This is a genomic window from Lysinibacillus sp. NPDC093216, assembly GCF_050280325.1.
Taxonomy (GTDB): domain Bacteria; phylum Bacillota; class Bacilli; order Bacillales_A; family Planococcaceae; genus Lysinibacillus.
The window spans coordinates 47,843-88,567 of sequence record NZ_JBNNVB010000011.1 but is presented as its reverse complement, the minus strand read 5'-3'; the positions used below and the strand labels follow the sequence as shown (position 1 = coordinate 88,567).

The 40,725-nt window shown below is 39.3% G+C and carries 36 protein-coding genes and 1 riboswitch; of the genes, 34 read left to right on the top strand and 2 right to left on the bottom strand.

The features are described from left to right. The first annotated feature begins 274 nt into the window (after positions 1-274). The 18 genes from ACQKOG_RS13985 to ACQKOG_RS13900 all read left to right on the top strand — a co-directional run bounded on the left by ACQKOG_RS13985 (position 275) and on the right by ACQKOG_RS13900 (position 23,447). On the top strand, positions 275-664 hold the full coding sequence (locus ACQKOG_RS13985; RefSeq protein ID WP_370083066.1) for a MerR family transcriptional regulator: 390 nt from the start codon (positions 275-277) through the stop codon (positions 662-664). Further along, positions 657-2,159 carry a class I adenylate-forming enzyme family protein gene (locus ACQKOG_RS13980; RefSeq protein WP_370083064.1) on the top strand — a complete coding sequence of 501 codons (1,503 nt, stop codon included), beginning with the start codon at positions 657-659 and terminating at the stop codon, positions 2,157-2,159. The genes ACQKOG_RS13985 and ACQKOG_RS13980 overlap by 8 nt, the downstream gene beginning before the upstream one ends. Before the next feature lies 1 nt (position 2,160). Next, on the top strand, positions 2,161-3,828 hold the full coding sequence (locus ACQKOG_RS13975) for an acyl-CoA dehydrogenase family protein (protein ID WP_427447060.1): 1,668 nt from the start codon (positions 2,161-2,163) through the stop codon (positions 3,826-3,828). Positions 3,829-3,904: 76 nt separating this feature from the next. Further along, positions 3,905-4,087, top strand: a riboswitch (cobalamin riboswitch). A 28-nt stretch (positions 4,088-4,115) separates the two neighbouring features. Further along, entirely contained in the window at positions 4,116-4,316 is a 201-nt protein-coding gene (locus ACQKOG_RS13970) for a hypothetical protein (RefSeq protein WP_370083060.1), read from the top strand. Positions 4,317-4,415: 99 nt separating this feature from the next. Then, positions 4,416-5,381, top strand: a complete 966-nt coding sequence (locus ACQKOG_RS13965) for an ABC transporter substrate-binding protein (RefSeq protein WP_370083058.1) — start codon at positions 4,416-4,418, stop codon at positions 5,379-5,381. After that, positions 5,378-6,379: a FecCD family ABC transporter permease gene (locus ACQKOG_RS13960; protein ID WP_370083056.1), complete on the top strand. Its 1,002-nt coding sequence runs from the start codon at positions 5,378-5,380 to the stop codon at positions 6,377-6,379. Before ACQKOG_RS13965 ends, ACQKOG_RS13960 begins: the two co-directional genes overlap by 4 nt. Beyond that, a complete protein-coding gene (locus ACQKOG_RS13955) occupies positions 6,376-7,851 on the top strand; it encodes an adenosylcobinamide amidohydrolase (RefSeq protein WP_370083054.1) in 1,476 nt (491 codons plus the stop codon). Before ACQKOG_RS13960 ends, ACQKOG_RS13955 begins: the two co-directional genes overlap by 4 nt. Before the next feature lie 168 nt (positions 7,852-8,019). Next, a complete protein-coding gene (locus tag ACQKOG_RS13950; RefSeq protein ID WP_248717808.1) occupies positions 8,020-8,583 on the top strand; it encodes a cob(I)yrinic acid a,c-diamide adenosyltransferase in 564 nt (187 codons plus the stop codon). 464 nt (positions 8,584-9,047) lie between these two features. After that, positions 9,048-11,270, top strand: a complete 2,223-nt coding sequence (locus ACQKOG_RS13945) for a heterodisulfide reductase-related iron-sulfur binding cluster (protein WP_370083052.1) — start codon at positions 9,048-9,050, stop codon at positions 11,268-11,270. A gap of 198 nt (positions 11,271-11,468) precedes the next feature. Further along, complete coding sequence (locus ACQKOG_RS13940; RefSeq protein ID WP_427447055.1) at positions 11,469-12,674, top strand: acetyl-CoA C-acetyltransferase; 1,206 nt, start codon at positions 11,469-11,471, stop codon at positions 12,672-12,674. Beyond that, on the top strand, positions 12,674-13,525 hold the full coding sequence (locus ACQKOG_RS13935) for a 3-hydroxybutyryl-CoA dehydrogenase (protein ID WP_427447099.1): 852 nt from the start codon (positions 12,674-12,676) through the stop codon (positions 13,523-13,525). Before ACQKOG_RS13940 ends, ACQKOG_RS13935 begins: the two co-directional genes overlap by 1 nt. 69 nt (positions 13,526-13,594) lie before the next feature. Next, complete coding sequence (locus ACQKOG_RS13930) at positions 13,595-14,731, top strand: acyl-CoA dehydrogenase (RefSeq protein WP_370083048.1); 1,137 nt, start codon at positions 13,595-13,597, stop codon at positions 14,729-14,731. Positions 14,732-14,984: 253 nt separating this feature from the next. After that, a complete protein-coding gene (locus tag ACQKOG_RS13925) occupies positions 14,985-16,121 on the top strand; it encodes an acyl-CoA dehydrogenase (protein WP_427447052.1) in 1,137 nt (378 codons plus the stop codon). A 3-nt stretch (positions 16,122-16,124) separates the two neighbouring features. Beyond that, positions 16,125-16,757 carry a TetR/AcrR family transcriptional regulator gene (locus ACQKOG_RS13920; RefSeq protein WP_323654254.1) on the top strand — a complete coding sequence of 211 codons (633 nt, stop codon included), beginning with the start codon at positions 16,125-16,127 and terminating at the stop codon, positions 16,755-16,757. Positions 16,758-17,067: 310 nt separating this feature from the next. Continuing rightward, positions 17,068-20,316, top strand: coding sequence for a fused isobutyryl-CoA mutase/GTPase IcmF (icmF, locus tag ACQKOG_RS13915; RefSeq protein ID WP_427447049.1), 3,249 nt, complete (start codon positions 17,068-17,070; stop codon positions 20,314-20,316). A 121-nt stretch (positions 20,317-20,437) separates the two neighbouring features. Next, positions 20,438-20,599, top strand: coding sequence for a hypothetical protein (locus ACQKOG_RS13910; RefSeq protein WP_370083040.1), 162 nt, complete (start codon positions 20,438-20,440; stop codon positions 20,597-20,599). Between the two features lie 151 nt (positions 20,600-20,750). After that, positions 20,751-21,287 (top strand): DNA-directed RNA polymerase subunit delta, encoded by a 537-nt coding sequence (gene rpoE, locus ACQKOG_RS13905; protein ID WP_370083038.1) that lies wholly within the window; start codon positions 20,751-20,753, stop codon positions 21,285-21,287. 567 nt (positions 21,288-21,854) lie between these two features. Then, positions 21,855-23,447, top strand: coding sequence for a CTP synthase (locus tag ACQKOG_RS13900; RefSeq protein ID WP_370083036.1), 1,593 nt, complete (start codon positions 21,855-21,857; stop codon positions 23,445-23,447). Between the two features lie 105 nt (positions 23,448-23,552). Here the strand turns inward: ACQKOG_RS13900 and ACQKOG_RS13895 are convergent, their stop codons facing one another. After that, positions 23,553-24,083 (bottom strand): DUF2529 family protein, encoded by a 531-nt coding sequence (locus tag ACQKOG_RS13895; protein WP_370083034.1) that lies wholly within the window; start codon positions 24,081-24,083, stop codon positions 23,553-23,555. A gap of 155 nt (positions 24,084-24,238) precedes the next feature. On the opposite strand from ACQKOG_RS13895, the gene ACQKOG_RS13890 reads away from it, so the two are divergent. The 16 genes from ACQKOG_RS13890 (at position 24,239) to ACQKOG_RS13815 (ending at position 40,085) form a co-directional block, all read left to right on the top strand. Further along, a complete protein-coding gene (locus ACQKOG_RS13890; protein ID WP_132360320.1) occupies positions 24,239-24,595 on the top strand; it encodes a response regulator in 357 nt (118 codons plus the stop codon). A 726-nt stretch (positions 24,596-25,321) separates the two neighbouring features. Next, positions 25,322-26,176: a class II fructose-bisphosphate aldolase gene (locus tag ACQKOG_RS13885; RefSeq protein WP_370083032.1), complete on the top strand. Its 855-nt coding sequence runs from the start codon at positions 25,322-25,324 to the stop codon at positions 26,174-26,176. Positions 26,177-26,457: 281 nt separating this feature from the next. After that, the gene (gene fsa / locus ACQKOG_RS13880) at positions 26,458-27,108 is read left to right on the top strand and encodes a fructose-6-phosphate aldolase (protein ID WP_370083030.1); all 651 of its coding nucleotides are present in this window, start codon (positions 26,458-26,460) and stop codon (positions 27,106-27,108) included. A gap of 62 nt (positions 27,109-27,170) precedes the next feature. Continuing rightward, the gene (locus ACQKOG_RS13875) at positions 27,171-28,457 is read left to right on the top strand and encodes a UDP-N-acetylglucosamine 1-carboxyvinyltransferase (protein ID WP_370083028.1); all 1,287 of its coding nucleotides are present in this window, start codon (positions 27,171-27,173) and stop codon (positions 28,455-28,457) included. A gap of 95 nt (positions 28,458-28,552) precedes the next feature. Beyond that, the gene (gene glpX / locus ACQKOG_RS13870; RefSeq protein WP_370083026.1) at positions 28,553-29,509 is read left to right on the top strand and encodes a class II fructose-bisphosphatase; all 957 of its coding nucleotides are present in this window, start codon (positions 28,553-28,555) and stop codon (positions 29,507-29,509) included. A gap of 247 nt (positions 29,510-29,756) precedes the next feature. Then, complete coding sequence (gene rho / locus ACQKOG_RS13865; protein WP_370083024.1) at positions 29,757-31,040, top strand: transcription termination factor Rho; 1,284 nt, start codon at positions 29,757-29,759, stop codon at positions 31,038-31,040. Between the two features lie 463 nt (positions 31,041-31,503). Continuing rightward, positions 31,504-32,292: a hypothetical protein gene (locus ACQKOG_RS13860; RefSeq protein WP_370083022.1), complete on the top strand. Its 789-nt coding sequence runs from the start codon at positions 31,504-31,506 to the stop codon at positions 32,290-32,292. Positions 32,293-32,448: 156 nt separating this feature from the next. Continuing rightward, positions 32,449-32,652, top strand: a complete 204-nt coding sequence (gene rpmE, locus ACQKOG_RS13855) for a 50S ribosomal protein L31 (RefSeq protein WP_100543414.1) — start codon at positions 32,449-32,451, stop codon at positions 32,650-32,652. Positions 32,653-32,960: 308 nt separating this feature from the next. Next, entirely contained in the window at positions 32,961-33,533 is a 573-nt protein-coding gene (locus tag ACQKOG_RS13850; protein ID WP_249075164.1) for a thymidine kinase, read from the top strand. 185 nt (positions 33,534-33,718) lie between these two features. Next, a complete protein-coding gene (prfA, locus tag ACQKOG_RS13845; protein ID WP_370083019.1) occupies positions 33,719-34,795 on the top strand; it encodes a peptide chain release factor 1 in 1,077 nt (358 codons plus the stop codon). After that, on the top strand, positions 34,782-35,642 hold the full coding sequence (gene prmC / locus ACQKOG_RS13840) for a peptide chain release factor N(5)-glutamine methyltransferase (RefSeq protein ID WP_427447042.1): 861 nt from the start codon (positions 34,782-34,784) through the stop codon (positions 35,640-35,642). Before prfA ends, prmC begins: the two co-directional genes overlap by 14 nt. Before the next feature lie 44 nt (positions 35,643-35,686). Further along, complete coding sequence (locus ACQKOG_RS13835) at positions 35,687-36,298, top strand: stage II sporulation protein R (RefSeq protein WP_427447040.1); 612 nt, start codon at positions 35,687-35,689, stop codon at positions 36,296-36,298. A 101-nt stretch (positions 36,299-36,399) separates the two neighbouring features. Then, positions 36,400-37,434, top strand: coding sequence for an L-threonylcarbamoyladenylate synthase (locus tag ACQKOG_RS13830; protein WP_370083013.1), 1,035 nt, complete (start codon positions 36,400-36,402; stop codon positions 37,432-37,434). Between the two features lie 396 nt (positions 37,435-37,830). Then, the gene (locus tag ACQKOG_RS13825; RefSeq protein WP_370083011.1) at positions 37,831-38,328 is read left to right on the top strand and encodes a manganese efflux pump MntP family protein; all 498 of its coding nucleotides are present in this window, start codon (positions 37,831-37,833) and stop codon (positions 38,326-38,328) included. Between the two features lie 24 nt (positions 38,329-38,352). Next, positions 38,353-38,793 (top strand): low molecular weight protein arginine phosphatase, encoded by a 441-nt coding sequence (locus ACQKOG_RS13820; protein WP_427447037.1) that lies wholly within the window; start codon positions 38,353-38,355, stop codon positions 38,791-38,793. A gap of 8 nt (positions 38,794-38,801) precedes the next feature. Beyond that, complete coding sequence (locus ACQKOG_RS13815; protein WP_370083007.1) at positions 38,802-40,085, top strand: methyl-accepting chemotaxis protein; 1,284 nt, start codon at positions 38,802-38,804, stop codon at positions 40,083-40,085. A 49-nt stretch (positions 40,086-40,134) separates the two neighbouring features. On the opposite strand, the gene ACQKOG_RS13810 is transcribed toward ACQKOG_RS13815, so the two are convergent. Further along, positions 40,135-40,725 (bottom strand): hypothetical protein (locus ACQKOG_RS13810; protein WP_427447035.1); only part of this gene is annotated, 591 nt, incomplete at its 5' end.

The window sequence follows — 40,725 nt, the reverse complement described above, 5'->3', positions numbered from 1 at the left end:
GACGGAAGCAACAGACGAATCGACGGATAGAAGCAGAAGTGACGGATAGAACAGTCAAAGTGACGGAATGAATCGCCAAAGCGACGGAAAGCCCCGCTAAACGACGGAAAGAACAGCCGCCCCGACGGATACAACAGCCAAACTGACAAACAGCACCCGAAATAAATCGATTCATCTACTTAAAGTAAGTATTTTCTCCAAAATTCAGAAATCTTGTTGTAGTTTACGTTAGCGTCAATGGTATACTGATGGAAAACGGAAGGGGGAGATGATGTTGAAGACGATTCAAGAAGTGGCTAAGCAGTTTAATGTTTCAACACGGACCATTCGTTATTATGAGGAACTTGGGCTGCTTAATCCTAATCGATCATCTACTAATCAGCGAACCTTTTCAAAAAAAGAATTAGCGAAGCTTAAGCTTATTTTCCGAGGAAAGCGATACGGTTTTTCACCTGAGGAGATCAAGGAAATGGTATTGCTGTTTGATTATGATCGCACGGGCATTCAGCAGTTGGAGCGTACGGTCGAATATGGGGAGCAAAAAATGCAAGAAATTGATGGCAAAATTGCAGAGCTTGTACAGATGAAAAAGGAGTTACAGCAATTACAAGGCATATTTACAGAAAAATTAGCGACTTTAAAGGGAGAGATGCATGATGAATAGTTCGAATTTGTTAGCACGTAATGCGCGAAAGTACCCTATGAGTGAAGCTGTTGTTTGTCAGGGCAGACGTGTGACTTATCGTGATTTAGATGAGCAAGTGACACGTCTTAGTCATGCTTTGTTAGAGCAGGGGGTCTGGCAAGGCGATAAAGTGATCATTTTTATGCCAAATGTTGTAGAGTTTGTTGTTAGCTATTTTGCTATTCAGCGTATTGGAGCTATTGTTGTTCCAGTAAATGCGAAATTTACGCTGCAAGAGGTTGAGTATGTAGCGCAGCATGCTGATGCTAAAGCTATTCTAGTGCATGAGGCGATTTTTGCAGCAGTTGAAAACATCACGGTTGTTCCTTTAAAAATCAAAACAGGTCAAGAGCAGGCTGATTGGCTAATCTATGAATCACTTATTCAACATGCAAGCAGTCAAACAATTGATTGCCAGTTGAATGAAGATGATGTTTCTACGATTTTATATACCTCGGGTACAACGGGAAAACCAAAGGGAGTATTGTTTAGCTATCGCAATATTTTAACTGTAGCGCAAATGATTGCAGTAGAAATGGAAGTAAAGCCAGAAAGTCGGATTCTTCTTATGATGCCGTTGACGCATTCAGCCCCATTACATTTATTTTTAATGGCAGGAGTATTTGTAGGCTCGACAAATGTGCTAACGCCAACATTTACGCCTGATTTATTGATAGATTCAATCGAGCGGGAACGGACAACGCATTTCTTCGGCGCACCTGTCGCGTATTTGTTAACCGCTCAAATGCCAAGATTGCAAACAGCTGATTTATCATCGATGAAATGGTGGTCTTATGGCGGAGCGCCGTTATCACAAAACGAAGTCCGCCATTTACAAGAAGCTTTCAGAACAGAAAACTTAACTTGTGTTTATGGCCTAACAGAGGCTGGTCCAAACGGTTCAATATTGTTTGGCGAAGAGCATGCAACGAAGGCAGGGAGCGTTGGTAGGCGTGCACCGCTTGGGGCGGAGCTGCGTATTATTAACGACAATGGAGAAGATGTCAGTGTTGGTGAAGTAGGAGAAATTGTGATATTCGGTGAGGGTAATATGCTGGGCTATTACAAGGATGATATGGCAACAAAGGCTGCATTTATAGATGGCTGGCTGAAAACAGGTGACTTAGCTCGCTTAGATGAGGACGGCTATATTTGGATTGTCGATCGTAAAAAGGATGTCATTTTGTCAGGCGGTGTGAATATTTATCCGAAAGAAATTGAAGATAGTATGTTGAGCTATGAGGGGATTTTTGAAGTGGCAGTAATAGGTGTACCGCATCCGGAGTGGGGAGAAACGGTGAAGGCCGTTTATGCCGCTAAAACGGAAATTGACGAGGATGAACTGAAAGCTTATTTGGAGGAGCATCTTGCTAAATATAAAATTCCACGCATCTTTGAACGTGTGGAAGCGTTACCACGAAATGCATCGGGCAAAATACTAAAACAATCCTTGAAGGGACAAGAGGTGAGATAGCATGAAGGTTTTACAGCGGGAAGAAATGAAAACAACAAATTTTTTTAACGATAATGATACACTTCATAAAGTTTTAGAAATGATGCTAGATAAAGAGTTTGTGGACTATGCAAAACGTGAGTTAACAGATTTTGGTGAGCTTTGTGCTGGAGATATTGATGTGAGAGCCAAACATACGGATCGAGAGGGTGAACCTCGATTACAAAGGTATAATGCCTATGGTGAAGAAGTGTCAGAGGTTTGGGTTAATGATGGCTATAAAAAAACAATAGAAGAAACGTACAATACCGGCATAGTTGGCTATGTGCATAAGGATATTCCGCAATTAGGTAGGAAGGGAAATTATGTGTATAGCTTTGCTCAAGGCTATATACTATCACATGCTGAGCCAGGCTTTTACTGTCCTGTTACTTTAACAATGGCAACGGCTTATCTCCTTGATCATTATGCGAGTGATGAGGTAAAGGAGCGCTTTTTACCACATGTTTGTGCAACAGGAGATACAGAGCTATATGAGGGGGCTACATTTTTAACGGAGCGTCAAGGTGGCTCTGATGTTGGGGCGAATGTTGTGGAGGCAAGACAGGACGGCAATCAGTATCGCTTATTTGGGGAAAAATATTTTGCATCAAACGCAGGAATGTGTGGAGTAACTATGGTATTGGCGCGCATGAAAGGGGCTCAGGTAGGCTCAAAGGGCTTAACATTATTTGCAGTTCCGTGGCGAAATGAGGATGGCACAGTTAATAATCTCCGCATTCGGCGTTTAAAGGATAAACTTGGCGTTAGAGCAGTGCCTTCTGGTGAGGTGGAATTTGATGGTGCGCTAGCATATGTTGTTGGTGATCCGAATAAAGGAATTTATTATATGCTGGAGGCACTTAATTTATCAAGAATTTGCAATGCGGTTGCTTCTATCGGCATTATGCGCCGCGGATATTTAGAGGCGAAGTATTATGTGACAAATCGTCATGCCTTTGGTAAACCTTTAACGCAATATCCTATGATTCAGGATACACTAGGGAAATTCGCTGCCAAGCTTCATGTAGAAGTTGCCACGGTTTTTGATCTTATTCAGCTTTACGATAAAGTAACTAGTGGGCAGGGGAATAAAGAAGACATTATTTTAAACCGCTTGTATATTGCTATCATGAAAAAAGAAACGGCAGAGCAAGCTGTACATTATGCTAGTGAAGCCATTGAATTACATGGCGGAAACGGCTATATTGAAGATTTTGTTACACCTCGGTTATTAAGAGATGCACAGGTACTTACTGTGTGGGAAGGGACTGCGAATATTTTAGCTTTAGAGCTCATTCGTTTAGTTGATAAGTTTCATGCGCACGAAATGTTTGTTCGTGTCATGGAAGAACGTCTAGAAAAACTAGTTGCCAGTCCATTAGTTGAAATTGTCGTGGATCAATTAGCAAAACTAGAATCAACTTTGCAAACATTTAGCCGTTTAGATGATGCAACAAAAACGTTTGAAGCAAAAAAGGTCGCAGAGAAAATGGCGCATTTATATGAAAGTGTGGTAGCAGTCGAATGGGCACAAAGATTCGGTGGCAAATATGAGAAGCTAGCAGATATTTATTTAGAGCACACATGGGCATTGCGAGAAATGGGTGCACCAATGAAAACGGTACAGTATTTTTCAGATATCGTTTAACTTCTTTTAGTATATTGATTTGTTTAGAAGTCGTCTCGAATGGAGGCGACTTCTTTCATTTTCATGTATAATACAATCAACTGAATATTATAAAGGTTCTTTACTTAAGTAAAGTGAAAAGGGAAATCGGTGTAATTCCGATGCGGTCCCGCCACTGTATGTGTGAGTTTTTTCAATCTGCGCCACTGAAAATTTCGGGAAGGCTTGAAAAAGCGTATGGAGCACGAGCCAGGAGACCTGCCTTTATAGAAAACACGTTGTAGCCTACGAGGATAGGATGGTGGATTTTGTATATGTATTTTTGTGCAAATTTGACCCCCTCATTATTTTATGATGAGGGGTATTTGTTTTGGAAGATGAATGTCGATAAATTTGAAAACATGGGCGATAAATTCACAATGTTAGGCGATAAACTCAAAAAGTTGGGTGATAAATTCACAATGTTAGGTGATAAACTCAAAATGTTGGCTGGAAGTTCGCAATGTTGACGATAACCCCACAATGTTAGGCGATCAAAAACTAAAATGTATCGATCAATCAGAAAAACAATAAAAACTATACGCACAAATAGACTAAGGAGGATTCACATGAAGAAAATTTGGAAAATAGGGTTATCAGCATTTTTAGCTATGGGCTTACTTGCTGCATGTAATACAAAAGAGGCGACAAATGAAAAGCCGTCATCTTCTGAGCAACAAGAGACTGCAAAAGTAGATCAAGCAACATTCCCAATGACGATAAAGGATGCTACTGGCAAGGATATTACGCTAGAGGCACCTCCTGAAAAAATTGTCTCACTCATTCCGAGTAACACAGAAATATTATTTGGCCTTGGCTTAAATAATGAAATAGTTGGCGTGACCGATAATGACGATTATCCACCAGAGGTTACTAAAAAAGAAAAGGTTGGCGGTATGGATTATAATATTGAAAAAATTATTGCTTTATCGCCAGATATCGTTTTTACGCATGCGTCAGGTATGAGTTATTCAAAAGGAGCCATTGAACAGCTTGAGGCGGTAGGTGTGAAAGTATTTGTTGTAGCGGATGCAAAAAACTTTAATGAAACTTACACAACGATTGAACAGCTTGGTCGTGCAACAGGAAAACTAGAAGAAGCTAAAAAAATTGTTGCAAATATGAAGGCAAAAGTTAAAGAAGTTGAAACAAAACTTGACGGTGTTGAGCCGAAGAAAGTCTTTGTAGAATCGTCTGATGAGCCACAGATTTATACAGCTGGTAAAGGTACATTTATGAATGAAATGCTAGAAATGATTCATGCTGAAAATGTGGCAGCAGATGTAAATGACTGGTATCAAATCGATGCTGAAAAAATTATCGCGAAAAATCCAGATGTCATTGTTGTGGCATATAATTATGTACCTGAAATTTTAACGAAAATTCCACAACGTGCAGGCTTTGAGACAATCTCTGCCGTAAAAAATAAAGCCATAGTACAAGTAGATGAAAATATGATAAGTCGTCAAGGTCCTCGATTAGCAGATGGTCTTGAGGAACTAGCAAAAGCTGTCTACCCTGAGGCGTTTAAATGAGTAAAACAATTGTAGCCTATGTAACAGCAATTACGCTTCTAACCATTAGCATCTGGTGTGGTGTGGCGATAGGCTCAGTTCATATTCCACTAGAAGTGTTGTGGAATAAGGCGGCTGATGAAACAGCCGCCAATATTTTATGGAAAATTCGATTACCCCGAGTCCTGCTGGCAGGGCTTGTAGGGGCGTCACTTGCAATTGCAGGGGCAGCTTTTCAGGGCTTATTAAAAAATCCTTTGGCTGATCCTTATACATTAGGTGTTTCCTCTGGTGCATCAGTTGGCGCAGTTATGACAATTTTTTTTAGTATATCAATACCTGTAGTAGGCCATTTTACATTGCCGACCTTTAGTATGATAGGTGCCATATTAACGATGGTAGCTGTTATGGGCTTTGCTAGAATAGTAGACCGCTCGCTAAAAATGGAAACTCTTATTTTAACAGGGGTTATATTTAGTTCATTTTTAGGTTCTTTGATTTCATTAATGATTGCATTGTCTGGTGAAGAGCTACGCCAAGTAATCGGATGGTTGCTAGGCTCAGTATCGATGCGTGGTTGGCCATATGTTCAGATGATTATTCCGTTTGTCATAATTGGCTCAATTATGCTTTGGACACAAAGACGCGAGTTAAATGTTCTGTTATATGGTGAAGAACGCGCGCAGCATTTAGGTGTCAATGTTAAGCGCAGTAAATATATTATTTTAGTGGGTGGATCCATGTTGACGGGAGCTGCGGTAGCTGTTTCTGGAACGATTGGCTTTGTTGGTTTAGTTGTTCCTCATATGACGAGAATGGTTTGGGGTTCTGATCACCGTCATTTATTGCCATTATCATTTTTAAATGGGGCAACTTTGCTGATTATTTGTGATTTAATAGCACGAACAATTATTATGCCAAGAGAGCTACCGATTGGTGTCATTACTGCATTTATTGGGGCGCCCGTTTTTTCCTATATTTTTTATAAGCAACGTAGAAGCAAGGGGGTACGGGCATGATTGTTGTTGAACATCTTTCCGGCGGCTATGAAGACGTACCGATCGTCCAGGATATAAGTTTTTCCGTTGAAAAAGGCAAAATACTAGGGATTTTAGGGCCGAATGGTAGCGGGAAATCCACACTGTTAAAAGTAATAAGTGGCATACTACCAGCAACTGCAGGCACTATATTAGTAGATGGCAAAAATAGTAGCTCTTACAATGCTCGTGCATTAGCAAAAAAAATGGCGGTGCTTCCACAATTACACGCTAATGCCTTTTCAAACAGTGTACGGGAGGCAGTATCACTTGGGCGTTATCCACATCAAACAGGCTTCTTTTCAAGCTGGTCTGATCGCGATGAACAAGCAGTACAACATGCCATGATGCAAACTGGTGTGAAACGCTATGAACAGACACCGTTGGAATTTTTGTCGGGCGGTGAACAGCAAAGGGTATTTGTAGCTCAAGCTCTTGCACAAACCGCGGAAATATTGCTGCTAGATGAACCAACGAACCATCTAGATATTGCTCATCAACGCCAAATTTTAGATATGGTGCGAAAAGAAGCAATTGAAAGTGGTTTGACCGTTATTATGGTACTACATGATATGAATTTAGCCTCCCTCTATTGTGATGAATTATTACTAATGGAGGAAGGTCGGATGCGAGCATTGGGGGCGCCACATGAAGTATTAATCGCTTCGCAAATCGAAGATGTTTATCATGCCAGAGTTGCAACTTATGCACATCCAGAAATTCCAAAGCCTCAAATTACAATGATGCCAGCCTCAGTTGAACATCAGCAGCGTGCTGTCATTACAAAAGAAAATTTCACTATTACAGATCGTTATATTAAGCTTCAATCAGAGTTTCCGTTAAAAACAGTGTCCTCAGCTGTCCATAATCCGGGTATCGGTTGGTATGATTGTCTGTTAAATCGCTCTGTACCAATAGATTATGTCATTAGTGATGTAAAGAAAGAGGTTGCTGGATTTTTACTAAAAGAGCATTTTTCATCTACAAGTACCGTCGTCATGTTAACAGCTGTCCCAACAAATCTTGTAGCTATTAATGAATTTAAAGCTTCCTTTGGCAGCGTACTTGTTGCAGTTACGGCCGGAGTTGGCAATGCTGTTGATGTGTCTCGTACACATGAAAGACAAGATGAACCACATATTGGTACAATAAATACGTGGGTTATTGTTAATGGTTGTTTATCAGAAGAAGCGTTTTTCCAAGCAATGATGACGGCTACCGAGGCGAAAACAAAGGCATTGCAATCGGAAAATATTCGTGATGAGCTTAGTGGTACAATTGCGACAGGTACTGCTACAGATAGTTTATTGATAGCAGCTACACAAAAAGGGGAAGAAATGCTGTACGGAGGCCCCATTACTGATGTAGGTAAGATTATCGGTAAAGGTGTTTTTGAAACAACTGTGCAGGCAATAGAAAATTATCTTCATTCAGCAGAAACCTCTGCTGAATGAAGATAATGCCTCCGGCGGATGTCACGGATTTTCAAGGGAATGAATTGTGAGGGCACAATTCAAAATCCGAACGCATTGTTTATCTGTGCGAAAGCGTAGTGCTAACGTAGCGACAGCAACAATTACGCCAAGGCGAAATTGATAAAATAATTCTAGGAGATGAGAGAAATGAAGCTTTACACGAAAACAGGCGATACAGGGAAAACAAGTCTTATCGGTGGACGCGTTGATAAAGATAGCTTACGCGTTGAAACATATGGGGCCATCGATGAATTAAATTCTTTTATTGGTAAGGCAGTTAGTGAATTAGATCGTGAGTTATTCAAGGATATTTTAATTGATTTAGAAACGATTCAACATGAGCTTTTTGATGCGGGTGGCGACCTTGCTAACGTCATGAAGGAACGTCATTATAAGCTGACAGAGCAGCCAATTGAAGTGTTGGAAACGCGTATTGATGCATTGTCAGATGAAGCACCGCCGTTACAGCGCTTTATTCTCCCAGGTGGTGCACCAGCAGCTGCAACATTACACATTGCTCGCACAGTAGCACGTCGAGCAGAGCGTCAAATGGTAACGCTTATGAAGGAAATCGAAGACGTACCGACAATTGTACAAAAATATTTAAACCGTCTATCTGACTATTTATTTGCAGCAGCACGTGTTGTTAATTTTAGATTGAATGTCGCAGATGTTGAGTATATTCGAAGCGGCAATGTCTTTAAAAAATAGTCTGCTATTTATAGACAAATTACGCTCGTTAGCAATACATGGGGTTGATTTCCGTTCCGACTATAATTCATTTTTATATAAATACTTTGGAGATTTATCGGAACAAAATCTCACTTTATCGGAACAATTTTAGCTTTTATCGGAATGTTTTCTCGTTTTATCGGAACAATTTCAGTTTTTATCGGAATAATTTCAATTAGAACGGAAATCATCCCACGTTATGGTGAGAAGTTATATTTGTAAATAATAAGAAAAATAGTCACTCTGAAAAATTCAAGGTGGCTTTTTTTCTTGTAAAATGTAAGAATATAAAATTATCAGAAATATTTCCGTTTTATGTTGACTGAATGCTCACTCATTTATTAGAATGGGAATATAATGATGGAATGACGTACATTTACGTATGAGCTAGCAAATTTACCACAAAGAGAGAAACTTACGACAAACTAAAGGGGGGACCAACCATGAGTCCATTAGTAATTGCAAACATTGTTCTAACAGTCGTGGTTGTGCTTTATGCAGTAGGATTGTTTTTCTATCTGTTAAAAACACGCTATAAGTTTGTGCAATTGGGGAAAAAGGTTGAGTTTGATGAAAGTGTTAAAGAACGAGTTCGTTATCTTATGGTCAATGTACTTGGCCAAAACAAGCTATTAAAAGATCCAAAGAGTGGTTTAATTCACGTCATGTTCTTCTATGGATTTTTGATGGTGCAGCTTGGTGCCATTGATTTAATTTGGAAGGGGTTAGCACCTGGATCACATTTACCGCTTGGCGTTTTCTACAGTGTGTTTACATTCTTCCAAGAGCTTGTAGTATTAATGATTTTAGTGGCGGTTGTGTGGGCATTTTACCGACGCTATGTAGAAAAGCTAGTACGTCTAAAACGAGGCTGGAAAAATGGTCTTGTCCTAATTTTCATTGGTGGGTTAATGGTATCCACATTACTTGCAAATGGTATGGGAATAATTTGGCATGGTGAAGAACTAACTTATACAGAGCCAGTTGCTTCTAGCATTGCCGCTATTTTTAGTTTCTTACCAGCATCAGCAGCGGCTGTTGTTTTCTTTGTAATGTGGTGGGTGCACTTACTAACTCTTTTGACATTCTTAGTGTATGTACCACAATCGAAGCACTTCCACTTGATTGTAAGCCCGATTAATGTGTATATGAACCGTTTGGATCGTACAGGTACTTTAACACCAATCGACTTTGAAGCATTAGAAAATGCTGAAGATGAAGAGGATATTCCAGCAATTGGTGTTGGACGTATTCAAGACTTTACACAAAAACAAATGCTCGATTTATATTCTTGTGTAGAGTGCGGACGCTGTACAAATATGTGTCCAGCGTCAGGTACAGGAAAAATGCTATCACCGATGGATTTAATCGTGAAGCTACGTGATCATTTAACATTTACAGGTGCTGTTGAGACAAAGCAAAAGCCATGGGTTCCTTATCAATTCTTTGCTAACACAAAGGGGAATCAGCTAGCGATCGCAGCTGGTGCTGAGGGGGCAGTCATTGAAGATATCTACAGCCCTTCTTTAATTGGCGATGTTATTACAGAATCAGAGATTTGGGCATGTACAACTTGCCGTAACTGTGAGGATCAATGTCCTGTTATGAACGAACATGTCGATAAAATTATTGATTTACGTCGTTACTTAACAATGACTGAAGGGAAAGTAAACCCTGATGCACAACGCGCGATGACAAATATCGAGCGTCAAGGTAATCCTTGGGGCTTAAACCGTAAAGAAAAAGAAAATTGGCGTGACCTAGATCCAACAATTCATATTCCAACAGTGAAAGAGCTGAAAAAATCAGGCGAGGAAATGGAATATTTATTCTGGGTAGGTTCAATGGGTGCATTTGATAACCGCTCGCAAAAAATTGCATTAGCTTTCTGTCGTTTATTAAACGAGGCGGGCGTGAAGTTTGCGATTTTAGGAAATAAAGAGAAAAACTCAGGGGACACTCCTCGTCGTTTAGGAAATGAGTTCTTATTCCAAGAGCTGGCAACAGCAAATATCGATGAATTTGAGAAAAACGATGTGAAGAAAATCGTTACGATTGACCCGCACGCATACAATATCTTTAAAAATGAATACCAAGACTTTGGCTGGCAGGGCGAGGTCTACCACCATACTGAATTATTGAATCAATTGATTGAAGAAAATCGTCTAGCGTTAAATTATGAAGTTCATGAAACGATTGTTTTCCACGATTCTTGTTATTTAGGTCGTTATAACGATGTTTATGATGCACCACGCGAGATATTACGTGGTATCCCAGGTGTTAAGCTTGTGGAAATGGAGCGTAATCGTGAAACGGCAATGTGCTGTGGTGCAGGTGGCGGTTTAATGTGGATGGAAGAGCATGTCGGCAACCGTATTAACGTAGCACGAACAGAACAAGCTTTAGCAACTGATGCATCTGTTATCTCTTCTGGATGTCCTTACTGCTTAACAATGCTTGAGGATGGAACAAAGGCAAAAGAGGTTGAGGATTCAATCGGTACATTCGATGTTGCAGAACTATTAGAGCGTTCTGTATTTGGTGAAAAAGTGAAAGCTGTCGAAGAATCTGTTGAAGAAGCAGCGGATGTAATGGTTGAAGAAGTGGTAGCTTCAGTGGACAGTGTCGAACAAGACAAGAATACAGAGGCTAACGCAGAAAAATGATAGTTATTGTAGAAATATTTCTGTTATCTGAAAAATATAAATTGCACAATAAATAATTGTTTTGTAGAATAAGATTAAATGGAGATGGGAGTTGATCAATAAACTCCCATTTTTCATCGCAAGAGGTCGAGCGAGCGTTCAGTCAACGTAGACGCTCTAATACTTCTTCTAGAACGTAAAACAAAAGGGGTGTTTTACTTGAATAGAGCTGTAATTTTAGCAGGAGCAAGAACTGCATTTGGTAAGTTTGGAGGTTCACTATCAGCATTAAGTGCAAGTGATTTAGGTGCAATCGCCATAAAAGGGGCACTTGAGAAAGCGAATCTTTCGCCTGATGAAGTGGATGAAGTAATTTTAGGCTCCGTTTTACAAGGGGGACAGGGCCAAATTCCTTCAAGGCAGGCTGCAATCAAAGCAAATTTACCAATAGCGGTAAAAACAGAAACGATTAACAAAGTTTGTGCGTCAGGGATGCGTGCTGTAACACTAGCAGATCAGCTAATTCGATTAGGGGACGAAGAAGTAATGATCGCTGGTGGCATGGAGTCCATGTCCAATGCACCGTATTATTTACAAAATGGTCGAACTGGCTTACGCATGGGCGACTCAACGATGGTGGATGGCATGCTATATGATGGCTTAACATGTGCCTTTAATAAGGCAAGGCCGCATATGGGAAGCTACGGTAATACAACGGCGAAAGAATATTCGTTAAGCCGTGAGGAGCAGGATGCTTGGTCAGTTCGCAGTCATGAACGTGCACTTGCAGCAATTGAAAAAGGTTACTTTGCTGAAGAAATTGTGCCTGTGGAAATTCCACAACGTAAGGGAGAACTGCTTCAAGTCGATACAGACGAGGCACCAAGAGCTGGTACATCAATGGAGGTACTTGCAAAACTCAAACCAGCCTTTGACAAGGATGGAACAATTACAGCAGGTAATGCACCTGGTGTTAACGATGGTGCATGTGCCTTAGTAGTAATGAGTGAAGAACGTGCAACTCGTGAAGGCAGAGAGCCACTTGCAGTTATTATCGGCCATGAAGAGATTGCTATTGAGCCAGAGAGCTTCCCGCAAACACCAGGGCTTGTCATTAACAAATTACTGAAAAAGACGGGGAAATCATTAGCTGACATTGATTTGATCGAAATCAATGAAGCATTTGCAGCAGTAGCACTTGTCAGCAAACAATTGGCGGATTTAGATGCTGAAAAGGTCAATGTTAACGGTGGTGCAGTTGCATTAGGTCATCCAATCGGAGCATCTGGAGCACGCATTATTTTAACACTTGCTCATGAATTAAAGCGCCGTGGCGGTGGTATCGGAATTGCTGCTATCTGCTCAGGTGGAGGGCAAGGCGATGCGGTTATGATTGAAGTACCGAAAACAGGGGGACATGAATGATGGAAATTCAAAAAGTAATGGTTATTGGTGCTGGGCAAATGGGCTCCGGCATTGCACAAGTTTGTGCACAAGCTGGTTATGACGTCAAACTGAACGACATGAAGCAAGAATTTTTCGAACGTGGTTTAGGAGTCATTACGAAAAACCTGACACGTGATGTCGAAAAGGGTCGTAAAACTGAGGATGAGAAGGCGGCCATTCTAGGTCGTATTAATATGTCACTAGATTTAGAGGATGCTAGTGACGTAGATATTATCATCGAGGCAGCAGTGGAAAATATGGAAGTAAAGCAATCCATCTTTAAGCAAATTGATCAGATTGCACCGGCACATGCCATTTTAGCTACGAATACATCATCTTTACCAATTACGGAAATTGCAGCTGTCACAAATCGTCCAGAGCAAGTGATTGGTATGCACTTTATGAATCCGGTACCTGTTATGAAGCTTGTAGAAATTATTAGAGGGTTAGCTACGAGTGATGAAGTCTACAAAGCGGTTGAAGAAATGACAGTAAAATTATCGAAAACGCCAGTGGAAGTAAATGACTTCCCAGGCTTTATTTCAAATCGTATTTTATTACCAATGATTAATGAAGCGATCTACGCATTGTATGAGGGTGTAGCATCGAAGGAAGCTATTGATGATGTGATGAAGCTCGGAATGAATCATCCGATGGGGCCATTAACATTAGCAGATTTCATTGGTCTTGATACATGTCTATCCATCATGGAGATTTTACATGAGGGCTTAGGTGATAGTAAATATAGACCTTGTCCATTGCTTCGTAAATATGTGGCAGCAGGATGGCTAGGTAAAAAATCTGGAAGAGGATTTTACGTTTACGAATAATCCTATGGGGATGGGACGATTCAAACGAAGTGTAATGCTACGGGACAACGTACAGGGGTGACATTATAGATGCATTTACAATTTACAGATGAACAAATAATGATGCGTGATATGGTTCGGAATTTCGCTCAGAATAAAATCGAACCGTGGGTAGAACGTATGGAGGCAGGAGAGTTTCCACGCGAACTCCTTGCACAAATGGGAGAATTAGGTTTAATGGGGATCACGACGCCTGAGGAATTAGGCGGCTCAGCGATGGATTTTACATCGTACATAATTGCTATCAATGAACTGTCGAAGGTTAGCGCGGTAATGGGGGTTATTTTATCTGTGCATACTTCGGTTGGAACAAATCCCATTATTTATTTCGGCAACGATGAACAAAAGAAACGTTATGTTCCAAAGCTTGCTGCAGGTGAATATTTAGGGGCATTTTGTTTAACGGAGCCTAGCGCTGGTTCTGACGCTGGCTCTTTACAATCTAAAGCGGTGCGAGATGGAGATGAATATGTCATCAACGGCTCCAAGGTGTTTATTACAAACGGCGGAGAAGCAGATGTTTATATTGTCTTTGCCTCAACGAATCCTGCTGAAAAAACACGCGGTATTTCAGCATTTATAGTTGAAAAAGGAACACCTGGCTTAATCATAGGGAAAGATGAACATAAAATGGGTCTACACGGCTCACGTACAGTTCAACTAACATTCGACAACTGTCGCATTCCAGCTACGAACCTTCTTGGGGAGGAAGGGGAAGGCTTTAAAATTGCAATGGCCAACTTAGATGTTGGACGTATTGGAATCGCAGCACAAGCTCTAGGCATTGCTGAAGCAACGCTAGAGGCAGCTACTGCCTATGCCAAAGAACGTGTTCAATTTGGAAAGCCTATTGCAGCGCAACAAGGGGTTGGCTTCAAGCTTGCTGATATGGCGACTGCTGTAGAAGCAGCGAAATTATTAGTTTATCGGGCAGCGGATTTACGCACAAAAGGGTTACCGTGTGGAGCCGAGGCCTCGACGGCAAAACTTTTTGCCTCTCGTACGGCAGTGCAAACAGCAATAGACGCTATCCAAATTTTTGGTGGCTATGGCTATACAAAAGACTATCCCGTAGAGCGTTATTTCCGAGATGCAAAGGTGACAGAAATATACGAGGGTACAAGTGAAATTCAAAAGCTAGTCATTAGTAAACATTTACTTAAATAAGGTCTTTACAATGTTGATTTTTCAAGGATGATGTCGATTGCTAAAATAAATCGCTCGGGTAACCCGGAAATCTGATCAGGTAAAGCAATAAATCGCTCGAGTAACCCGAAGAACTGCTCAGGTAAAGCAATGAATCGCTCAGGTAACAAAAAGATTTGCTCGGTTTCTCGAAGCAATAATCCAGAAACATTATCAAAAATTGAAATCAACAATATAGCACTAACAGAGTCTAACGAAAAAGGGGAAATGGACAATGAACTTTCAATTATCAGAAGAGCATGAGCAATTACGCGAAATGATTCGTGATTTTGCTATTAATGAAGTAGCACCAACAGCAGCTGAACGTGACGAGAACGAAGAGTTTGACCGTGCAATTTTTGATAAAATGGCGGAGCTAGGCTTAACAGGTATTCCATGGCCAGAAGAATACGGCGGTGCAGGCTTTGATTATCTTGCGTATGTCATTGCTGTAGAAGAATTATCACGTGTATGTGCGTCAACAGGGGTAACTTTATCAGCACATACTTCGCTTGCGGGTTGGCCGATCTATAAATTCGGTAATGAAGAACAAAAACAAAAATATCTTCGTCCGATGGCAGAAGGTAAACATATCGGTGCATATGGCTTAACGGAGCCAGGATCAGGTTCTGATGCTGGAGGCATGAAAACTTATGCAAAACGTGATGGCGATGATTATATTTTAAACGGCTCGAAGATTTTCATTACCAATGGTGGAGTAGCAGATACATATGTTGTATTTGCAGTAACAGACCCAGAAGCTAAACATGGCACAACTGCTTTTATCGTTGAAGCTGGCTATGAAGGCTTCTCGGTAGGAAAGAAGGAGAAAAAACTAGGAATTCGTTCATCTCCTACAACTGAAATTATTTTTGATAACTGTCGCGTTCCGAAAGAAAACATGCTTGGAGCTGAGGGAGAAGGCTTCAAAATTGCGATGACAACACTTGATGGAGGACGTAATGGTATTGCGGCACAAGCTGTAGGGATTGCACAAGGTGCGTTAGATGCAGCTGTTGAATACGGTAAAGAGCGTGTGCAATTTGGTAAGCCGATTACTGCTAACCAAGGTGTCTCCTTTAAACTAGCGGATATGGCAACTCAAATTGAAGCATCTCGACTGCTTACATACCAAGCGGCCTGGTTGGAATCAAATAGTCTACCTTATGGTAAGGCATCTGCAATGGCAAAATTAATGGCTGGCGATACTGCGATGAATGTAACGACTGAGGCGGTTCAAGTCTTTGGTGGATATGGCTATACGAAAGATTATCCAGTTGAGCGCTTCATGCGTGATGCAAAAATCACACAAATTTACGAAGGTACACAAGAGATTCAACGACTTGTTATCTCTCGTATGTTGACAAAATAACGTATGACAGAAAGAGATAAAAGACCCCAAGTACAGTCAACGGTAAAAGATGAAAATCTCATCGCCATTCGTCGAGAACAAATGATAGAGGGAGCCATTAAATTATTTAAAGAAAAAGGTTTTCATCGTGCTACCACGAGAGAAATCGCAAAAGCTGCAGGCTTTAGTATCGGAACATTATATGAATATATTCGTACTAAGGAAGATGTCCTTTACCTTGTATGTGATAGTATTTATCACCATGCGATGGAGCGACTTTCAAGTTATGAGATTAAGGCAGGAACTATAGAAGAGTTAAAGGAAATGATTCGAGAGTATTTCTTGCAAATTGATAGTATGGTTGATGAGCTGACAATCATGTATCAGGAAACTAAATCATTATCAAAAGAAGCACAACGTTATGTATTTAGTAAAGAGTTTGAAATGGTAGGTACTTTTGAGCGATTACTACAACGCTGTGTGCAGTCAGGTGAAATAACGATGACGGATCAACAAATTCACTTGGCGGCAAATAACTTAGTCGTTTCTGGACAAAGCTGGGCATTCCGTAAATGGGCGCTCCATCGTCAGCACTCTATTGACGAATTTATTGAAATGCAAATAACATTGTTTATTTCGGGCATAAAGGGGTTCTAATAAGTTCCGTAAAGGGGTTGTCGGTAATTGCATAGAGCGACATTGCAATTACCGGCTTTTTTATGAGGCTCATCACCAAAGTTGGGGATGATATTTGTTAAAAATGTATGTCATGTAAATTAGTTGATTGAAGTGGAGACTGGGCGACTCCTTGGGGATCAGCGTCACAGATGAGACCCTGGAGCGAGCGGTGCGAGTGAAGCGGCTCATCGGACGCCCCCAGGAAAGCGCCCAGTCGGAACGGAAATCAACCACACTTTATGATGATGAGTCGATAAAGAACATTAAGGGGAGAAAGTGGGGATTTCATATGACAAAGGTAGAAGTATATCGTCCAAAAAATCACGTACGTTTTGTAACAGCATCGAGTCTTTTTGATGGACATGATGCTTCGGTTAACATTATGCGACGTATTTTACAATCAAGCGGTGTAGAGGTAATCCATTTAGGACATAACCGCTCCGTGGAAGAAGTCGTAAATGCTGCGATTCAAGAGGATGCTCAAGGTATTGCGGTATCTTCTTATCAAGGCGGGCATATGGAATACTTTAAATATATGTATGATTTGCTGCGTGAAAAAGGGGCGCCACATATTAAAATTTATGGTGGTGGCGGTGGTGTTATTTTACCACGTGAAATTAAAGAGCTACATGCTTACGGGATTGCAGGGATTTTCTCACCAGAGGATGGGCGTGTTTTAGGTTTACAAGGGATGATTAATGAGAAAATTAAAGGAACTGATTTCCCGACTGCTATAGGTAGCTATCAAGAAAAGCTGGATGCTCTATCCACAGAAACACCTGAAATTTTAGCAAATTTATTAACTGCTGCTGAGTCAAATGATGATGAAGAAACGAAAAAGATGTTAGCGGAAGCTCGCAAACGCTCAAAAGGGACGCCTATATTGGGCATTACTGGAACAGGTGGTGCGGGTAAATCTTCCTTAACAGATGAATTAATTCGCCGCTTCTTGAAGGAGTTTCCGGATAAACGCGTAGCTATTCTTTCTGTCGATCCGACAAAGCAAAAGACAGGTGGGGCTTTACTTGGTGACCGAATTCGTATGAATGCGATTTTCAATAATCGCGTATATATGCGTAGTTTAGCAACCCGTGGATCTCGTACAGAACTTACTGCTTCCATTGGGGATGTGCTAGATGTAACGCGTGTAGCGGGTTATGATTTAATCATTGTAGAAACAAGTGGTATTGGTCAGGGTGATGCGGAAATTACAAAATACACTGATCTATCCATGTATGTGATGACAAGTGAGTTTGGTGCTCCAACTCAGCTTGAAAAAATTGACATGATCGATTTTGCGGATGTAATCGCTATCAATAAATTTGAACGCAAAGGTTCTGAGGATGCATTACGTCAAGTGCAGAAGCAATATCAACGTTCACGAGAGCTTTGGGATGAATCGATTGATACTATGCCTGTGTACGGTACGATTGCCAGTCAATTTAATGATAAAGGAACGAATGCTTTATTTGCTGCATTAGTCAATATCATTAATACGAAGACAGGTAGTAATTGGGAAACAGGCTATGAGCAATTTGCGAAAACTCAAAAGCAAGATGTTATCATTCCAAACGAACGTCGTTATTATTTACGAGAACTGACAGATACTGTGCGTGGCTATCATAAAAAATCAGAGCAACAGGTGGAATTTGCTCGTCGTCTATACCAATTAGAGGGAGCTATTGAAGCGGTTAAGGAAAAAGCGCCAAATGATGCACTTATCGCATCTCTCACTTCTTTAGCGGAAGGTGTTAGAGATGAATTAACAGCTGAGTCTAAACGAATATTAGACAATTGGCATGCTTTAAAAGAAGCGTATGCAGGAGACGAATTTGTCACGAAAGTTCGTGATAAAGAAATTCGAACAATTTTAAAGACAGTAAGCCTTTCTGGTATAAAAATACCTAAAGTTGCTTTACCGAAATTCGTAGATTATGGTGAAATTTTACGCTGGGTTTATAGAGAAAATGTACCTGGTGAATTCCCTTATACGGCGGGGGTATTCCAATTTAAACGTGAAGGTGAAGATCCGAAGCGACAATTTGCTGGTGAAGGCACGCCTGAGCGTACGAATAAACGATTCCATTATTTATCGAAGGATGATGATGCAAAACGATTATCAACAGCATTTGATTCGGTAACACTTTATGGTGAGGATCCTGATTACCGACCAGATATTTATGGGAAAGTTGGAGAATCGGGTGTATCTATTTGTACGCTAGAGGATATGAAAAAGCTTTATGCAGGTTTTGATTTATGTGCACCATCAACTTCAGTATCAATGACAATTAACGGTCCGGCACCGGTTATTTTGGCGATGTTCATGAATACGGCTATTGATCAGCAAGTGAAACTACGTGAGGAAGAACTTGGTCGACCTTTAACAGTTGAAGAATTTACGGAGACACGTGAGAAGACATTACAGGTTGTACGTGGAACCGTGCAAGCAGATATTTTAAAAGAAGACCAAGGGCAAAATACATGTATTTTCTCAACAGAGTTTGCGTTACGAATGATGGGAGATATTCAGCAATACTTTATCGATCATAAAGTTCGTAATTATTACTCAGTATCTATTTCTGGTTACCATATTGCTGAAGCTGGTGCGAACCCAATATCACAATTGGCCTTCACATTAGCAAATGGCTTTACGTATGTGGAATATTATTTAAGCCGAGGAATGAATATTGACGACTTTGCGCCAAATCTATCATTCTTCTTCTCTAACGGACTTGATCCAGAGTACACAGTTATTGGACGTGTAGCCCGTCGCATTTGGGCAGTTGTCATGCGTGATAAGTACGGCGCCAATGAACGAGCACAAAAATTAAAATATCATATCCAAACATCTGGACGCAGTTTGCATGCACAGGAGATTGATTTTAATGATATCCGCACTACTTTACAGGCGTTAATGGCATTACAGGATAACTGTAATTCATTGCATACAAATGCATATGATGAGGCCATTACAACGCCTACGGAAGAATCTGTACGTCGTGCAATGGCTATTCAAATGATTATTACGAAGGAACATGGTTTAGCGAAAAACGAAAATCCATTACAAGGAGCGTTTATCGTAGAAGAGTTAACAGACCTTGTAGAAGAAGCGGTACTAGAAGAGTTTGATCGTATCAATGATCGTGGTGGCGTGCTAGGTGCAATGGAAACACAATATCAACGTGGTAAAATTCAAGAGGAATCCATGCACTACGAGATGCTAAAGCATTCAGGTGAGTTACCAATCATTGGTGTGAACACATACTTAAATCCGAGCCCACCTTCAGAAGATGAAATTAACAATATGGAAATTGCGCGTGCCTCGACGGAAGAAAAAGAGACGCAAATTCATAATTTACATGCCTTCTGGAAGCAACATGAAGGTGAGAACGAAGCGGCCCTTGCCCGTTTACAACAAGTAGCTGTAAACAACGGTAATATTTTCGCGGAGCTTATGGAAACCGTAAAAGTCGCTAGCTTAGGGCAGATCACAAATGCTTTATATGAGGTTGGCGGACAATATCGTCGTAATATGTAATTCGTAGTATTTTGTTTGTGCAAAATGTTTGTGAAGTTTTAAGTGTCTAGTCTTAGGATTAGGCACTTCTTTTTATTTCCGTTATAATAAGAAATGTAAAAAAAAGGGGAGGCGCAGTAGAATGATGAAATCAACAATTAACTACATCATTATTTTGGCTTTGGTGGTAGGAGTTATTTTCCTGTATGATAAGCAATTTGGCGCTGTTCCTTTACTTATATTATCTTTCTATTTGTTTTACTTAGGGATAAAAAAAATGCGTGATATAAAAAACAGTAATTGAAGCTAGCAAAGAGGATAAAACTTTGTATATAATGGGTATTATGCTTATGATATGGAAAGTTACTTTTGTGCGGCCTTTTTTGCTGCGCTCCGACAATAAAGCTATATAAATTTTAAAACGTCCAATGTGATGAGGGAAAGGAAGTGCACGAATGAATTTTCGTGAAATGACAAAAGAACAATTAACGGAAGAGTCGTTAATTAACTTAGCGTATGCAATTTTAAATGAAAAACGTGCCTCAGTGTCTTTTAATGACTTATTAACAATTATTCAAGAGCTTGTAGGCTATAGTGATGAAGAAATGAAAGCTCGCCTACTACAATTTTACACAGATTTAAATGTAGATGGCCGCTTCTTATTTAATCAGGAAACTGGCTGGGGCTTACGTGAATGGTATAAAGTTGAACAGATTGAAGAAGAAACAGCTCCTTCTGTTAAAACTCATAAGAAAAAATCTAAAGCTGCCGTTGAAGAAGATGATTTAGATGAAGATATAGAGGAAGAAGATATTGACTTCGATGAAGATTATGAAGAATTCGTTGAAGAAGATGATGATCTAGATGAAGAAGAAGAAGATAAAGAAGATATCGATTTTGATGAAGAAGATATAGAGGAAATCGATGAAGAAATCGACGAGGACTTTACTGATGAAGATGAAGAGGAATTTGAAGAAGAGGACGAAATCTAACTTATTTCAGCAAACAACCGCTGAAATAAGCCGATTCCGGATGCAATTATGCTGAGGCATAATTGATGATAATTACTCTTTGAAATTTTCTTTCTTTTATCCGTGTAGTAAAAAATCTTGACTTCTATCGCGGTTCCGTTTAATCTTTTACTTGGGCTCCTTAATTAAAGGAGAAAGACCGTGTATGTAATACGCTTCCCCTGCAAACCTATGCAGGAGGAGCGTTTTTTTATTTTTTTAACTATATTCAGTCAAGTTCTCCCATGTTTATAGCTACGGAATGAATATAAATGCTCTAAATTATTCATGATGTATATTAATCGGTGACTGAGTATATGTTAGGATGGATTTTTTAAAAGGAAAGTAGAAAAGAGATAGAAACGATTACAGCTTCGAATCGACTACAATTTTGTAGGCATTCTCGGCTTTTCTTATTTTAGGGATAAGAAATATCAATTTCTTAGGCCGTAGAGACATTTGCATTAATGCTCAAGATTACTTAGCTTAGGACGTGAATGCACTTTTCTTACTAGTAATTTCTAGAACAACAAAAGGAGGAATTTTTTCATGACGAAGTATATTTTTGTAACAGGTGGGGTTGTTTCTTCACTTGGAAAAGGGATTGTAGCAGCATCTCTAGGTCGTTTATTAAAAAATCGCGGATTAGAAGTAACGATTCAAAAATTTGACCCATATATCAATATTGACCCAGGTACAATGAGTCCTTATCAACATGGTGAGGTTTTCGTAACAGATGATGGCGCAGAAGCTGACTTAGACTTAGGTCACTACGAACGTTTCATTGATATTAACCTAGGAAAACATTCTACAGTAACATCAGGACGTGTTTATCAATCTGTATTACAAAAAGAACGCCGCGGTGAATACAACGGTGGAACAGTACAAGTAATTCCTCACATTACAAATGAGATCAAAGATCGTATTCAACGAGCTGGTCGCGAAACTAATGCAGACGTAGTTATTACAGAAGTAGGCGGAACAGTTGGAGATATTGAGTCATTGCCATTCCTTGAAGCAATTCGTCAAATGAAAACGAATTTAGGTCATAACAATGTGATGTATGTTCACTGTACGCTTATTCCTTATATTAAAGCTGCAGGTGAGCTAAAAACAAAACCAACTCAGCATTCTGTAAAAGAATTACGTTCTTTAGGTATTCAACCAAATATTATCGTTGTACGCACAGAGCAAGAAGTGCCTCAGGATATGAAAGAAAAATTAGCTTTATTCTGTGATGTTCAGCCACACGAAATTATTGAATCTCGCGATGCAGAACATTTATATGAAGTACCACTAAACCTTCATGCACAAGATATTGATGATATCGTGCTTGACCATTTTGGCATTGAAGCACCAGAGGCAGATATGGAAGAATGGCGCGAGCTTGTAGCAAAAGTGAAGAGCTTACCAAATAAACGAAAAGTAGCATTAGTAGGTAAATATGTAGAACTACAAGATGCTTACATTTCTGTTGTAGAGGCATTAAAGCATGCAGGCTATGCATTTAATTCTGATATTGAGATTGATTGGATCAATGCAGAACATGTGGATGCTGACAATGTTGTTTCATTATTAAAAGGTGCTGATGCAATTTTAGTTCCAGGTGGCTTCGGTGATCGTGGAGTTGAAGGTAAAATTTTAGCGACGCAATATGCTCGTGAAAATAATGTACCATTCTTAGGTATTTGCCTAGGTATGCAACTTGCAACAGTAGAATTTGCTCGTAACGTACTTGGTTTACAAGGAGCGCATTCTACAGAGCTTGATCCAAAAACGCAATATCCTATTATCGATTTCCTACCAGATCAAAACGACAGTGTAGACATCGGTGGTACATTACGTTTAGGTTTATATCCATGTAAGTTAAAAGAAGGCTCAAAGGCAATCCAAGCTTATGGTCAAGAACTTGTTTATGAACGTCACCGCCATCGTTATGAATTTAACAATGAATATCGTGAAGCGATGGAAGCTGAAGGTCTTGTCTTCTCAGGTACAAGCCCTGACGGTAAATTAGTGGAAATTATCGAGTTACCAGAAAATAATTTCTTCGTAGCATGTCAATTCCACCCTGAATTGGTATCACGTCCAAACCGTCCACAGCCATTGTTCCGTGATTTTATCGGATCAACATTCAAATAATGAAAAAAGAGTTGTCTCAAGTGCTGAGACAACTCTTTTTTTTCTTCATAATCTGCGCTTGACAGCGGCAGCGTCAATTATGCAAAGGCGAAAATGATGGAATTATTACAACTCTTCGTCATCAAGGCCAAGCATTTCATCATACGCAATTTTTACTGCTTCATAAACAAAAAGGGCAGCAATAGCATGTGGCACGACTATGCGCTTGCCTAAATCGTTTGGTAATAAACCACCGCGCATGCGTGTTGAAATATACGTATACGCTAAATCTGCTAGTGGGTTTTCGGAATTAACAACTTCGCTAGCAACTGCTGCAAATGGAATAAACTGATTATTTAATTGCAGTGCTAAGGCTAATGCATCCTCATCGTGTGCACTACGTGTAAAAATGCATACACGATCAGCTTCCGTAATCACTGTATCTTTTGTCCAAGGGACTAACTTCGTAAAACGTTCCACAGCTTGGCATGCATTTAATTCGACAACTTGCATTTCGCCAAAACATGCGAAATAGACATTGCCTTCACCAATACCCGCTTGTGCAAGTAATCGCGCTGTTTCTTCAATAGCTTCCTCTTCATTTTGTGTTATTCTTTGTAATAATCCACTTAATTGTGTTGTTAGAATTTTTGACATGATCCCACCTCAATCAATATTATAGGTATGAAAAGAGCATAAAGCAAAAGCAGATAATTTATAATACTAGAAGGTATTAAGAGGTTAAAGGAGAATAATACATAATATAGGAAGTTTTTCTGTAAGAATAATAACTCAAAAAGGGCGGAATGAATGTGAAACGATTACTAATTGTCGATGATCAACCAGGAATTCGTTTACTTTTAAATGAAGTGTTGAAAAAGGAAGGTTATGTTACATATTTAGCTGCAAATGGTATGGAAGCACTGAAATATGCTGAGGAGGAAATGGATTGTGTCCTATTAGACATGAAAATTCCAGGGATGGATGGCATAGAAATTTTAAAGCGCTTAAAAGAGAAGTGGCCACAACTCCCAGTATTCATGATGACTGCATATGGTGAATTGGACGTTGTACAGGAGGCATTAGATTTAGGAGCAATTCGATATTTTACTAAGCCTTTTGATATTTTTGAAGTGCGAGATGAAGTTAATAAAACATTAAAAGTTTAGATGAACAGGCAGTGGTCAACACCGCCTGTTTTTTATGGTTATTATTCGATTTGAAGTAATGTTCTATCGTTTCATATTCATTTTGCTTCCGAAATATAAGGCTCATCATAACGTGAGGTTTAATTTCCGCTCCTACTCGGCGCTTTGTTGTTGTTGTTGTTGTTGTTGTCGCTACGCTTTCGCACAGTGCAAAGCTTCCTTGGGGCGTCCGATGAGCTGCAGTTTTGAGATTTATCGAGAACTTTTGATTGTTTATCACCCAACTTTATCGATTTATCACCCAACTTTCGAAAAATATCGACATCTACCTTCATGCAACACTATCTGACCGCACTGATAATTTGCGCCGCTTATGACATAAGCATATTTTTTTACGCAAAATTTAACATCAAAAAAGCACAAGAAATCAACGTTTCTAAATTGATTTCTCGCGCTTTTTAAGGTTTTGACGAGTTTTGTCCCAGCAACTAGAACCTTCGTTTCGTTTCACTGTACTGCGGTTTGACGCTGTCGCTCGCTTTCGTGTAGAAAATAACAGCCCCTGCTTTTCAGGGGCTAAACCTTCGTTCCGTTGCACTCCATTGCGGTTGGCACTGTCGCTCCGTTGCACTTCGCTTTCGTGCAGAAAACAAAGTAACCTGAAATGCTTTTCAGGTTACTTTGTTTTTGCTATGATTGAATAGCATATCTATGTAAAAGAATAGTCCTAAGAGGAGGATTTTTAGTATGGCATTAGTATCTATGAAAGAGATGTTAATTAAAGCAAAAGCAGAAGGTTATGCGGTTGGTCAGTTCAACATCAACAACCTTGAGTGGACTCAAGCAATTTTACAAGCAGCACAAGAAGAAAAATCTCCAGTTATTCTAGGCGTTTCTGAAGGCGCAGGTAAATATATGGGCGGATTCATCTCCGTTGTACACATGGTAAAAGGTTTGATGGAATCTTATGGCACTACAGTACCTGTAGCTATTCATCTTGACCATGGTTCAAGCTTTGAAAAATGTAAAGAAGCAATTGATGCAGGATTTACTTCGGTTATGATTGATGCATCTCATCATCCATTCGAGGAAAATGTTGCGACTACTTCAAAAGTAGTTGAGTACGCTCATGCGAAAGGTGTTTCTGTTGAAGCGGAGCTTGGCACAGTAGGCGGTGACGAGGATGGCGTTATCGGTGGTATTATGTACGCTGATCCAGAGGAATGCCGTAAAATGGTTGAGTTAACAGATATCGATTGCTTAGCGCCAGCACTAGGCTCTGTACATGGTCCTTACAAAGGAGAACCAAATTTAGGTTTTAAAGAAATGGAAGAAATCTCTAAATTAGCAGATTTACCATTAGTATTACATGGTGGTACAGGAATTCCAACAAAAGATATCCAACGCTCAATTTCATTAGGTACAGCAAAAATTAACGTCAATACTGAAAATCAAATTGCTGCTACTAAAGTAATCCGTGAAGTTCTTGATAAAGATAAAGTTGTTTATGACCCTCGTAAATTCCTTGCTCCAGCACGTGAAGCGATTAAAACAACAGTTATCGGGAAAATCCGTGAATTTGGTAGTGCGCAAAAAGCATAATTTTTGTATCTAAAAGTACAAAAGATCAGATGAATACACAAAATAAGAGAAGTGTTGATGCTGTTATCGACCTTCTCTTGTTTTTGAAATGATAAATTTTTGGCGAAAATTTAAATATGGGGTTCATCACCAAAAGTTGGGGATGGCATTTGTGTTAAAACGAATGTAATGTATAATAGTTGATTTCCGATTCAACTGAACGGCCCTAGTAAAGCGCCCAATCGGAACGAAAATCAACCCAGTTATGGTAATGAACCAAACAGTGATCAGGAGGGAATATAATGAAATTTTTCATTGATACAGCAAACTTTGAAGAGATTAAAGAAGCACACGCATGGGGTATTTTATCAGGTGTTACGACAAACCCATCGTTAGTTGCTAAAGAAGAGAACGTTTCTTTCCATGATCGACTTCGTGAAATCACAGAGCTTGTAGATGGCTCAGTGAGTGGGGAAGTAATTGCTCTAGATGCGGAAGGTATGATTAAAGAAGGCTTAGAATTGGCTGAAATTGCTCCAAATATTACAGTTAAACTGCCAATGACTCCAGCTGGCTTAGAGGCGTGTCGCTTCTTTGCAGACAAAGGTATTAAAACGAACGTAACATTAATCTTTAGTGCCAACCAAGCATTAATGGCTGCTCGTGCAGGTGCTACATATGTATCACCATTTATCGGTCGTCTAGATGATATGGGGCAAAACGGTGTAGAACTAATTGAAACGATTGCAGATATTTTCACAATCCATAATATCGATACGCAAATTATCGCTGCATCTATTCGTCATCCACAGCACGTAACAGCGGCAGCACTTGCTGGTGCACATATTGCAACTACTCCTTTTAAAGTATTAAAGCAACTTTTCCATCATCCATTAACGGAAAAAGGAATTGAAGGATTTTTAACGGATTGGAATAAGAGAAAAGGCAAATAATAAGATTATATAGTGAGCCAATTGCAGAAAAATTACTTTCCAATCATGAGGGAGAACGCGAAATGGATGTTTATAAAATTACAGGCGAAAATCGTCTAAAGGGTACAATAAAAGTTAGTGGTGCAAAAAATAGTGCAGTCGCCTTAATTCCAGCATCAATTTTGGCGAACTCTCCAGTGACAATTGGAGGGATACCAGAAATTTCTGATGCATGGACGTTAAAGGCATTATTAGAGGAAATCGGTGGAGAAGTGTCATTTGAGGATGGCATAATGACCATAGATCCGACAGAAATGATTGCATTGCCATTACCAAACGGCAACGTGAAAAAGCTTCGTGCCTCCTATTACTTAATGGGAGCAATGCTAGGCCGCTTTAAAAAAGCTGTGATTGGTTTACCAGGAGGCTGTTTCTTAGGGCCGCGTCCTATTGACCAACATATAAAAGGCTTTGAGGCATTAGGTGCGAAAATCACTAATGAGCATGGAGCAATTTATTTACGTGCTGATGAATTAATTGGCGCAAAAATATATTTAGACGTTGCCAGTGTTGGTGCAACAATTAATATTATGTTAGCTGCAGTCCTTGCGAAGGGACGTACGGTTATTGAAAATGCAGCAAAAGAACCGGAAATTATTGATGTAGCTACTCTTCTCACTAACATGGGAGCTAATATTAAAGGTGCAGGTACAAGTGTTATCCGTATTGAAGGTGTAGAGGAACTTCATGGTACGGAGCATACGATTATTCCAGATCGTATTGAAGCTGCTACATTTATGATTATGGCTGCCGCTTTAGGTGAAGGCATTACAATTGATAATGTTATTCCATTGCATTTAGAGGCGATTATTGCAAAGCTTCGTGAAATGGGTGTGAAAATTGAAATCGGTGAAGAAAGTATTTTTGTGCCAAAAACGGATCTCTCCACATTGCAAGCCGTTGATGTGAAAACATTAGTGTATCCTGGATTCCCAACTGATATTCAGCAACCACTTTCTGTTTTAATGTCTCAAGCATTTGGTTCCTCAAAGATAACAGATACAATCTATACAGCTCGATTTAAGCATATTGATGAACTTCGTCGTTTGAATTCCAATGCACGCGTTGAAGGCAATACAGCTATTATTACAGGGCCTAGTAAATTACATGGTTCAACTGTAACTGCTACCGATCTTCGTGCTGGTGCCGCATTAGTATTAGCAGGCCTGTTAGCTGAAGGTGAAACGGAAATTCATGATATCTATCATATTGAGCGTGGTTATAGCTCACTTATTGAGAAATTACGTGATTTAGGCGCTGATATTCGACGTGAAACAATAATGGCCCGCGTAGCAGAGGCAAAGGAATAATGAGAGCTAAAAGTTTTGAACTAACTATGTTACAATAGAGGTAATTTGAATGTTTCGGCGATTAAAAATGCCGATAACGGGAGGCAAATAAAACAATGGAACGTAGTTTATCGATGGAAGTAGTACGAGTAACAGAGGCAGCAGCAATCGCATCCGGGAAATGGATGGGTCGCGGTTTGAAAATTGAGGCAGATGATGCAGCGACGACAGCGATGCGTGTAATGTTCGATACAATTCCAATGCATGCTACAGTGGTGATTGGTGAAGGCGAAATGGATGAAGCACCAATGCTTTATATTGGTGAAGAGCTTGGCCTACGTAATGGAGGTCCTCAAGTAGATATCGCAGTTGACCCATTAGAAGGTACAAATATTGTAGCGAAGGGTACAAATGGTGCAATGACAGTTCTTGCTATTGCAGATAAAGGTAATCTGTTAAACGCACCTGATATGTACATGGAAAAAATTGCAGTAGGACCAGAGGCAGCAGGTAAGGTAGATATTAACGCTTCTGTTACGTATAATTTATTACAGGTAGCAAAAGCTAAAAATAAAGATATTTCAGACGTAGTAGCTACACTTTTAGATCGACCACGTCACCAAGCAATTGTTGATGAAATCCGAGAAGCTGGGGCACGTATTAAATTTATTCAAGACGGCGACGTTGGAGCAGCTATCAATACTGCTTTTGATGAAACTGGCATTGATATTATGTTTGGTACAGGTGGTGCACCAGAGGGTGTAATTTCAGCTGTTGCATTAAAATGTCTAGGTGGAGACTTCCAAGCGAAGCTAGTCCCAGAAGATGAGGAACAGTTAGAACGTTGCAAAAAAATGGGTGTAGATGTAGAGAAAGTTCTTTATTTAGATGACCTAGTTAAAGGTGACGATGCTATTTTTGCAGCGACTGCTGTAACAGATTGTGAGCTTTTAAAAGGTGTGCAGTATAAAGGAGCCTATGCATTAACACATTCAGTTGTTATGCGAGCTAAATCTGGAACTGTGCGTTTTGTAGAAGGTCGTCACGCTCTTGATAAAAAACCTAGCTATTAATAAAAATTTCTTCTAAAATATACCTAGTGCATCTTTTTGCGCTAGGTACCTTCTTCTAAATTTTCAACCATCCCATAGTTTTATAAGGCTATATTATGCTTCATTGTTTTGCATAGTTAATTCAAGTACCTATCGCTCTGATTCAAGCTGACAGGTACGAATAGACTACAGAGCCTATCGTAAAAAAAACTTCTTTGTTAACCCCAAAAACAGCAATTATATTTTGAAAAAGACTGGAGTTGTGCATATGTCTGCATTGACAATCGCTCAATTAGAAAACATGACGTTAAAAGAGCTTTACGCCCTTGCACGCCAATACAAAATTTCATATTATAGCAAGCTAACGAAAAAAGAATTAATATTTGCTATTTTGAAAACACGTTCGGAGCAAGAGGGCTATTTCTTTATGGAAGGTGTACTAGAAATTGTTTCGCAAGAGGGCTTTGGCTTCCTTCGACCAATTAACTATTCTCCAAGTAAAGAAGATATTTATATTTCTGCGTCTCAAATTCGTCGCTTTGACTTACGAAATGGGGACAAGGTATCTGGTAAAGTACGTCCACCTAAAGAAAACGAACGCTATTATGGACTACTACAGGTAGATGCTGTTAACGGCGAAGACCCAGAAGTAGCAAAGGAACGTGTGCATTTTCCTGCATTAACGCCTTTATATCCTGATCGCCAAATTAAGCTTGAAACAACACAACGTAATTTATCGACTCGTATTATGGATTTAGTGGCACCTGTAGGCTTTGGGCAACGTGGATTGATCGTTGCACCACCAAAGGCAGGGAAAACTTCATTATTAAAAGAAATCGCGAATGCTATTACAACAAATTATCCGGATGCAGAGTTAATTGTCTTACTTATTGACGAACGCCCTGAGGAAGTAACTGATATCGAACGTTCTGTGAATGCAGATGTAGTGAGCTCGACTTTCGATGAGGTTCCAGAAAATCATGTGAAAGTTGCAGAAATTGTATTAGAACGTGCACGACGCTTAGTTGAGCATAAGCGTGATGTTATTATTTTAATGGACTCTATTACACGTTTAGCTCGAGCGTATAACTTAGTTATTCCTCCGAGCGGTCGTACGCTTTCAGGCGGTATTGATCCTGCTGCCTTCCATAGACCAAAACGATTCTTCGGTTCTGCACGTAATATTGAAGAAGGCGGTAGCTTAACAATTTTAGCAACAGCTTTAGTGGATACAGGATCTCGCATGGATGAGGTCATTTATGAAGAATTTAAAGGAACAGGTAATTTAGAGCTTCACCTTGATCGCCAATTAGCAGAGCGTCGTATTTTCCCTGCGCTTGATATCCGCCGTTCAGGTACACGTAAGGAAGAGCTTCTGCTTGAGCCTGAGCAACTTGAAAAGCTATGGGCAATTCGTAAAACATTCTCGGACGCACCTGATTTCGCGGAGCGCTTCATGAAAAAATTACGTACGACAAATTCAAATGAAGAATTCTTTGAAAAGTTAAATGAAGATATGAAAAAAGCTACTAAAGGTAAGGGCTTACTATAAACATGAATCACCGTTGACTAGCAATAGTCGATGGTGATTTTTTTGATGTTCTATTTGTTAGTTTGAAATTATAAGAAATCTATTCCCAGTCGGAACAGAAATGACCACACATTAAAGTGCTGAGCTGATTATAATCATAATAATTTAATCTATTATTTCATAAATTTGTATTGTATAATTTTGTTACAATATACAGGGGATTATGCTCAGTAATGGGATTTTATGAAAAAATGAAGGGAGTAAAAAGTGGAGAAGTATTATTTTGTATAAACTGTGGTAATTACTCTACAAAAAAATCTGAGGAAAATGAACCGAAATAAATCCTCAGCATCATCAAGAAATAGCCCCTCGATAAATCCCCAGCTACTACAGTTCTACTAATTATGAACGTAAAAGAAATAGGTCTTTTCGTATGATTGTTGATTTAGATACGAAAAAGACAAAATTATAATGAGGTGTGTTTATGAAAGACTGTATAACATGTGGTCATTCACAGGAAGAAGGAAAATTCTGTGGGAAATGTGGGACTCCATTTGAAAATGCTGCACGTGAACAAGCAGCAACAATGGATAGCATGAGTGATGATGATCAGACTGTTCAGGGAACTACGCAAAATAATGAGCAAATGGAATTAATTAAAAAGAATTCTAAGTTATACTTTAATTATTTTTTAGAACAATTAAAAATGCCATCCGCAAATTTTAATGTAGAAGCTACTTGGAAAAATAGTCTTGCTAGTATGATTATCTATGTTGTATTAACAGCAATATCAGTATACTTATTAACGAAAAATTTCTTTTCTGGAGGATTTGGTTTCTTCGAAAGCTTTAGTCCATCTTTTATTCAAGTATTCTTTTATATGTCATTATTAATATCTTTACTAATAGCAATAAGTGTCTTAGGTATATTCTTAACCTCAAAGCTATTTTCAGAAAGTCAAAGTTTTACAAATGTTATTAGTAAAATAGGAAACTATTATACACTACCTATAGCCTTTGCGGTTTTAAGTATTTTATTTGGGTTATTTAAATCATTTAAGTATTCAATAATGATGATATACGGTGGGGTTGCATTAGTTATTGGAATCATCCCTATTTTTGTCATTATTAAGTTGTTAAGTAATAAATCTAAAACTATTGATAGTTTTTATGGTTTTATTTTCTATTTAGTAGTAGCAGGTATTTTATCTAAAATTATTTTCTCTTTTATTATTGACTCTGCAATAGGGCGATATTTAAATTATTTGTTATAAAAAACTAATCATTAACTATTGTCAAATGTATATTTTATATGATAATATAGCAAAGTATGCAACGTGTACATATGTAGCCGACATATTCGGGCTATGTAAGGTACAGTTCGATAATACTCTGTTCCAGATGGTTCAGGGCGAGAGGAGAAAACGAATATGAAACAAGGAATTCATCCAGATTACAAAGAAGCAACAGTAACTTGCTCTTGCGGTAATTCTTTCAAAACTGGTTCAGTAAAAGAAAACATCGTTGTCGAGTTCTGCAACGAATGTCACCCATTCTATACTGGCCGTCAAAAATTCGCGTCTGCTGATGGTCGCGTGGATCGTTTCAACAAAAAATACGGTCTTAAAAACTAATGTTAGTTTAATACCTGCCAAGCATGTGCTTGGCAGGTATTTTTTTCAGTATAATCAATTATGCCTCGGCATAATTGCGTCCGATATCGGCTTTGTGCTTGCACAAAGAACTCCTTTCCGATTCCGTGACATCCGCCGGAGGCTTTAACTTCTTTCAGGGGGCATTTGGACACCTGTTGAAAAGTAGATTAAATCCGTATTCATCTCAACATCTAAAGAGGTGGGAGACTTCTGATGAAAGAAGTTAAGAAACCCTGATGCGAGTCTTTTCAGTATCCAGATCGACATGAAGAAAGGGAGAAGACAAAATGGCACAGCTATATTTTAAACACGGTGCAATGAATAGTGGTAAATCTATAGAAATTCTAAAAGTTGCGCATAACTATGAAGAACAACAAAAACCTGTAATGATGTTTACACCAGGCATAGATACGCGAGATGAAGTAGGCTTTATCTCAAGTCGAGTAGGCTTACGTCAACAAGCCATTCCTGTTAATGATGATACAAATATTTTTGAGCTAGTAAAAAACAATGCTGTAAAACCATATTGCGTACTTGTTGATGAAGTACAATTTCTAAAAAAAGAGCATGTTTTGCAGTTAGCCTATATCGTAGATGAGTTAGATATTCCAGTCATGGGCTTCGGTCTAAAAAACGATTTCCAAAATGAGTTATTTGAAGGCAGTCAGTACATGCTTACATATGCAGATAAAATTGAGGAAATGAAGACGATTTGCTGGTTCTGTCATAAAAAAGCGACAATGAATTTACGTGTTGATGAAAGTGGAAAGCCTGTTTATACAGGTGATCAAATTCAAATTGGAGGAAATGATTCCTACTATCCGGTTTGTCGAAAATGTCACACGCATCCGCCGCTATAATGCACAAAGATTCAGTTGATAGAACTAAGAAAAAGTAGCATACATGCGGAAATTTCCTTATACTAAGTAGTGGAAATGAAAAATGTTCAAAAAATATTCTTACGCGCTTAGCGTAATTCTAATTTAAAGTTTCTCTGCAATTACTAAAGAGCAAACTTCATAAAAACTTAATAGAGGTGAAATCCATGTTCGATCGATTACAAGCAGTGGAGGATCGTTACGAAAGGCTAACAGAGCTTTTGAGTGATCCAGATATTGTGAATGATAGTAAAAAACTACGTGAATATTCTAAAGAACAATCAGATATCCAGGAAACTGTAGATGCTTATCGTGAATATAAAAATGTAAAAGAGCAATTAGCTGAAACACGTGAAATGCTAGATAGTGAAAAAGATCCTGATATGCACGAGATGGTGAAAGAAGAATTCAATCTACTAAAAGAACAGCAAGAAGAGTTAGAAGAACGTTTACGCATTCTATTAATTCCGAAAGACCCTAATGATAATAAAAACGTTATTATGGAGATTCGTGGAGCAGCTGGTGGAGACGAGGCGAATATTTTCGCTGGTGATTTGTTCCGTATGTACTCTCGTTACGCAGAGACACAAGGCTGGAAAATTGACATAATGGAAGCGACGCCAAACGCAATGGGCGGCTATAAAGAAGTTATTGTTATGATTAACGGTCAAGGTGCATATTCAAAATTCAAATTTGAAAATGGTGCGCACCGTGTACAACGTGTACCTGCAACAGAATCTCAAGGCCGTATTCATACATCGACAGCGACAGTAGCTTGCTTACCTGAGGTTGAAGAAGTAGATGTTGAAATCCATGAAAAAGATATCCGAGTTGATACTTTTGCATCTTCTGGTGCCGGTGGTCAGTCGGTAAATACTACGATGTCAGCTGTCCGTATGACTCACTTACCGACAGGTGTTGTTGTTTCGATGCAGGATGAACGATCACAAATTAAAAACCGTGAAAAGGCAATGAAAATTCTACGTGCTCGTGTTGCTGATATGTATTTGCAAGAAGCACAAAAGGAAATCGATGCCACACGTAAATCAGCTGTAGGTTCAGGCGATCGCTCTGAGCGTATTCGCACATACAATTATCCACAAAACCGTGTAACAGACCACCGTATTGGTTTAACGATTCAAAAACTAGATCAAATCGTCGAAGGTAGACTAGGCGAAATTATTGATGCGCTCATTTTAGAGGAGCAAGCATCAAAGCTAGAGCGATTAAATGATGACCTATAATAGTGTAATGGAGGCCCTTCAATGGGCTTCTTCTTTTTTAGTGGATAATGATCGTGAGGAAACGGCAGCACGTATTGTCATGCAGCATATACTTGGCACTAGCTATTCAGAAGTAATGTTACACCTTCAAGATAAATTAACGGCTGAACAAAAAGAAAAATTTAAAGAACTCATCGAAGAGCATGTAAGTGGACGACCTGTACAGTATTGCCTCGGTAGTGAAGAATTTTATGGCCGTTCATTTATTGTCGATGAGTCAGTACTTATTCCAAGGCCCGAGACCGAAGAATTAGTGCTTGGAACAATTAATCGTATGAACAAAATATTTAATGATCAAGCAGTGAAGCTTGCAGACATCGGAACTGGTAGTGGTGCAATTGCTATTTCTATGAAGCTAGAATGTCCAGAGCTAACAGTCGTAGCTACTGATTTATCCGAAGCTGCTTTAACTACAGCACAAAGAAATGCACAAAGATTAGCAGCGGATATTGATTTTCGACTAGGGGATTTAACGAAACCTCTGGCAGGTGAGAAATTTGATATCGTGTTATCGAATCCACCGTATATTGCTTTTGATGAGGAGAAAGAGATGTCGAGTACCGTGCTAGAGCATGAACCGCATAGTGCTCTTTTTGCAGAAGAAGACGGACTTATTTTATATAGAAAGTTGGCTGAGCAGCTTCCGTCCCTTATGAATAAACCCGCGCTCATTGGTCTTGAAATCGGTTATACACAAGGAGAGCAGGTGGCTCAATTCTTTAAAAATAGTTTTCCGCAGGCTACAGTTTCGATAGAAAAAGATATAAATGGTAAGCCTCGAATGATTTTTTGTGAAATTCATGTATAAAGTATCTACTTCTTGCCAACAATGTTGAGCAAGGAGGGATTTTTATGTTAAACGAATACAAGATTATTAGATTACCTAAACGAAATATCATTCTAGCTTTTGCAAGATTAGTATTTATTGCGATTGCTTTACAATTATGTGTTTTATATATTCCAACATTAGTAGGTTTTGTGAAAGCGTCTATCAATCATGAGCAAGAAAATGATTTTCGTATACGCGTTATTGCCAATAGCAATACGAATCAGGATCAGCTTGAAAAAGAACAGCTTGTCAAAAATTTAAAGCCCTATTTTACACAAGTAGTAGCTAGTGCTGGAGCTAAAACTGTGGATAATGAGCAAATGCTTTTATTAAAACAAGAAATTGAAGCGGAAATAAAAGAAAATTATCCACAGCTGGATACACAAGTTGTACTTGGGGATAACTTATTTCCACCAAAGAGAAAGGACGCTGTACTTTATCCACAAAATTTGTATCATTCGATTGTCGTGAAAATCGGTGATGCACGTGGTGATAACTGGTGGTGTAGCGTATTCCCATCAATTTGTGAGCCTGATAAAGTAGAAGCGAAAGAAGAAGTAAAAGAAGAAGTGAAAGAAGAGAAGGAACACGTTACATTTTTTATATGGGAATGGATTAAAGGTCTTTTTGAATGAATTGTTCACGAATTCAGACAACTTATGCACAATTTTTCATAAGTTATAAACATTATGTGGATAATTCAGTAAAAACGAATAATTGAAGGAAGGTTTTAATTATGGAAACCGTTTGCAAGATTGTGGACAGTAATGTGAATAGTCGGACAAATTATACACAAGCTGTGGATATCTTAAATGCAGGTGAGGTCGTGGCATTTCCAACAGAAACGGTTTATGGCCTAGGAGCTGTTGCAACAAATGACACGGCAGTCAAAAAGATATTTGAAGCAAAAGGTCGTCCTTCTGACAATCCGCTAATTGTCCACATTGGCACGCAAGAGGAAGCTGAACTTTATATAGAGCATATTTCTGAAGTAGCCAAAAAATGCATGGATTTATTTTGGCCGGGTCCACTAACACTTGTAATGCCCGTTAAGCCAAATGTGCTGGCGGACAGTGTGACAGCTGGTCTATCGACTGTCGGCATTCGTATGCCGGATCATCCAGTTGCGCTTGCCTTACTTCAACAATTAAAAAAGCCACTTGCTGCGCCGAGTGCTAATCGTAGTGGAAAGCCAAGTCCTACAGAAGCAATACATGTTCAAGATGATTTGGGAGGGTACATACCTTATATTTTAGATGGAGGCTCTACTGGGATTGGACTTGAATCCACAGTGTTAGATGTTACACACGAACCTCCAGTAATTTTGCGTCCAGGCGGAATTACGAAGGAAATGTTAGAGGCTAAGATTGGTCAAGTACTGCAACCTTCAAAAATAGAGCAGAAATTAGAGGCTACTCCAAAAGCCCCTGGTATGAAATATACACACTATGCTCCTAACGCCCCTGTGCTATTAATCGATTGTGATTTGGAGAAAGTCCATGAGGCTGTACATCAATTACAAAAACAAGGGCATAGAGTAGCGTTACTTGCACCAGCTAGCTTTGCTGATAGCAAGGCTGATTTTTATTTCTCAGTAGGAGAGGCCGGTAGTAAAGAAGAAATGGGTGCAACATTGTATCATGCTCTAAGAGCTTGCGATAAAACAACAGCTACAATTATCCTGGCGACTACTACATCGACTGAAGGTGTAGGAGCTGCAATTATGAATCGTCTTGAGAAAGCAGCCGGAGGAAAATGGTATACTCGTTAATAAAATACCTATAAAAATAGTATGCTAGAAGTAACTTCTGGCATGCTATTTTTGTATTCAAGATAAAGGAAACGTTAACATCAACCCCGCTGATCATTAGTCTTCACCAATCGGGCTTTACGGGCAGTAAATTTCTCTGCATGTGTGAGGTGGGAGTCTTGTACCTGACGCTTCCCTTTCGGTACAGGTCAATTACTGCCCGTTAATGCGGGATAAAAATCTGCATAGACCTTGATCTATAGCTTTAAAAAGCCTAGCAAGTTTTTACTATAAATGAAGGTGATTGTTCATTGTTGGAGTGACTTTTAACACTTAGATGTAAGGAAAATGTATTATGATAATACTGTATTTCCGAGCATAAGATGATAAAATATTAGAGAGCGAAGGAGTGCTTTCTTGCAGGGGATTCTTGCAGGTATATTAACGTCTGTAGATGTGATTGGTTTATATGTATTAATACCAAATGTTAGATATCGATTTTTTTTATCAGTTTGGACAGCTGCTTTGCATATGCTTTTCCCGTTACTAGGTTTCGAATTAGGACACTTTTTAGTGCATTTCTTCTTAGAGTGGGGACAATGGATTTCAAGTATTTTATTATTTTGCATGGGCTTACATTTACTATTATTTTCGCGAAAAGATGAAAAGGTTACTATTTCACCAATACTTTTAGCTGTGACTGCAAGCCTAGATACCTTTTCAGTAAGTGTTTCTTTTGGTATGCTACACTTAGAGAAAACAGTATTTATTATAAGTGCAGGTGTAAGTGCGCTTATTTGCTCTTATGGGTCATTAGTCATTGCACGAAGAAGTCAGGTCTTACTTGGCAATAAATTTCAAATCATTACAGGGATTTTTTTTATCATTATGAGTGTACTAGCTATCCGGCAATAGAGAAAATAATGGAGGGTGATAAGTATGAAAATACTATTTGTTTGCACCGGAAATACTTGTCGCAGTCCCATGGCAGAGGTTATTTTCAAACATAAACAAACTGACAATGTTGAGGTCCGTTCAGCGGGCATTTATGCCATGCCAAATGCGGGGATGTCTGCACATGCACAACAAGTATTATATGAAGCAAATATGACGCATCAGCATTTAGCAACACAATTATCAATAACTGAAATGGAGTGGGCTGATTTAATTTTAACAATGACAACAGCTCACAAAGACACAATAATCGCTAATTATCCAAATGCACAACAAAAAGTCTTTACTTTAAAAGAGTATACAAGCGAAGGTAGCGTAGGAAATGTTGTAGATCCTTACGGTGGTAGTAAAGAAATATATATAGAAACATTTGCAGAATTAACAGAATTGGTAGAACGATTAGTAAAAAAAATTGAAGAGAATTGAGGGTCTCTATGAAAAAACAGTTTGGCTTACGACTTAAACTAGTATTATTTGTCGGTATTCTTGCACTAATCACATACAGTATTAGTTTTATATTTATCGAATATTTACAACCTACCTTCTTCCCAGAGACTAATCGTAAACTGTTTGAAATTTTCACTTATGTGTCAGGGATTGCGTGGTCAGGTATTTTGGCTGCAGTTTTCAGCGTAATCTTAATTAAACCTTTACAGAAGCTCGAAAATTCAGCTTCCCGTGTAGCAGAAGGGAAAATTGGCCAAGATGTAGAAATGCCGAAAACAAGTGATGAGATTCGTTCTGTTGCAGAGGCATTCCAACAAATGGTGTTGAATTTAAGAGGAATGGTGGAAAGTATAGATAATAACTTCCAGCAAACCAATCAATCCATTATCCAACTATCTGATGAAGCAGCTGTTGCAACAAAAAAAGCAGAGAATATTGCTTCTACAGTAAAGCATATTTCTTCTGGTGCAGAGACATCAGCAACGGCAGTCCAAGATACAGCTGAAGCAATTGAAGATGTACGAGCTCTCGCGACAGAAGTTAATAGTAGAGCAGAGGCATCAGCAACGCAATCTAAAGAGATTTTACATAATTTAACGACAACAACAACAGCGATCGAAACATTAGTGAATAGTATTCAGCAAATCGCGGCTGGCAATACTGAGGCATTAGAAAGCATTCATCTATTAGAGGAAAATGCTGGACAGGTAGAGCGCATCATTAGCTTAGTTGGTGATATTGCAGCACAAACAAATTTACTAGCTTTAAACGCTTCAATCGAAGCAGCGCGTGCTGGTGAACATGGCAAAGGTTTTGCCGTTGTAGCTGAAGAAGTTCGTAGTTTAGCGGATGAAAGTGCGAAGGCGGTACAGGGCATTACTTCCCTTATTCAATCCATGCAACAAAACGTTGAAATTGTTGTAAAACAAATGAACCAACAGGTGACATTTGCGACAAAAGAAGCCGCACGTGTATCAGAAACAACAACAGCAGTTGAAGGGATGTCTTCAAGTGTACATGAAATGGCGACAGCGATTGTAGAAATTTCTACACTTATTGAGCAGCAAATGCATAATATTGAAACAACTGCTCGTCAATCTCAAGAGGTTGCAGCCATTGCTCAAGAAACGTCAGCAGGTGCACAAGAAGTTCGCAGTGCAGCAGAAGAACAAGCATACGCAATTGAACAAATAGGAAAACTAGCAGAAGGTTTAAAGAAACAATCAGAAGAGCTGCATAAAATGATTCAACAATTTGATAGACAAGCATAAATGGTGAAGATTTTAGACTGTAGATAAACTCGAATGAGGTTCGAGTTTGCTACAGTTTTTTTTTATGTTGTATGAGGTTGTTTATGGTGCCCCCAGAGGTGATAGTGGCTGATAGATGAGGCAAAGCGACGGATCGAATTCGAAGCGACGGAAAGAAGAGCAGTAACGACGGATGGAACAGGCGAAGAGACGGAAAGAAGAGCAGGAGTGACGGATAGAACTCGAAGCGAAGGAAAGAAGAGCGGCAACGACGGAAAGAACTGCCGAAGCGACGGATGAAGCGACCAAAACGACGGAAAGAAGAGTCGAAGTGACGGATAGAATTTGAAGCGACGGAAAGAAGAGCAGCAACGACGGAAAGAACTGCCGAAGCGACGGATGAAGCGATCAGAACGACGGAAAGAAGAGCCGAAACGACGGATGAAGCGACCAAAACGACGGAAAGAAGAGTCGAAGTGACGGATAGAACTCGAAGCGACGGAAAGAAGAGCGGCAACGACGGAAAGAACTGCCGAAGCGACGGATGAAGCGACCAGGACGATGGAAAGAAGAGCAGGAGTGACGGATAGAATTCGAAGCGACGGAAAGAAGAGCGGCAACGACGGAAAGAACTGCCGAAGCGACGGATGAAGTGATCAGA

Coding starts and splice junctions, on each gene's coding strand:
- ACQKOG_RS13820 (WP_427447037.1), top strand. CDS start 38,353: ATGAAAATACTATTTGTTTGCACCGGAAATACTTGTCGCAGTCCCATG.
- ACQKOG_RS13930 (WP_370083048.1), top strand. CDS start 13,595: ATGCATTTACAATTTACAGATGAACAAATAATGATGCGTGATATGGTT.
- ACQKOG_RS13980 (WP_370083064.1), top strand. CDS start 657: ATGAATAGTTCGAATTTGTTAGCACGTAATGCGCGAAAGTACCCTATG.
- ACQKOG_RS13950 (WP_248717808.1), top strand. CDS start 8,020: ATGAAGCTTTACACGAAAACAGGCGATACAGGGAAAACAAGTCTTATC.
- prfA (WP_370083019.1), top strand. CDS start 33,719: ATGTTCGATCGATTACAAGCAGTGGAGGATCGTTACGAAAGGCTAACA.
- ACQKOG_RS13910 (WP_370083040.1), top strand. CDS start 20,438: ATGATGAAATCAACAATTAACTACATCATTATTTTGGCTTTGGTGGTA.
- ACQKOG_RS13875 (WP_370083028.1), top strand. CDS start 27,171: ATGGATGTTTATAAAATTACAGGCGAAAATCGTCTAAAGGGTACAATA.
- ACQKOG_RS13895 (WP_370083034.1), bottom strand. CDS start 24,083: ATGTCAAAAATTCTAACAACACAATTAAGTGGATTATTACAAAGAATA.
- ACQKOG_RS13850 (WP_249075164.1), top strand. CDS start 32,961: ATGGCACAGCTATATTTTAAACACGGTGCAATGAATAGTGGTAAATCT.
- ACQKOG_RS13900 (WP_370083036.1), top strand. CDS start 21,855: ATGACGAAGTATATTTTTGTAACAGGTGGGGTTGTTTCTTCACTTGGA.
- ACQKOG_RS13975 (WP_427447060.1), top strand. CDS start 2,161: ATGAAGGTTTTACAGCGGGAAGAAATGAAAACAACAAATTTTTTTAAC.
- ACQKOG_RS13830 (WP_370083013.1), top strand. CDS start 36,400: ATGGAAACCGTTTGCAAGATTGTGGACAGTAATGTGAATAGTCGGACA.
- glpX (WP_370083026.1), top strand. CDS start 28,553: ATGGAACGTAGTTTATCGATGGAAGTAGTACGAGTAACAGAGGCAGCA.
- ACQKOG_RS13945 (WP_370083052.1), top strand. CDS start 9,048: ATGAGTCCATTAGTAATTGCAAACATTGTTCTAACAGTCGTGGTTGTG.
- icmF (WP_427447049.1), top strand. CDS start 17,068: ATGACAAAGGTAGAAGTATATCGTCCAAAAAATCACGTACGTTTTGTA.
- ACQKOG_RS13925 (WP_427447052.1), top strand. CDS start 14,985: ATGAACTTTCAATTATCAGAAGAGCATGAGCAATTACGCGAAATGATT.
- rpmE (WP_100543414.1), top strand. CDS start 32,449: ATGAAACAAGGAATTCATCCAGATTACAAAGAAGCAACAGTAACTTGC.
- ACQKOG_RS13935 (WP_427447099.1), top strand. CDS start 12,674: ATGGAAATTCAAAAAGTAATGGTTATTGGTGCTGGGCAAATGGGCTCC.
- ACQKOG_RS13885 (WP_370083032.1), top strand. CDS start 25,322: ATGGCATTAGTATCTATGAAAGAGATGTTAATTAAAGCAAAAGCAGAA.
- ACQKOG_RS13815 (WP_370083007.1), top strand. CDS start 38,802: ATGAAAAAACAGTTTGGCTTACGACTTAAACTAGTATTATTTGTCGGT.
- rpoE (WP_370083038.1), top strand. CDS start 20,751: ATGAATTTTCGTGAAATGACAAAAGAACAATTAACGGAAGAGTCGTTA.
- ACQKOG_RS13955 (WP_370083054.1), top strand. CDS start 6,376: ATGATTGTTGTTGAACATCTTTCCGGCGGCTATGAAGACGTACCGATC.
- fsa (WP_370083030.1), top strand. CDS start 26,458: ATGAAATTTTTCATTGATACAGCAAACTTTGAAGAGATTAAAGAAGCA.
- rho (WP_370083024.1), top strand. CDS start 29,757: ATGTCTGCATTGACAATCGCTCAATTAGAAAACATGACGTTAAAAGAG.
- ACQKOG_RS13960 (WP_370083056.1), top strand. CDS start 5,378: ATGAGTAAAACAATTGTAGCCTATGTAACAGCAATTACGCTTCTAACC.
- ACQKOG_RS13860 (WP_370083022.1), top strand. CDS start 31,504: ATGAAAGACTGTATAACATGTGGTCATTCACAGGAAGAAGGAAAATTC.
- ACQKOG_RS13920 (WP_323654254.1), top strand. CDS start 16,125: ATGACAGAAAGAGATAAAAGACCCCAAGTACAGTCAACGGTAAAAGAT.
- prmC (WP_427447042.1), top strand. CDS start 34,782: ATGATGACCTATAATAGTGTAATGGAGGCCCTTCAATGGGCTTCTTCT.
- ACQKOG_RS13835 (WP_427447040.1), top strand. CDS start 35,687: ATGTTAAACGAATACAAGATTATTAGATTACCTAAACGAAATATCATT.
- ACQKOG_RS13965 (WP_370083058.1), top strand. CDS start 4,416: ATGAAGAAAATTTGGAAAATAGGGTTATCAGCATTTTTAGCTATGGGC.